The organism is Streptomyces sp. NPDC047117 (assembly GCF_040643545.1).
Classification (GTDB): Bacteria; Actinomycetota; Actinomycetes; order Streptomycetales; family Streptomycetaceae; genus Streptomyces.
The window spans coordinates 168,787-224,939 of the sequence record NZ_JBEYUN010000014.1 but is presented as its reverse complement, the minus strand read 5'-3'; the positions used below and the strand labels follow the sequence as shown (position 1 = coordinate 224,939).

Genomic DNA, 56,153 nt, shown 5'->3' with positions numbered 1-56,153 from the left:
TCTTCGTGATCACCGCGCCGGCCTGTGCGGTGAGCTTCACGCCGAACTGGATCTGTACCTCGTCCGGGCGCTGGGCCAGCGAGCCGAAGCAGCGCAGGGCCGCGTCGGCGGCGCCCCGTACCCCCTCCAGGGCCCGGTCGAAGGTCGTGGTGCCGTCCGCGACGGCGCTGTCGGCCCGGCCCGCGCCCACCATCCCGGCGCCGTCCTCGGCGGTCTCGACGATCACCTCGCCGCCGCCGTCCAGCGGGAACCGCACCAGCCCGGCCGGATCCGTCATGCCGTCACCTTCTCTCCTCGCGGGGTGCGTTGCCCGGTCAGGGGGTCCTGCCGGGCGCGTACGGCTCGGTGCCGTGGGTCACGTCCGCGGCGCAGCGGAAGCCGATCGCCGGGTCGGCGTGTTCCGTACGGGCCTGGGACTGGTACGACACCAGGCCGTAGACCTCCAGCACCTCGCCGGTCGCGCCGCCGCGCACTCCTCGGTACCCCGGTACCGTCCCCTCGGCGACCCACTCGTTGACGTTGCCGCTCATCTCCTGCACGCCCCAGGGGGACTCCCCGCCGGGCAGTGAGCCGACCGGCAGCGTCGGCACCCTCCCGACGCGGCCGGCCGGGCCGCTCGGCCTGCCCTGGCAGCGCTCCCGCTCGAAGGCGCTGCCCCATGGGTACATCCGGTCGTCGTCCGGGCCGCGGGCCGCCTTCTCCCACTCCAGCGGAGTGGGCAGCCGCTTGCCGCACCACAGGGCGTAGCAGAGCGCGTCGCGCCAGCTCACCGACGTCACGGGGTGGTCGGGGGCCTCGGCGAGCAGGGCGGGAAAGCCCGGTGGTTCGGGGTAGTTGACCGCCCGGACGAAGGCGGCGTACTGGGCGTTGGTCACCGGCGTGCGGTCGATGTCGAAGGCCCGGCAGAACACCCGGCGCGGGCCGCTGCCGCCGGTCAGCCGCCGCACCTGCTCGTCGTCGGGGGTCATCCGGGCGGCGATCAGGGCGTGCCGCGCCTGGGAGTCGCTGAGGCCGTGCACGAAGGTGCCGGACGCGATGCGCACCATGCCCTCGGCGGGCGGGAGCGGCACCCGGCGCCGCAGCCCGCCGCCGCACACCGGGCAGCGGGCCGTGGCCGGGCCCGTGCCGCAGACGTAGCCGCAGTCCGGGCAGTACGGCAGGTCCAGGTCGCGGTCGGCGAGGGCGCCCGCCATGTCCTCGTGCAGCAGCATGTCGGCGATGGACCGGGCGGTGGGCCGGTCCTCGGCGCGCGGCGCGAGCATCGAGACGACGATGTGCGCCAGCTCCTCGGGCACGTCGGCGCCGGAGGCCGCGATCTCGGCGCGGAGCACGTCGGGCGATCCGACCGGCCAGTGGTTCACCAGCCGGCCGGTCAGGCACAGGTGGAAGAGCATGCCGAGCGCGTACACGTCGTCCGGCGGCGCGACGAGGTCCAGCTGCGCGGCCCGCTCCGGGGAGATGTACTCGATGCGGGTCGTGAGGTCGGAGAACCGGCCGGCGCCGCTCATCCCCCAGTCGATCAGCCGTACGTCGTTGCCCCGGGTGAGGAGGACGTTGGTCGGCTTGAGGTCGCGGTGGCAGACCCCGGCGTCGTGCGCGTGCGCGAGCGCCGCGGCGACGCCGCCGCAGACCTTCGCCGCCTGGCCGGGCGCGAGCCGCCCGGTGGCGAGCAGGTCCTCCAGGGAGGGCCCGTCGACGTACTCCATGAAGAGGGCGGGCCCCAGGGCGACCCGGACGTCCGCCGCGCCGTCCCACGCATCGCCCTCCGTTCCGTCGCCGGTCGTCTCCAGCGCGGGCAGGGCCAGCACCGGGCGGGCGGTGTACGGGGCGTTGCCCAGGCGGGCCACGGCCACCTGGCATTCGTGCAGGAACAACTGGTCGGCCTCCGTGCCCAGCCGCTCCCTGATCTCGCCGCGGATCCGCTTCACCGCGAGCCGTTCGCCGAGCCGGCCCTCGACCACGCCGACCTCGGAGAATCCGCCCCTGCGCACCTCGCGCACCTCGTGCCCGGTGCTCAGCCGGGCGCCTGCCGCCAGTCCCATCTACCGTGCGCCTCCCCGCGCCGTACCCGGTCTCACCGCTGTCCTCCGAAGAGCCCGGGAACTCCGGGGCTGACTCCGCCCCGCGCGCCGAAGAGGATCACCTTGAGGAAGCCCAGGACGACGAGCGTCCCGATCCCGGCCAGCACGAGCACGTACCACGGCGAGGCCCACAGCTCGCCCCAGAAGCCGCTCTCCGCCTGCTTCTCCCGCGGCTCGCCGACCGCCATCCGGACCTGCTGCTCGGCGGCGGCGCCCGTGCTGTCGGTGACCCGTACGGCGAAGAGGAAGCTGCCGCTCTTCTCCGGCGTCCCGCTCAGCGCGCCCGCCCCGGACAGCCGCATGCCGGGCGGCAGCGCGCCGGCGGCCCGCCAGGTGTACGGGCCGTCGCCGGCCGTGGCCCTGAAGTGGTGCGTGGTGTACTTCGCGCCCTTCCGCGCCTCGGGCAGCGCCAGGGTCTTGGCGATCACCCGCAGGCTCGGCCGCTGGGAGCCCGCCTCGGCGGCCCGCACGACCGCCAGCCGCAGCGTGCGCTCCGCCTGCCGGCCCGCCGCGTCCCGCACCCGCACCGTCGTGGTCGCCGCGCGCCCGTCCCCGCCGGACTCCCCGGAGGCGTGCTCGGCGCGGCCGGTGATCACGCCGTCCCCGGTCAGCTTCAGCCCCTCGGGGAGCCGGCCCCCGGCCCGGTCCCAGTGGTACGGCGGACGGCCCCCGACCGCGGCGAGCGTGAGGGCGTACTCCTTGCCGGCCACCGCGTCCGGGGCTGCGGCGGTGGTGACCTCGACCGGCCGCGGGCGGTTCTCGTCCGGGCGGTCGGCCGGGGCGTTGGCGCTGACCAGGGCCAGCAGCACGGCCATGAACATCAGGGTGGCGATGATGATGAGCAGCAGGTCGATGAAGCGCAGCTCCACCGGGGCACCGTCCCCGTCGCCGCGCCGTCCCTCGAAGCTCCGCGATCCCCCGAGGCCGCGCATCACAGTCCGCCGTTCACACGGCCGCCGTTGAAGCCGCCGGGTCCGCCCCGGAAGTCCTGGGGGCCGCGCGGGCCACCCAGGCCGCCGGGCCCGGCGGGCCCGTCACCGAAGTCGCCGTCGTCGCCCGGCAGGACCGTCCGGCCGTCCGGCCCGCGCGGGACCCGGACCGGGGTGAGGACCATGTCGCGGTCCAGCCCGGCGCCGATGGCGGACAGCTGCGTCCCGATGGTGGCCAGCTGGCGGACGATCTCCTCGGAGCGGTCCGGGCGCTCCTCACCGCCCAGCCGGGTCCCCGCCGCCTCGGTGCGCAGCCGCTCCAGCTCGGAGCTCAGCTCCTGCACCGCCGTCGCCGCCGTCTGCATGGAGTCGCCCAGCAGCTGTGCCGCGCGGGCCTGGCCGGCGAGGTCGGCGCGGGCGCTGCCGCGGGAGCCGTTCCCGAGCTGCTCCAGCGCCCGCTCGTCCACCGCCAGCAGCAGCCGCTCCTCGTGGGTGTGCACCACCGAGACCAGCAGGTGGCACACCACGCTGGAGCCGAGCGCGAAGAGGGTGATGCTGAACGCGCCGGCGAGCGGCGGGATGACGTCGCGGACCAGCGTGTGGCTCAGCTCGGCGTACGAGGTCGTCCTGGCCACCGCGCCGCCGAGCCCGCCGATGGACCGGGCCATCTCCGCCGCCGTGCCGATGAAGCCGAGCGCGGGCAGCGCCCAGACCAGGGCGCGGATCAGGGCGTACGGCGTCTCGGAGCGCGCGGCGTGCACCGCGGAGCGGCCCGCCACCATGGACTCGGCCCGCTCCGGGTCGCGGGACGCGTCGAGCGCTGCCTTGCCCAGGATGCGCTGCACTTCGCTGTTGCCGTACCCGCCGCCGTTGCCGTACCCGCCGGCCGCCCGGCCGGGCCGGTACGCGGCCAGCGCCGCGGCCTCCCGGGTGTTCTCCAGCAGCCGGACGACCAGCATCGCCAGCACCCAGAAGGTGACCGCGAGGACCGCGCTCGCCAGGGCCTGCGACACCCCGCCGCGGTCGACCATCTCCTTCAGCGGCGGCACCGCGCCCGTCGCGCCCGAGGACACCAGGAGCACCGCCAGCGCGGCTCCCACCACCCCGCACCAGAAGAACGTCCCCCGTAGTTTCTTCACGCCTACTCCCTTGATGTCAGGCGGCGTTGGGCCACATACGACTTTTCGCGTAGCTCCTCACTACGGCGTGACGGGCCGCTCCCGCACCGAAGTTCCCATGCGTCACTCCTTTGAGTGGTGTATAGCGAAAAAGACTGTGGCGTAAAGGAGTTGACGGCAGGGAGCCGGTGCGCGGCGGTCAGGAAAGCGAACCGGTCTGGCCGTCGTCGACGAACTCCAGCTGCCAGTAGGGCCGTCCCGCCGCTCCGGGGCCGTCGGGCGCCGTCCCGGCGGCGGTGTCCTCGGAGCGCAGCGCGGCCGGGACGAGGACCCGGTCACCGTTGCGCAGCCGCGTCCGCCCGCCCCGCGGCACCGGCTGCGGCAGCTCGCTCCCCGCGTGCCGTACGAGGGCGTGCGGCCCGTCGGGCCGCAGCTGCACGAACCACTGCCCCCACTCGTGCACCAGCAGGCAGTGCCACCGGCTGACCACGTGCGGCGGCCGGGACGCCAGCAGGATGTCCGCCTCGGTGCCCGTTCCGTTGCTGCGCCCCACCCAGAACTCGCGCCGGTCCGGCCCGCCGGCGCGCAGGGGCACCAGCCGGGCGGGCGCGCCGTAGGGGTCGTGCACCCACAGCCGTACCGGGTACGGGTCGGCGAGGTCCGGCCAGTGGGCGCGCAGCCCGTCCACGGGGACGGCGTACGCGGTCCGCAGCGCCGTGTCGCGGTCCACCGCGGTCACCATGCCGACCACCGCCCGCAGGTCGGTGTCCCAGACGGGCGAGCCGCTGAAGCCGCGCGCGGGCGGGTGGCCCTGCGCGCCCGGGACGGTGAACTGGAGGAGGCCGCCCGCCGTGCGGCCCGTCAGCCGTCCGGTGGCCCACACCCCGTCCGGGTGGCCGGCGGGGAACCCGTACACGCCGAAGCCGTGCCCGGCCGGCAGCTCGGCGTCGTCCAGCGGCGCGGGGCAGGCCCCGGCGGGCACCCGGGAGGGCCGCAGTACGGCGAGGTCGTCCCGGCTTCCCACGGGGGCCTCCGTACGGCTCAGCACGATGCGTGCCGGTATGCCCTGCCCGCCCTCCACGAAGGGGAAGTCGACCAGCACACCGGCCGCACCGCCGTCCGTCCCGGCAGCGGGCCCGACGACATGTGCGCAGGTCAGCACCGTTCCATTGGTGCACAGCACGCCCCCGCCGAGCACCGGCCCGTCCTCCGCCCGCCTGATCCGCACCTGCCACAGCGGTCTGGCCGCCCGCCTGTCCACCCCTGCTCCCCCTCGCCGTACCGAGCCGCCGGAACACCGCGATCGTAGGCACGAAGGGGGGCGCGGGATGTCCGGGCAGTGGAACTCGCCCGCCTCCGGCCGATCCGCCCCGGCACAATGGGCTTCATGCCGATAACCTCCGCCCCTGCTCCCAGCCGCGCCGAACTGATCGACCACCTCGTGCGCACCCGGATCGCCGGTGACGTCGCCACGCCGCGTGAGAACAACCTGGACCACTACCGCAAGCTCGCCAACGGCGACCGTCACTATTGGTTCGGCCTGGAACTGGGCGACCGGTGGAGAGACGAGCAGGACGTGCTCGCCGTGATGGCCGAGCGCTGCGGCGTCAACGACGACCCCGACCACCGCCACGGCCAGGACACCATCGACCCCGAGCTGACGGTGGCCGCGCTGGACCGGATGGCGGCGGTGCTGCGCAAGGCGGCGGCCGGGCAGCGGCGGGTGCTGCTCGCGACCGGCCACCCGGGCGGGCTGCTGGACGTGCACATCGCCACGGCCGCCGCGCTGCGGGCGCGGGGCTGCGACATCGTGGTCGTCCCGGACGGGCTGACCGCCGACGACGGCGTGGTCTTCCAGTTCAGCCAGGTGGCGATGCTGGAGCGCGGCGCGACGCTGTGGCACACCCACTCGCCGGGCCCGATGACGGCGATCCTGGACGGGCTGGAGCGGGCGGGGCAGCCGCTGCCGGACCTGGTGGTCGCCGACCACGGCTGGGCGGGCTGCGCGGGGCAGCGCGGCATCGACGCGGTCGGCTACGCGGACTCCAACGACCCGGCGCTCTTCCTGGCCGAGGCGGAGGGCACCCTCCAGGTCACGGTCCCGCTGGACGACCACGTCCGCAGCCCGCGCTACTACGACCCGCTGACGGCGTACCTGCTGAACGCGGCGGGCCTGACCGACTGACCCGGCGGGCGGCGTCTCAGGGGGCCGCCCGCCCGCGTCCCGGCGTCGGGTCCAGGAAGACCCGGCGCACCGCCGGGAAGCGGGCGCGGAGGTCGCGTTCGGCCTCCTCGCAGGCCCACTCGATCTCCGTGGCGGTCGCCAGGTCGCGGAAGTCGACCTTCGCCGCGATCAGCACCTCGCCCGGCCCCTGGACCAGCGTGACCAGCTCCAGGACGTCCGCGACCTGCGGCACGGCCCGCAGCCGTTCCCGTACGGCGTCCCGGACGTCCGGCGGGAGCGAGCGGCCGATGAGCAGCTGGGCGTTGCTGCGGCCCAGCACCCACGCCACGTACACCAGCAGCAGCCCGATCAGGATCGCGGCGACGCCGTCCCAGACGCCCGACCCGGTGAGCTGGCCGCCGAGCAGGCCGCCGGCCGCCAGCAGCAGCCCGGCCAGCGCGGCGGAATCCTCCATGACGACGGCCTTGACGGTGGTGTCCGGCGTGCGCCGCAGGTAGTGGCCGAGCGGCCGGTGCAGGCGCGCCGCCTCGCCGCGCGCCTGCCGCAGCCCGGTGCGCAGCGAGTAGCCCTCCAGGAGGAAGGCGACGGCGAGGATCAGGTAGGAGACCAGCGGATCTCCCAGCTCCTCGCTGTGGGTGAGGGTGTGGATCCCGTCGTAGACGGAGAAGACGGCGCCGCCCACGAAGGTGGCGACGGAGGCGAGCAGCGCCCAGACGTAGCGCTCCTGGCCGTGGCCGAGCGGGTGGTCCTCGTCGGCCGGGCGGGCGCTGCGCTTCAGTGCGGTGAGCAGCAGCAGTTCGGTGACCGTGTCGGCGACGGAGTGCGCGGCCTCGGAGAGCATCGCGCTGGACCCGCTGACCATGCCGCCCACGGTCTTGGCCGCGGCGATGCCGAGATTGGCGCCCGCGGCGACGAGGACGGTGACGGTGCTCTCGCCCGTACCGTCCCCGGCCGTGTTCCCGGCGTCCTCCGCGCTGCCCATGGAGCGGCAGTATGCCCGATTCGCCGGGCTGCCGGAGGAAGGCGGCTCAGGCGCGCGGCGCGCGGATCACGCCCTCCTGGATCACCGACACCGCGAGCTGTCCCTCGGCGGTGAAGATGCGGCCCTTGCCCAGCCCGCGGCCGCCCTGTGCGGTCGGCGACTCCTGGTCGTACAGCAGCCACTCGTCCGCCTTCAGGGGGCGGTGGAACCACATCGCGTGGTCCAGGCTCGCGCCCACCACGTCACCCACGGCCCAGCCGCCCCGCCCGTGGGCGAGCAGCACCGAGTCCAGCAGCGTCATGTCGGAGACGTAGGTGACCAGGCAGATGTCCAGCAGCGGCCGGGGGATGCCGGTGTCCCCGTCGAGCTTGCCCTGGGTACGGAACCAGACCTGCGACCGGGGCTCGCGCACCTGGCCCGCGGTGGCGAACGGCGGCTCGTCGACGTACCGCAGGTCCACCGCCGCGCGGGCCTCCAGCAGCCGCTGGGCGACGCCCTCGCCGACGAAGCGGTCCGCGTAGCGCGGCAGCATCTCGGCGGCGGTGGGCAGGGTCAGCGGATCCGGCACCGAGGGCATCGGCTCCTGGTGCTCCATGCCCTCCTCGTGCGCGTGGAAGGACGCGGTGAGGTGGAAGATCTGCTGCCCGTGCTGGACGGCGACGACCCGGCGGGTGGTGAAGGACCGGCCGTCGCGGATGCGGTCGACGGTGTAGACGATCGGCGCGCCCGGGTCCCCGGGGCGCAGGAAGTACGCGTGCAGGGAGTGCGGGGGCCGGTCGGCGGGGACCGTACGGCCCGCGGCGACCAGCGCCTGGGCCGCCACCTGCCCGCCGAAGACCCGGGGGACCACGGCGGGACGGGACTGCCCGCGGTAGATGTCCTCCTCGATCCGCTCCAGGGTGAGCAGATCGAGGAGGGATTCCAGTGCGTCGTTCACGGACGTCAGCCTGGGCGGGACCTCAGAGGCCCATCGACTTGGCGATGATCGACTTCATGACCTCGTTGGTGCCGCCGTAGATGCGGTTGACGCGGTTGTCGGCGTACAGGCGGGCGATCGGGTACTCGTTCATGTAGCCGTAGCCGCCGTGCAGCTGGAGGCACTTGTCGATGACGCGGTGCGCGACCTCGGTGCAGAACAGCTTGGCGGAGGCGGCCTCGGCAGCGGTCAGCTCGCCCGCGTCCAGGGCCTCCAGGGCGCGGTCGGCGACGGCCTCGGCGGCGTCGACCTCGGCCTGGCAGGCGGCCAGCTCGAACTTGGTGTTCTGGAAGGACGCGACGGTCTTGCCGAAGACGGTGCGATCCTGCACGTACTGCTGCGCGAACCGGACGGCGGCCTTGGCCTGCGCGTACGCGCCGTAGGCGATGCCCCAGCGCTCGGACGGCAGGTTCTTGCCGAGGTAGTAGAAGCCCTTGTTCTCCTCGCCGAGCAGGTCCTCGGTGGGCACCTTCACGTCGACGAACGCCAACTCGGCGGTGTCGGAGGTCTTCAGGCCCAGCTTGTCCAGCTTGCGGCCGACGGAGTAGCCCTCGGACTTGGTGTCGACGGCGAAGAGGGAGATGCCGAAGCGGCGGTCGTCCTCCTTCGGCGCGGAGGTACGGGCGCAGACGATCACGCGGTCGGCGTGCACGCCGCCGGTGATGAAGGTCTTGGCGCCGTTGAGGACGTAGTGCGTGCCGTCCTCGGAGAGCTTGGCGGTGGTCTTCATGCCCGCGAGGTCGGAGCCGGTGCCCGGCTCGGTCATCGCCAGCGCCCACATCTCCTCGGCGGAGACGAACTTCGGCAGGTAGCGCTTCTTCTGCTCGTCGGTGGCGAGCATCTTGATGTAGGGCAGGGCGAGCAGCACGTGCACGCCGGAGCCGCCGAAGTTCACGCCCGCGCGGGCGGTCTCCTCGTACTGGACGGCCTCGAACTTGTGCGACTCCAGGCCGGCGCCGCCGAACTCCTCGGGGACGTTGATGCCGAAGAGGCCCAGCTCGGCGAGCTTGTAGTAGAACTCGCGGGGCACCTGTCCGGCCTGGAACCAGTCGTCGAAGACCGGCACGACCTCGGCCTCGATGAAGGCGCGGATGGTGTCCCGGAACGCCTCGTGGTCCTCGTTGAATACCGTCCGCTGCACTGCCGCCTCCTGGACATCCTGAATCACTACGCTGGCTAAGCGCTTGCTCAGCGAAAGCTACCCGGCGGTCACGTTCTCTGTCCAGAGGCCCCCCGCGTCGCCTGAAACACAGTGACCCCGCCGGCATCAGCGCCGACGGGGCCCGTGAAAAGTGGCGGTTCTCAGGCGTCGCGGCCCGCCGCCGCGCCGAAGGCGCCCAGCGCCAGCCGCTTGAGCAGCTCCTCCGTGGCCGTACGGGGCGGCAGGCTGGCGCGCGGGCTCAGATGTGGGGTGGAGTTCAACAGGCCGAAGACGGCGTGCACGGCGGCCCGCGCCTCGGCCTCGGTGCAGGCCGGGTACACCTCGCGGACGACCTCCACCCACAGCTCGACGTACTGCCGCTGGAGCTGCCGGACCCGCTTGCGGTCCGCCTCGCGCAGCCGGTCCAGCTCCCGGTCGTGCACGGTGATCAGCGGGCGGTCGTCCAGCGCGAAGTCGATATGCCCCTCGATGAGGGCGTGCAGCACCTGCTCGGCGCTCTCGCCGCCGTCGGCGACCCGCAGCCGGCCGCCGTCCAGCAGCCGCTCACTGATCCCGACCAGCAGCTCGGCGAGCATCGCGTCCTTGCCGGCGAAGTGGCGGTACAGGCCGGGACCGGAGATCCCGACCGCGGCGCCTATCTCGTCCACGCCGACGCCGTGGAATCCGCGCTCGGCGAAGAGCCGCGCGGCCTCTTTGAGGATCTGCTCGCGGCGGCTGACGGCGGCGGGGGCCTTCGTGCTGCTCATGGCTCCAATTGTAGACAGGCGGGTTAGTGCTCGTTAACCTGAACGCAATCGTGTTAACGACCACTAACAAGGGGCGGGTACGACGATGGAGCAGGCTCCGGTACTGGGGACGGCGGCAGACCCCGCTGCCGACTCCTGGCGGGCCAACGAGGCCGCGCACCGCGCGCTCGTGGACGAGCTGCGCGCGAAGCTCGCGGCGGCCCGGCAGGGCGGCGGCGAGAAGGCCAGGGCACGGCACACGGCACGCGGCAAGCTGCTGCCCCGGGACCGGGTGGACAGCCTGCTGGACCCGGGCTCGCCCTTCCTGGAGCTGGCCCCGCTGGCGGCGGACGGGATGTACGACGGGGCCGCCCCGGCGGCCGGCGTCATCGCGGGCATCGGCCGGGTCTCGGGCCGCGAGGTGGTGATCGTCGCCAATGACGCCACGGTCAAGGGCGGCACGTACTACCCGATGACCGTGAAGAAGCACCTCCGTGCCCAGGAGGTCGCGCTGGAGAACCACCTCCCCTGCGTCTACCTGGTCGACTCCGGCGGCGCCTTCCTGCCCATGCAGGACGAGGTCTTCCCCGACCGCGAGCACTTCGGGCGGATCTTCTACAACCAGGCCCGGATGTCCGGCGCCGGGATCCCGCAGATCGCGGCCGTCCTCGGCTCCTGCACGGCCGGCGGCGCGTACGTCCCCGCGATGAGCGACGAGGCCGTGATCGTGCGGAACCAGGGCACGATCTTCCTCGGCGGCCCGCCGCTGGTGAAGGCCGCGACCGGCGAGGTCGTCACGGCCGAGGAGCTGGGCGGCGGCGAGGTGCACTCCCGCACCTCCGGCGTCACCGACCACCTCGCCGAGGACGACGCGCACGCCCTGCGCATCGTCCGCACCATCGTCTCCACCCTCGGCGAGCGGGCGCCCCTCCCCTGGACCGTGCGGACGGCCGAGGAGCCCAAGGCGGACCCGGCCGGGCTGTACGGCATGGTCCCCGCCGACTCCCGCACGCCGTACGACGTCCGCGAGGTCATCGCCCGGCTCGTGGACGGCTCGCGCTTCGCGGAGTTCAAGGCCGAGTACGGCCAGACGCTGGTCACCGGCTTCGCGCACCTGCACGGCCACCCGGTCGGCATCGTCGCCAACAACGGCATCCTCTTCTCCGAGTCGGCGCAGAAGGGCGCGCACTTCATCGAGCTGTGCGACCAGCGCGGCATCCCGCTGGTGTTCCTGCAGAACATCTCCGGCTTCATGGTCGGCAAGGACTACGAGGCGGGCGGCATCGCCAAGCACGGCGCCAAGATGGTCACCGCCGTGGCCTGCACCCGCGTGCCGAAGCTGACCGTCGTCATCGGCGGGTCGTACGGCGCGGGCAACTACTCCATGTGCGGCCGGGCCTACAGCCCCCGCTTCCTGTGGATGTGGCCGAACGCCAAGATCTCCGTCATGGGCGGCGAGCAGGCCGCCTCGGTCCTGGCGACCGTCAAGCGCGACCAGCTCGAAGCGCGCGGCGAGGAGTGGCCCGCCGAGGCGGAAGAGGCCTTCAAGGACCCGATCCGCGCCCAGTACGACCAGCAGGGCAATGCCTACTACGCGTCGGCGCGGCTCTGGGACGACGGCGTGATCGACCCGATGGAGACCCGGCAGGTGCTGGGTCTGGCCCTCACCGCCTGCGCCAACGCCCCGCTGACCGACCCCGCCTTCGGCGTCTTCCGGATGTGAGGACCTCCACCATGTTCAGCACAGTCCTGGTCGCCAACCGCGGCGAGATCGCGGTCCGCGTCATCCGCACCCTCCGGTCCCTGGGCATCCGCTCGGTCGCCGTCTTCAGCGACGCGGACGCCGAAGCGCGGCACGTACGCGAGGCGGACACCGCCGTCCGCATCGGCCCCCCGCCCGCGACGGAGAGCTACCTCTCCCTCGAGCGCCTCCTCGAAGCGGCGGCCCGTACGGGCGCGGAGGCGATCCACCCCGGCTACGGCTTCCTCGCGGAGAACGCCGCGTTCGCCCGCGCGGTCACCGACGCAGGCCTGGTCTTCATCGGCCCGCCCGCCGACGCGATCTCGCTGATGGGCGACAAGATCCGCGCGAAGGAGACCGTACGGGCCGCGGGCGTGCCCGTCGTACCGGGCTCCTCGGGCAGCGGCCTGAGCGACGCCGAACTGGCCGCCGCCGCGCGGGAGATCGGCATGCCGGTGCTGCTCAAGCCCTCGGCGGGCGGCGGCGGCAAGGGCATGCGGCTGGTCCGTGACGAGACGCTGCTCGCGGACGAGATCGCGGCGGCCCGGCGCGAGGCCCGCGGCTCCTTCGGCGACGACACCCTGCTGGTGGAGCGGTGGGTCGACCGCCCGCGCCACATCGAGATCCAGGTCCTGGCCGACGGGCACGGCAACGTCGTCCACCTCGGGGAGCGCGAGTGCTCCCTCCAGCGCCGCCACCAGAAGATCATCGAAGAGGCGCCGAGCGTCCTGCTGGACGAGGCCACGCGCGCCGCGATGGGCGCGGCGGCCGTGGAGGCGGCCCGCTCGTGCGGCTATGTCGGCGCCGGCACCGTCGAGTTCATCGTCCCCGGCGACGATCCCGCCTCGTACTACTTCATGGAGATGAACACCCGCCTCCAGGTCGAGCACCCGGTCACCGAGCTGGTCACCGGACTGGACCTGGTCGAGTGGCAGCTGCGGGTCGCGGCGGGCGAGGAGCTGCCGTACGGCCAGGACGGCATCACCCTCACCGGGCACGCCGTCGAGGCCCGGATCTGCGCCGAGGACCCGTCCCGCGGCTTCCTGCCCTCCGGCGGCACCGTGCTCGCGCTGCACGAGCCGTCCGGCGACGGGGTACGGACGGACTCCGGCCTCTCGGAGGGAACCGAGGTCGGCTCGCTGTACGACCCGATGCTCTCCAAGGTGATCGCGTACGGCCCGGACCGGGCGACCGCGCTGCGCAGGCTGCGGGCCGCGCTCGCGGAGACGGTCATCCTCGGGGTGCCCACCAACACCGGCTTCCTGCGCCGGCTGCTGGCCCACCCGGCGGTCGTGGCCGGGGAGCTGGACACCGGCCTCGTGGAGCGCGAGGCGGACGGCCTGGTGGACGGGGGCGTGCCGGACGAGGTGTACGCGGCGGGCGCCGCGGTGCGGCAGGCGGCGCTGGAGCCGCCCGCGTCCGGGGACGGCTGGACCGACCCGTTCTCCGTGCCGAGCGGCTGGCGCATGGGCGGCGAGCCCACCCCGCCCGCCTTCTGGCTGCGGGCGCCGGGCCAGGAGCCGGTGCGCGCCGCCGGGCGGGGCCGGGTCGCCGAGGACCGGGTGGCCGTCACCGTCGACGGCGTACGCCACACCTTCGTACGGGCCGGGGACTGGCTCGGCCGGGACGGCGACGCCTGGCACGTGCGGGACCACGACCCGGTGGCGGCCACGCTCGCCGGCGCGGCCGGCGCGCACGGCGCCGACTCGCTCACCGCGCCGATGCCCGGCACGGTCACCGTGGTCAAGGCCGCGGTCGGCGACCGCGTCGAGGCCGGGCAGGGCCTGCTGGTGGTGGAGGCGATGAAGATGGAGCACGTCATCTCCGCGCCGCACGCCGGCACCGTCGCCGAACTCGACGTGACGCCGGGCAGCACGGTCGCCATGGACCAGGTGCTGGCCGTGATCACCCCCGACGAGGACGCCCACCCGGCCCCCGCCGAGGGCGCCGCGAAGGAGCTGTCATGACCGCCGCCGGACTGCCGATGCCCGTCCCCGCGCCCGGCCTGCCGGCCCGCGTCCGCATCCACGAGGTCGGGGCGCGCGACGGCCTGCAGAACGAGCAGGGCGTCGTCCCCACCGAGATCAAGGCCGAGTTCGTCCGCCGGCTGGCCGCCGCCGGGCTGGACACCGTCGAGGCGACCAGCTTCGTGCACCCCAAGTGGGTGCCCCAACTGGCCGACGCCGAGCGGCTGTTCCCGATGGTGCGCGACGTCCCCGGGGTCCGGCTGCCGGTGCTCGTACCGAACGAGCGCGGCCTGGACCGGGCACTGGCCCTGGGCGCGGACCGGATCGCGGTCTTCGGCAGCGCCACCGAGTCCTTCGCCAAGGCCAACCTCAACCGCACGGTGGACGAGGCGCTGGCGATGTTCGCGCCGGTCGTCGCCCGCGCCAAGGAGGCGGGCGCGCACGTCCGCGGCTACCTCTCCATGTGCTTCGGCGACCCCTGGGAGGGCGCGGTACCGGTCCCCCAGGTCGTGCGGGTCTGCCGCGCGCTGCTGGACCAGGGCTGCGACGAACTGAGCCTGGGCGACACCATCGGCGTCGCCACGCCCGGCCATGTCACGGCCCTGCTCACCGCCCTGAACGAAGCGGGCGTCGGCACGGACGTGCTCGGCGTCCACTTCCACGACACCTACGGACAGGCGCTGGCCAACACCCTGGCCGCGCTGCAGCACGGCGTCACCACCGTCGACGCCTCGGCGGGCGGCCTGGGCGGCTGCCCGTACGCCAAGAGCGCCACCGGCAACCTCGCCACCGAGGACCTGGTGTGGATGCTCCGCGGCCTCGGCATCGAGACCGGGGTCGACCTGGAGCGGCTGACCGCCACCAGCGTCTGGATGGCGGAGCGGCTGGGCCGGCCGAGCCCGTCCCGCACCGTGCGCGCCCTCTCCTCCTCCCTCGACTCCCACAAGGAGTGACCCCCATGTCACTGGACCACCGCCTCCCCTCCGAGCTGGAGGAACTGCGCACCACGGTCGAGGCGTTCGCCCACGACGTCGTCGCGCCGAAGATCGGCGAGTTCTACGAGAACCACCAGTTCCCCTACGAGATCGTGCGCGAGATGGGCCGGATGGGCCTCTTCGGGCTGCCCTTCCCCGAGGAGTACGGCGGCATGGGCGGCGACTACCTCGCGCTCGGCATCGCCCTGGAGGAGCTGGCCCGGGTCGACTCCTCGGTGGCGATCACCCTGGAGGCCGGCGTCTCGCTCGGCGCCATGCCGCTGTACCACTTCGGCACGGAGGAGCAGAAGCGGACCTGGCTGCCGAAGCTCTGCTCGGGCGAGATGCTGGGCGCGTTCGGGCTGACCGAGCCCGAGGCCGGGTCGGACGCGGGCGGCACGAAGACCACCGCACGGCTGGACGCGGCCACCGACGAGTGGGTGATCAACGGCAGCAAGTGCTTCATCACCAACTCGGGCACGGACATCACGGGCCTGGTCACGGTCACGGCCGTCACCGGCCACAAGGACGACGGCCGCCCGCTGATCTCCGCGATCATCGTGCCCGCCGGCACCCCCGGCTTCACGGTCGCGGCCCCGTACTCCAAGGTCGGCTGGAACGCCTCCGACACCCGCGAGCTGTCCTTCTCCGACGTGCGCGTGCCGGCCGCCAACCTGCTGGGCGAGGAGGGCCGCGGCTACGCCCAGTTCCTGCGCATCCTGGACGAGGGCCGGATCGCCATCGCGGCGCTGGCCACCGGGCTCGCGCAGGGCTGTGTGGACGAGTCGCTGCGGTACGCCAAGGAGCGGAAGTCCTTCGGGAAGCCGATCGGGGAGAACCAGGCCATACAGTTCAAGCTCGCCGACATGGAGATGCGCGCCCACACCTCCCGGCTGGCCTGGCGCGACGCGGCCTCCCGGCTGGTGCACGGCGAGCGCTTCAAGAAGGAGGCCGCGCTGGCGAAGCTGTACTCCTCGGAGATCGCGGTCACCAACGCCCGCGAGGCCACCCAGATCCACGGCGGCTACGGCTTCATGAACGAGTACCCCGTCGCCCGCATGTGGCGCGACTCCAAGATCCTGGAGATCGGCGAGGGCACCAGCGAGGTCCAGCGCATGCTGATCGCGCGGGAGCTGGGGCTTTAACACCCCTCCGGGCGGGCTCCGGTGCGGAGCCCGCCCGCTCGGTCACCGGCTCACTTCGCCGGCCAGGGAATTTGCGGTGAGCGGTAGTAGTCGATGCCCATCGCGTCCCAGCGCGGGGCCTGCGCGGCGACGCGCTGCTTATAGCTGTCCCAGTCGTGCGTGCTCGCCGGGGACCAGCCCAGCTCCGCGATGCCCGGCAGCCGCGGGAAGGCCATGAACTCGACCTGGTCGCTCTCGGAGAGCGTCTCGGCCCACATCGGGGCCTCGACGCCGAGGATGGCGTCCGCGGGCGCGCCCGCCAGGTAGCTGCCCGGGTCCCAGTCGTAGGAGCGCTGGACCGACACGTACCCGGCCCAGTGCAGCCCGTACGGGGTGTCCTTGTTGTACTGCATGTCCAGGTAGGACCGGTCGGCGGGCGAGACGACCAGCCGCGTGCCCTTCTTCGCCGCGGCCACCACCTGCGCCTTCTCGTCGGCGCCCGTCGCGTCGTAGCCCCAGTACTGCGCCACCGCGCCCTTCACCGGCGTCGCGCCGGTCAGCTGGTGCCAGCCGATCACCGTCTTGCCGTACTTGGCGACCACCGGCTGCACCTTGTTCATGAAGGTGACGTAGTCCTCGTGGCTGGTGGAGTGCGCCTCGTCGCCGCCGATGTGGAGGTACGGGCCGGGCGTCATCGCCGCCAGCTCGCGGATGACGTCGTCCACGAAGTCGTACGTCACCTGCTTCGGCACGCAGAAGGAGCTGAAGCCGACCTCGGTGCCGGTGTAGAGCGGCGGGGCGACGCCGTCGCAGTTCAGCTCGGCGTACGAGGCGAGGGCCGCGGTGGTGTGGCCCGGCATGTCGATCTCGGGGACGACGGTCAGGTAGCGGCTCTGCGCGTACCGGACGATCTCCTTGTAGTCGGCCTTGGTGTAGTAGCCGCCGGGGCCGCCGCCGACCTGGGTGGAGCCGCCGTACGTGGTGAGCCGGGGCCAGGAGTCGATCGCGATGCGCCAGCCCTGGTCGTCGGAGAGGTGCAGGTGCAGCTTGTTGATCTTGTAGAGCGCGAGCTGGTCGATGTAGCGCTTGACCTTGTCCACGGAGAAGAAGTGGCGGGAGACGTCGAGCATCGCGCTGCGGTACTCGTAGCGCGGGGTGTCGGTGATCGTCCCGGCGGCGATCGTCCAGGGCCCGGACTGCGCCGTGCGCCGCTCCGCCGCCGGGGGCAGCAGCTGACGCAGCGTCTGGACGCCGTGGAAGAGGCCGGCCGGGCGGGCCGCGGTGAGGGTGACGGCGCGGCCGGTGACGGTGAGCCGGTAGCCCTCGGCGCCGAGCTTCCGCACCTCGGGCGCCCGGGACGCGAGCCGGAGGACGATGCCGTCGCCGCCCCGGGCGGTGACGGGGAGCGCATAGCCGGTCGACAGCCGCAGCACGCCCGCCAGGTACTCGGCGACCCGCTTCGTCTCGCCGGTGGCCCCGGGGATCCGGATGGCGGTCCGGTCCGTGAGGCGGTGCGTACCGGGGGCCGGGCGGACCGAGACCGGGGCGGGGACGACGCGGTCCAGGGGCACGGGTCCTGCGGCGGGCCGCGCGGCGGCGGGCGCCGCACCCGCCGTACCGAGGCCGGCCGCGGCCACCAGGAGGAGGGAACAGAACAATCGGTGCGGTCTCACGAGTGACACGGGTGATCCCTTCGGCGAGCTTCGTGCAGGGCATGGAGCAACCGAACGCTCACCTTGCGTACCGTGCGCCCCACCGAGGGTCAAGGTGCAGACCATTTCCCCTTCGGTCGGTCCGGACGACTCTGCGACACGCCTGCCCGATATCGGGCAGATTTCTTGCGAAAGCGCGCCCGGCACCGCAGTATCGATGGGTGCTCGATCGTCGTCCGTCCCACGAGGACCTGGTGGAACACCTGGTACGCAGTACGCCGCTGCAGCGCGGCGAGGCGGTCCGGGTGATCCAGGACGTCCTCGCGTACTTCGACGAGACGACCGAGGTGTTCGTACGCCGCAGACACCGCGAACTGCAGGGCCAGGGCCTGCGCAACGACGCGATCTTCGAGCGGATCGCCCACGAGCTGCCGCACCGCGCCGTGGCCCCGCCCGAGCTGTCGATACGTCAGCTGCGCCGCCTCGTCTACGGCTGAAGCAGCGGAGCACCACGAACCATCGATCAGGGAGGGTCCACCCATGTGCGGAATCGTCGGATATATCGGAAAGCGTGATGTCGCTCCGCTGCTCCTGGAGGGGCTGCAGCGCCTGGAGTACCGGGGTTACGACTCCGCCGGCATCGCCATCCACGCCTCCGGCAAGGCCGGCGGGCTGAAGACCGCCAAGGCCAAGGGCCGCGTACGGGAGCTGGAGTCGCGGCTGCCGAAGCGGTTCGCCGGCACCACCGGCATCGCCCACACCCGCTGGGCCACCCACGGCGCGCCCAACGACGAGAACGCCCACCCGCACGTCGACGCCGAGGGCAAGGTCGCGCTCGTCCACAACGGCATCATCGACAACGCCGCCGACCTGCGCGCCCGGCTCACCGCCGAGGGCGTGGAGTTCGCCTCCGAGACCGACACCGAGGTCCTCGCGCACCTCATCGGCCGCTCCGGGGCCGGCACGCTGGAGGAGAAGGTCCGCGAGGCGCTGCGGCACATCGAGGGCACGTACGGCATCGCCGTGCTGCACGCCGACTTCGCCGACCGCATCGTCGTCGCGCGCAACGGCTCGCCCGTCGTGCTGGGTATCGGCGAGAAGGAGATGTTCGTCTCCTCCGACGTCGCGGCCCTCGTCTCGCACACCCGCCAGGTCGTCACCCTCGACGACGGCGAGATGGCCACGCTCAAGGCCGACGACTACCGCACGTACACCACCGAGGGCTCGCGGACGACCTCCTCGCCGGAGACCGTCGAGTACGCCGCCGAGTCCTACGACATGGGCGCGCACGACACGTACATGCACAAGGAGATCTCCGAGCAGGCGGACGCGGTGGACCGCGCGCTGCGCGGCCGGATCGACGACCGCTTCTCCACCGTGCACCTGGGCGGCCTCAACCTGGACGCGCGCGAGGCGCGCGGCGTCCGCCGGGTCAAGATCCTGGGCTGCGGCACCTCGTACCACGCGGGCCAGATCGGCGCGCAGATGATCGAGGAGCTGGCGCGCATCCCCTCGGACGCCGAGCCGGCCTCCGAATTCCGCTACCGCAACCCGGTCGTGGACCCCGACACGCTCTACGTCGCGGTCTCGCAGTCCGGTGAGACCTACGACGTGCTCGCCGCCGTCCAGGAGCTGAAGCGCAAGGGCGCGCGCGTGCTGGGCCTGGTGAACGTGGTCGGCTCGGCGATCGCCCGGGAGACCGACGGCGGCATCTACGTGCACGCCGGACCGGAGGTCTGCGTGGTCTCCACCAAGTGCTTCACCAACATGGTGGTCTCCTTCGCGCTGCTCGCGCTGCACCTGGGCCGCATCCGCGACCTGTCCGTGGCGGACGGCAAGCGGATCATCGACGGCCTGCGCCGGCTGCCCGAGCAGATCACCGAGATCCTGGAGAACGAAGCCGAGATCAAGAAGCTCGCCGAACTGTATGCGGATGCGAAGTCGATGATGTTCATCGGCCGCGTCCGCGGCTACCCGGTGGCGCGCGAGGCCTCCCTGAAGCTCAAGGAGGTCTCCTACATCCACGCCGAGGCGTACCCGGCCTCCGAGCTGAAGCACGGCCCGCTGGCGCTCATCGAGCCGGCGATGCCGACCGTGGCGATCGTCCCCGACGACGACCTGCTGGAGAAGAACCGCGCGGCGATGGAGGAGATCAAGGCCCGCAGCGGCCGCATCCTCGCCGTGGCGCACGCGGAGCAGGAGAAGGCGGACCACACGATCGTGGTCCCGAAGAACGAGCCCGAGCTCGACCCCATCCTCATGGGCATCCCGCTCCAACTCCTCGCGTACCACACGGCCTTGACCCTCGGCCGCGACATCGACAAGCCCCGCAACCTGGCGAAGTCGGTGACGGTGGAATAACTCCGACGTGAGTGAGGTGGACCACCGGTCGCGCCACCATACGAGCCGGGGGTCCACCTCACGGTGCCGGCGTCGCCCTAACGCCGGCAGTGATGCCGCCTCCCCGGGAACCGTCACACCCGGGCGGCAGCACGCTGTGTGAAGGGCTTGTACCCCTCACAAGCGCACAACCCACCTCTACGAGTCAGTAGATTTGTCGACTACTGCCGGGGTGTGACGTCTCGTCACGTCGTACCGACGTCACGGAGTGGACGGGAGTACGAGGCCGAATACGTACGGTGTGGACGGACGGGCCGCCGTCACGGCACGACGATCACCGGTCGCTGCGCGCGGCGCGCGAGCCGTCCGGCGACCGATCCGAAGATCCGCCCGACGATGCCGTGCGTGGAGCCGACCACGATGGCGTCGGCCGCGTACTCACGGCCGACCTCCTCCAGTTCGTGGCAGATGTCGCCGCCCCGCTCGACCAGGATCCAGGAGAGCTCGGCGAGATGATCGGCACAGGCCAGCTCCAGCCCCAGGACCTCCGTGCGGTGGTCGGGGACATCCACGAAGACGGGCGGCTCGCAGCCTGCCCAGACGGTCGTGGGGAGCCGGTTGGCGACGTGGACGATGATCAGCCCGGAGCCCGAGCGCCGGGCCATACCGATGGCGTAGGCCAGGGCACGCTCGCTGGAGACCGAGCCGTCGAAGCCGACCACCACACCGTGCTGGAAGGCGGGGTCGCAGGAGTGGTGTGACTGTTCCGCCGCTTCGAGGTCCGCCATCGGATCGGCGACCTGCTTGCGGTCCGCGGGTTCGGGGAATTCGTGACCGGCCATGAGTGTCTCGGCGAAGGGGAGCCCTCGTGCCCAGAGGCGGAGGGGAACGGCGATTGACTTGTTCGGGCAGTTGACTGAACTGGGCGGAGAGCGGGGCGACGGCGATGGTTCAATGCCGAACAATACGGCCGGGAATCATCTTCCCAACCCCTTACCCCAAGAGTACGGCGCCACTCCTCCCCTGCCCAGAGTCTCCGTAAACGGCGCTTGTCCCTTTTGACCGGACAGCGCCCCCGAACGTTCCCCGGAGCATGCCGGAGCGTCGCGCCGTTGGCAATGGCCTCCAGCGCGTTCATACGGAGGCCGCGGGTCCGATACGGAGGCTCCAGCTCCGGTACGGCCGCCTCTGCTCCGTCCGAACGCCTCGCGGTGACTCCCCGTGGCCACCGGCGTTGTTCCAGTGGTCCCGCGCGGTCGGTGCGGATCACTCGGAAGGAGACCCCGTTGCCCGGTACGCCTCACCCGCCCGTGGACCCGGTGAGCGATGTGGTCCGCTGGGCCTCGTTCAGCTGCGCACTGGTTCCGCTTGTCCTCCTCGTGTGCGGTTCGTCGCTCGGCGGGGCGGCCGGCACCGCCATCGGGCTCACGGCGGTCACGTGCGCCTGCCGGGCGCTGCTGCGGCAGTCCGAGCGGACCGCCGCCCGGCTGGCCGTCGAACGGGCCTCCGTGCACCGCGGACGGCACGGCAGGACGGGCCTGGGGGCGCACCGGGGCGGGCGCCACGGTGGGGGGCGCACGCCGGGGGATTGAGGCGCTCACGCGCGAGTGCGGGGGTGCTCGCGCGGGCACCCGCGACCCTTTTCAGCCAACTTCGACCCCCGGCACATCCCTTGGCAAAAGCGACCCCCAACCGCCCTTTGAACTGGACGGGAGGGACCGCTCGGCGTGGTTGTACCCCGCGACGGACGGGCAGGGGCGAGAGGCCTACTTCCCAGCGGAGCCCACGAGTGGAACGCTTCGTGATCGAATGCTTCGCGCCAAGTTGCCATATCGACTTACCAGCAGGTGGTGAACTTGGCACTCCATCCTCACGGGACACAGTAGATTCGATCTTGGCAATCACGGCGGGGGAACAGTGCAGGACCGAGAGGGCGAGACGACCGAGGGGGGCTTAGTGCCATGAGCCAGGACTCCGCTGCCGTACCAGATGCCGCACGCAAGCTCGCCGCCCGACGACGCCGCGAAGTAGTCGCGGTGCTCCTCTTCAGTGGCGGCCCCATTTTCGAGAGCTCCATTCCGCTCTCCGTATTCGGCATCGACCGACAGGACGCGGGCGTGCCGAGGTACCGCTTGCTTGTGTGCGCGGGCGAAGATGCGCCTTTGCGCACGACCGGCGGACTGGAGCTTTCCGCTCCATACGGACTGGAAGCGATCTCCAGGGCAGGTACCGTCGTGGTACCCGCCTGGCGTTCGATCACCCAGGCGCCACCACCAGCCGCGCTGGACGCACTCCGGCGCGCGCACGAAGAAGGGGCCCGCATCGTCGGGCTGTGCACGGGCGCGTTCGTGCTGGCGGCCGCAGGGCTGCTGGACGGCCGTCCGGCGACCACCCACTGGATGTACGCACCGACGCTCGCGAAGCGTTATCCGTCCGTCCATGTCGATCCACGCGAACTGTTCGTCGACGACGGCGATGTGCTGACGTCGGCGGGCACGGCTGCCGGGATCGACCTGTGCCTCCACATAGTGCGGACCGACCACGGCGCCGACGCGGCCAACGCGCTCGCCCGCCGGCTGGTCGTGCCGCCCCGGCGCACGGCGTCGGAGCTGGGGCACCAGCGTTACCTCGACAGGTCATTACCTGAGGAGATCGGCGCCGACCCGCTGGCCGAGGTCGTCGCCTGGGCGCTGGAGCACCTCCACGAGCAGTTCGACGTGGAGACGCTCGCCGCGCGCGCTTACATGAGCCGCCGGACGTTCGACCGCCGGTTCCGCTCACTCACTGGGAGCGCTCCCCTGCAGTGGCTGATCACTCAGCGCGTGCTGCAGGCGCAGCGGCTGCTGGAGACGTCGGACTACTCGGTGGACGAGGTGGCGGGCCGCTGCGGCTTCCGCTCCCCCGTCGCGCTGCGTGGTCATTTCCGGCGGCAGCTGGGCTCCTCCCCCGCGGCCTACCGGGCGGCCTACCGCGCCCGGCGGCCACAGAACGGCGCCGCGGAGCCACCAGGGTCCGCGGTCCGCCCGGCCGACCGATCGGAGCGTCTGGACCGCACGGGGACCCCGGCGGCCGAGCGCTTCGGGGCGCATGCCCAGGTGCCGGGTCAGGGGGGTCCACTGGGCGCTCATGAACCGGGCAAGCCGGAGTCGGACGCGTACGCGTCCCGGCTCGGGGAGCCCGCCGTCGGCCGCTCCACCGGACGCCCGGTGCTGCCCAGCCAGCGGGAGCGCCCCGTAGGGTGAGACGCATGAACGATCGCATGGTGTGGATCGACTGCGAGATGACGGGGCTCTCGCTGGCGAACGACGCGCTCATCGAGGTGGCCGCACTGGTCACCGACTCGGAGCTGAACATCCTGGGCGAGGGGGTGGACATTGTGATCCGTCCCCCCGCCGAGGCCCTGGAGACCATGCCCGAGGTGGTGCGTGACATGCACACCACCTCGGGACTGCTCGCGGAGCTGGACGGCGGGACGACCCTCGCCGACGCCGAGCGGCAGGTCATGGACTACATCAGGAGTCACGTACCGGAGCCGGGCAAGGCCCCGCTGTGCGGCAACTCCGTCGGTACCGACCGCGGCTTCCTGCTGCGCGACATGCCGGAGCTGGAGGACTACCTCCACTACCGGATCGTCGATGTCTCGTCGGTGAAGGAGCTGGCGCGGCGCTGGTACCCGAGGGCGTACTTCAACAGCCCGGAGAAGAACGGCAACCACCGGGCGCTCGCCGACATCCGTGAGTCGATCGCGGAGCTGCGGTACTACCGGGAGGCGGTCTTCGTGCCGCAGCCGGGGCCGGACTCCGACACCGCCAAGGCGATCGCCGCCAAGCACGTCCTGCCCGCGGAGACCCCCGCGGCGGAGCGCGCCGGCGGACAGTGACGCAGCTCGCTCCCGGCCAGGGGGGAAACCGGGAGCGAGCACCCCTTCGGACCCTGTACACTTTTCTTCAGCCGGTGGGGAACAAGACACCACACAGCACCGGTCATGGTGGGTATAGCTCAGCTGGTAGAGCACCTGGTTGTGGTCCAGGATGTCGCGGGTTCAAGTCCCGTTACTCACCCCAACGAGTGAGGGCCCCGGACGCTTTGGCGTCCGGGGCCCTCACTCGTTTTTCCTGTCCCGGGAGTTCGGGTCCGGCCCGTCAGTAGCCGACCGTGAAGCGCTCGCCGATGTGGCGGGGCGTCTCCAGCTCGTCCAGGAGGGCGACGGCGTAGTCCTCGGCGGAGATCCGGCTGGTGCCGTCCGCGTCGGTGACGAGGTCGTCGACGGCGGTGCGGTAGCCGCCGGTACGGGTGCCGGGCTCGATCAGGGCCGCCGGGCTGAGGTTGGTCCAGCGCACGTCGGTGACGGTGCGGTAGAAGTCCAGCGCGTCGCCGTGCGCGTGCATGATCTGCAGCAGGAACTCCGGCAGCCCCTCGGCGTCCCAGACCTGCGTGCCGTCGGGCGTGCGCAGCGAGCCGGCGCCGCCGACCGCGATCAGCCGCGGCGCCGCGTCGCCCAGCTTCCGCAGGCCGGCCACCAGGGACTCGGCGGAGGGGGCGATGGTGGCGACATGGCCCGGGCCGTCGCCGCCGCCGACCGCGCTGATCAGTACGTCCTGGCCCGCGGCGGCCGCGGCCACGGAGCCGGGGTCCAGGACGTCGCCGGTGGTCACGGTGAGGTTCGGGTGGGTCCGGGTGACCTTCGCGGGGTCCCGGACGACCGCGGTGACCTGGTGGCCGCGGTGCAGGGCCTCGTCGAGGACGCGGCTGCCGATGGTGCCGTTGGCGCCGAAGAGGGCGATCTTGGACATGGGGGGCTCCTCCGATGGACCGTACGGTCGTGCCGGTCCTGCTGGGGTTCGGGTGCTCGGGTCTTCGTCGTCGCCGGTGGCGACTTTCCGTCATCGTGTGCGGCGACGTCTTCTACACTAGGGCTGGAATCAGGGCATACCGGGGTGGGACCGGGACGAACGATGGTGAGAATGCGACATGCGGGTGAGTGAGCATCCGGAGAGCATCCCGACGGTGGCGTTCTCGGCGCCCGCCGGTCGGCCGGCGGGCGTGGAGGTCATGACGCTCGCCGAGCTGCGCGCCCGCGCCGACGTCTGCGCGCTGGCCGTACCGCACCGCCCCGGCTTCCACCACCTCCTCGCGCTGGACGCGGGCCGGCTCTCCCACACCGCCGACTTCCGCGAGTACCGACTGGAGCCGGGCGACTGGCTGTGGGTGCGGCCGGGCCAGGTCCAGCACTTCGGCGACCTGGCGGCGGCCGAGGGCGTCCTGGTGCTCTTCGAGTCGGGCTTCCTGGACCCGGCGACGGCCGCGGCGGCCCGGCTGGAGGACTGGTACGGCCCGGCCGTACGCCGTCCGGACGAGGCCGCCGGGGCGGCGGCGCGGGCCGCCCTGGACCATCTGCACCGCGAGTTCGGCGCGCTGTGCGGGCTGCCGCTGGAGGCGCACCTGGACGTGCTGCGGCACCTGCTCTCGGTCCTGGTGCTGCGCGCGGCGCACCTGGTGCGGGGCCCGGCGGACGACGCCGCCGACTGCGCGGCGACCGCGACGTTCCTGCGCTTCCGGGACGCCGTCGAGCGGGACTTCGCGGCCAGCCGCCGGGTCGCCGACTACGCCCGGGCGCTGGGCTATTCGCCGCGCACCCTCTCCCGCGCGACGGAGGCCGCCGCCGGCGTCGGGGCGAAGGAGTTCATCGACCGCCGGGTGGTGCTGGAGGCCAAGCGGCTCCTCGCGCACGGCGACCGGCCGGCGGCCTGGATCGCCCGCCGCCTCGGCTTCGAGGACGCGACGAACTTCAGCAAGTTCTTCCTGCACCGGACGGGGAGCACGCCGATCGCCTTCCGGGAGGCCGTACGCGGCGGGACGGCCTGAGCGCCCGTTACGAGGACTCCCGCACCACCAGCTCCGTCGGCAGGACGAGCTGCGGGCGCTCCCGGGAACGTTCGCCGAGCTCCTCGACCAGCACCCGGGCCATCGCCCGGCCCATCTCCTCGATCGGCTGCCGCACGCTGGTCAGCGGCGGGTCCAGATGGCGGGCGACGGCCGAGTCGTCGAACCCGACCAGCGCCACGTCGGCCGGCACCCGCCGGCCGCGCTCCCGCAGGACCGCCAGCGCGCCGGCCGCCATCACGTCCGAGGCCGCGAACACCGCGTCCACGTCCGGCCGGCGGTCCAGCAGCGCGGCCATCGCCCGCCGCCCGCCGTCCTCGGTGAAGTCCGCCGGGACGATCAGCGCCTCGTCGGCGCCGTGCCCGGCGTCGGCCAGCGCCTCGCGGTAGCCGGCCAGCCGGCACTGCGCGGCGTACATGTCCGGTGGCCCGGCGACCGTGGCGACCACCCGCCGGCCGCGCTCCAGGAGATGCCGGACGGCGGCGCGGGCCCCGCCGGCGTTGTCGGAGTCGACGTACGGCACGGTCTCCCGCGCCGAACGACGGCCGCTCAGGACCGCGGGCAGCTCCAGCCGGGACAGCAGGTCGGGCAGCGGATCGTCCTGGTGCACGGAGACCAGCAGCACGCCGTCCACGCGGTGCGCGGCGAGGTACTGGCCCAGCCGCTCGCGCTCCTTCGGCGTACGGACGAGGATCAGCAGCAGCTGGAGATCGGTGTCGGCGAGCCCGGCGCCGACCCCGCGGACGATGCCGGAGAAGTACGGCTCGGCGAACAGCCGGGTCTCCGGTTCGGGGATGACCAGCGCGACCGCGTCGGTCCGGTCGGCGGCCAGCGCGCGGGCCGCGCCGTGCGGCACGTATCCCAGCTCGGCGATGGCCCGCTCGACCGCGGCGCGGGTGCGCGGACTCACCCGGGGCGAGCCGTTGACCACGCGGGACACGGTGCCCCGGCCCACGCCGGCCCGCGCCGCCACCTCTTCGAGTGTGGGGCGTCCGCCGCGCCGACCACCGCGCCCTGCCGCTGCCATGGCTGCCTCCGGACTCCCGGCCGCGAATGTTTCCCGCCATTACACAGCGGAACGCGACGCAATGGCGGAAAGCGGCGTCAGGTCGGCGCGGTACGGCGCAAGCGGAGGAGCGGGACGCAGCGGCCGTGGGGGGGGTGGGGATCCGCTGCGCCCCGCTGGTGTGGGGGGTGTGGGGGGTGGTCCTGGGTCAGCCCTGGTACGCGCCGAGGGCCTTGGTGAAGTCCAGCGGCTGCTGGTCGATGGAGCTGCAGGTCGGCTGGGCCGTGCCGGACGAGCCGCCCTCGCAGGCCTTGTCGCGGGTACCGGACCACATCGACAGCCACGCGAGGTGCTTGGTGGCGGCGAAGTCCGCCAGCTCCTTGGCGTCGTCGAGGGTGAACGTCTCGGTCGCCACGTCGTTGACGCCGATCATCGGAGTCACCGCGACCGCCTTCCAGGCGTCCGCGTCGCTCAGCCCGAGCGCGTCCTTGACCTGCTTCTGGGTGGCGGTGGCGGCCTGGATCGCGTACTTGCCCATGTCGCCGTCGTAGGAGGCGCCGTAGTCCATGGCCATGATGTTGACGGCGGAGACCTTGACGCCGTTCTTCCTCGCGTCCGCGAGGAGGTTCACGCCGTCCTGGGTCAGACCCTCGGGCATGACGGGGAGGGTGAAGGAGACGTCCAGGTCCGGATGGTCCTTCTGGAGCTGCGCGATGGCCCGGGCGCGGCGGGTGTTGGCCGCGGTGTCCGGGAGCGCGCCGCCCTCGATGTCGAAGTCGGCCTTCTTCAGGTCGTACGCGTCGACGACCTTGCCGTACGCGGCGGCCAGTTCGTCCGCCGACTTGCAGGCGAGGCCCAGCTCGGAGCCCGCGGCGCCGCCGAACGAGACGCGTACGTCGCCGCCTTGCGCACGCAGCTTCGGTATCTGCTGGGCGACCGGGTCGCTGTCCAGGGCACCACTGCCGCCCCACTTGGGGTCGCAGCCGCCGCCGGAGGTGACGAAGGCGAGGTTGAAGGTCTGCACGCCGGTCTTCTCCGCCGTGCCCACGAGGTCGTACGCGGGGCTGAGCGAGGTGTCGGCGTACGGCGCGAACGCGTCCTTCGCCGCCGCCTGTTCGGCCGGCCCGGCCTTGCTCGCCCGGGCCGCGCCGGCGACGACGAACCCGCCGCCGACCGCGAGCGCCGCGGCGGCGCCGGCGCCGATCAGCTTGGCGGTGCGGCTCGTACGGCGGCGGTGTGCCGGAGAAGTCATCTGGGTGCCTGCCTGTCGTTTCGTGGGGGGGGTGACCGTCGTGGGGGGTGACGTGTCCTGGGGGGGTGACGTCCCGCACGCTAGCGACCGGGAAACGGACAATCGGCAGGTAAGCCACGCCGGTCGGCGGACTTATGGCCCGCTTAAGGAACCGAAAGGGACCGGTTAAGCGCGGGCCCTGCGGGAGGCCGCGAGGGTGCGCCGGCGGAGCCGGCCCAGCCGGCGGCGGGCCCGGTGGCGGCGGCCCGTCCGGGCGCCGCGCCGGCCGTCCAGGGCGAGCCAGACGCGCACCTCGGTACCGCCCAGGACGGAGCGGCCGATACGGACGTCGCCGCCCGTGGACTCCGCGAGCCGGCGGACGATGTCCAGGCCGAGCCCGGTCGAGCCGTCGCCGCCGCCCCCGTGGCCGCGGCGCAGCGCCGCCGCCGGGTCGGCGATGCCCGGCCCGGCGTCCGACACCAGCACGATCACCGCGTCCTCGGCGTTGTGCACGTCCACCGCGAAGGCGGTGCCCTCGGCCGTGTGCCGGAAGACGTTGCCGAGCAGCGCGTCCAGCGCGGCGGCCAGCTCGGGGCGCGCCACCGGGACGCGCACCGGCCGGTCCGCGCCCGCGACCCGTACGGTGCGCCCCTCGTCCTCCGCGAGCGCCGACCAGAAGCCCATCCGCTCCCGGATCACCTCGGCCGCGTCGCAGCCGGCCGCCGCTGCGGCGGGCTGGGTCAGCGCCTGCTGCTCGCGCGCGGTCCGGATGATCTGGTCGACCTCGCGCTCCAGCTGGGCGACGGCGGCCCTGGTGTGCTCGGCGGCCGGGCCCTCGCCGAGCGAGGCCGCGTTGAGCCGCAGCACGGTCAGCGGGGTGCGGAGGCGGTGGCTGAGGTCGGCGGCCAGCTCGCGTTCGTTGGCGAGCAGCTGGACGACCTGGTCGGCCATGGAGTTGAAGGCCACGGCCGCGGAGCGCAGCTCCTTCGGGCCGTCCTCCAGGACCCGTACGCCGAGCTTTCCGTCGCCGAGGTCGAGCGCGGCGCCCGCCAGCCGCTCGGCGGGCCGCACCATCCGCGTGCCCAGCCGGTCGGCCACCGCGACCGACCCGACGATCAGGGCGAGCCCGACGCCGGCGAGCAGCACCCAGGAGGTCGCCACCCCGTTGGTCACCGCCTCCTCGGGCACGAAGACCTCGACGACGGCGGTGCCGGAGGCCACGGCGGTGGGCTGGAGCAGCGAGGAGCCGCCCCGGACGGCGGCCACGGACGCCCGGCCGTACCGGGCCGCACGCGCCACGTCCGCGCCCTTCGCCCGGCCCGCGCCGATCACCGCGGGCGCGCCGCCCCGGCCCGTCGCCGGTACGTGCACGCCGAGCTGGCCGCCGGGCCCGGTCTCGGCGCTGGCCACGGCGCGGGTCAGCTCGGCGCGGTCGGTGGTGATGGCCAGTACGGGGCCGATGGCCGCTGCCTGCCGCTCGGCGTTGGCGAACGCGCGGTCCCGGGCCAGTTCCTTGACGACCAGGCCGAGGGGGACGGCGAAGGCGATCACCACCATGGCCGTGACGGCGAGGGCGACCTTGACCAGCGCCCACCTCATGCCGCCGCTCCCCCGCCCGCTCCGGGTCTGCCCGCGGCGCTCACTGCGGCGGCTCCAGCTTGACGCCCACGCCGCGCAGGGTGTGCAGGTAGCGGGGGCTGGCGGCGGTCTCGCCGAGCTTGCGGCGCAGCCAGGACAGGTGGACGTCGATGGTCTGGTCGTCGCCGTAGGACTGCTGCCACACCTCGGCGAGGAGTTCCTTGCGGGCCACGACCACGCCGGGCCGCCCGGCCAGGAAGGCCAGCAGGTCGAACTCGCGGCGGGTGAGGTCCAGCGGCGTACCGTCCAGCTCGGCCTGGCGGCGCAGCGGGTCGACGGTCAGGCCGCCGACCCGGAGGACCCGGGAGGGCGGCCCGCCGCCGGGCCCCTGGGCGCGGGAGCGGCGCAGTACGGCGGCCATCCGCGCGGACAGGTGCTCCACGGAGAACGGCTTGGTGAGGTAGTCGTCCGCGCCGTCGTTGAGCAACCGGACGATCTCGGCCTCGTCGTCGCGCGCCGTGGCGACGATCACGGGTACGTCGGTGATCCCGCGCAGCATCTTCAGCGCCTCGCGGCCGTCCAGGTCGGGCAGGCCGAGGTCGAGGACGACCACGTCGAAGCCGACCTGCGCCACTTCGCGCAGCGCCTCCAGGGCGGTGCCGACGCTGCGCACGGTGTGGGCGGCGTCGGACAGATGCCGGATGAGGGCCGAGCGGACGAACTGGTCGTCCTCGACCACGAGCACACGTGCCATGGGACGGCACCGTACGCCATTCGAGTGCGCTTCTTGACCGGCCATTGACGGTCGCTGTCCGTTCCGTACGAAGTGCGGCCCGGTCCGGTACGCAGTGCGGCTCCGTTCCCGTGCGAGCGCCGGCTCGGCCTCGTACCCGGCACCGGGGTGGTGCAGTATGGCCCGGGTGCGACGAGGACTGGTTCACGCGGCGGCCTGGACGCTGGCGACCGGGGCCGCGGTCACGCTGTCGTGGTTCGGCGTGCACACCGTGGTCTCCGGTACGGCGTACGACCCGCCGCGCGCGCTCCCGCTCTCCGACGATGCGCCCGGAGCGCAGGCCGACGGCGAGAGCAGCGCCACGCCCCGCGTCTCCTCCACCCACCGCCCCAAGCCCTCCGGCACCCCCTCGCCCTCCCCCACCCGCAAGACCACGCGGCCGGAGGAGCCGGCGGCGCCCCCGAGCAGCCCGGCGCCGACCCGTTCCACCGCCGACCCGAGCACACCCGCGCAGGACGAGGGCACCGGCACGGTCAGGGGCTACCGCACCGACGGCGGCCGCGTCGTGCTGGACGTGCGGTCCTCGTACGCGGAGCTGGTCTCGGCGACCCCGGGGGCCGGCTGGCAGATGCAGGTGTGGAAGCAGGACGGCTGGCTCCGGGTCGACTTCACCCGCGGCAACGACCGCACCTCGGTCATCTGCGCCTGGAACGGCCACCCGCCGGTCGTCACGACGGACAACCACGCCCGGTAGCGCCCGCCTACGCGGGTCCCGCCGCCCTCAGTCGAACGTGCCCGGCGGCGGTGCGGGCGAGGCGACCGCTGTGGCGTCCGTGACCGGCACCGCGCCCCCGGCGAAGTCCCGCAGCGCGCGGCCGTGTTCCACCCGCCCGGACTCCGGGTCGGTGGCGGCCCGCCGGGTCAGCTCGGCGACCGGCAGCGCCCCGTCCGCCGCCAGCAGTACGGCGTTCCCGAAGCGCTTGCCGCGCAGCACGGGCGGCGCCGCGGTCAGGCACAGCTCACCGAAGACCGCGCCGACGGTGGCGATCTGGGACCGGACGAAGGCCAGCGGCGGGCCGTCCGCGAGGTTGGCCGCGTACCAGCCCCCGGGGGCCAGCGCCCGCGCCGCCTCGGTGACGAACTCCGTGCTGGTCAGGTGGGCGGGCGTACGGGCGCCGCTGAACACGTCGGCGATGATCAGGTCGGCCCAGCCGTCCGGGACCTTGGCGAGCCCGGCGCGGGCGTCGCCGCCGCGCACCTTGATACGGGCACCGGAGTCCAGCGGCAGCTGGTCCCTGACGAACTGCACGAGAGGCGCGTCGATCTCCACGACCTGCTGCGTGGAGCGGGGCCGGGTCGCCGCGACGTAACGCGCCAGGGTGAGCGCGCCGCCTCCGAGGTGCAGGACGCGCAGCGGCCTGCCGGCCGGGGCCGCGAGATCGGCGACATGACCCAGCCGCCGCTGGTAGGCGAAGTCCAGGTACGCCGGGTCGTCCAGGTCGACGAACGACTGCGGGGCGCCGTCGATCAGCAGCGTCCAGCCGCGCGGCCGGTCCCGGTCGGGCCGCAGCTCGGCCCGGCCGCCGGTCACCTCCGCCATCGCCGGCTCCGCTGCCGCCCGCGTCCGCCTGTTCCTCGCCACCCGGCCAGTATCCCCGGCGGCGCCGGGGCGGACCCGGGGAGGTGCGCTCAGCGGCAGCGGTCGACGGCCTCGATGGTGCGCGCCGCCTCGCCGAGCGCGGCGCGCAGCCTCACGGGGTCGGTGGCCGCGCCGAACGCGCCCTCCGGGGGGACCAGCCAGCCGGTGCCCGCGACCGGCGGCTCGTCCGCGTCCCGCGGGCCGCCCCGCCGCCCGCCGCCGTACGTCTGCGTGCAGGCACTGCCCGGCAGGTCCCAGCCGGCGGCCGTGCCCGGCGGCACCAAAAATCCGAGGGTGTCGCACGCGCCGTCGTGCAGGACCGGGCCGACACCGTCCCGCAGCCGGAGGATGTCCACCGCCTCCAGGCCCTGCCGGGCCGGCACCGTGACCAGATCGAGGTCGAGGTCGCCGGTCGGCGATGCGGCCCCGGTGCCCCCCGACGGCTGCGAAGCGGTCCCTACGACACTCTTGTCCACGCCGGCTTCCAGCACGGGAAACCCCCTCCTCATGACGCGCCGCTCCCTACACCTGGAGCAACGCGAAAAGGCGTCAACAGCAACGGTGCCGGACCGCTGTAAAGGGTGGCACTTCATGGCGGATGGCGCGTGGGATATCCCTTTTGTAAACAAACTCTCCGTACCACCCCCATCACAGACGGTACGGTCGTCCCCGCCGTGCCGCCCAGGGCACGGCGTCGCCGCACGGATGGCATGGAGAGGCCCGCCATGACGTCGCCCACAGATCCGTCGAAGTCGGTCCGCGACGTTCTGCCCCGGCCGAACACCGCTTTCAGGCAGTTGCGGGGCCGGTTGTCGCCCGGCGAGTTCGCGGCCGCCGTGCGCCGGGCCGCCCGGGAGATCGGCGAGCAGGTCTCGTGCGACGCGCGCTACGTGGGGCGCGTCGAGGCCGGGGAGATCAGGTGTCCCAATTACGCCTACGAACGGGTGTTCCGGCACATGTTCCCCGGCCTCACACCGGCCGACATGGGGTTCGCACCTCGCGAATGGGTACGCGGGCGAGGGGCGCGCACGCAGACGGGCGCCGCACCTCCGGCAGCACCACCCGAGCACCGCGACCACATCACCGAGAGCTGCGAGGAGAGCGACGTGCTGCGTCGCGCGTTCATGACCGGCGGCCCGGCCGCCGCCCTGGGGATCGCCGGCCTGGCGCCCCTGGGGTCCGTACCCGCCACCCGCGCCACGGCCGCCGGCCTGCCGGGCGCCGCCCCCGCCGGGGGTACCCGCCATGTGGGCGGGGCCGAGGCCGCCGCCGTGGAGGACGCGGTCCGCCGCATCCGGCTGCTGGACGACCGGCACGGCGCCGAGGGCATCTACCGGCGGGCGGCCCAGCCGCTGCGCGCCGCGTACGCGCTCCTGGACGCCGGAGCACAACGCCAGTCGGTCGCCGACCGGCTGCACTCGGGCGCCGGCGAACTGGCCATCTCCGTGGGCTGGCTGGCCCACGACTCCGGCCGTTTCGGGGACGCCCGCTCGCACTACGCGGAGGCGCTGGCCACCGCCCGGGTGGCGGGCGACCCCGCCCTGGAGTCGCACGCGTTCTGCAACACCGCGTTCCTCGCCCGCGACGCGGGGCGCCCGCGCGAGGCGGTCCGTGCGGCGCAGGCGGCCCAGCACGCCGCCAAGCACCTCTCCTCGCGCCGGCTGCTGTCCCTGCTGGCGCTGCGCGAGGCGGGCGGCTGGGCGGGGCTCGGTGACCGCGCGGCCTGCGAGGCGGCGCTTCTGCGGGCGCACCATCTCTTCGCCCGCGGCCCGTCCGACGCCGACCCGGAGTGGATGTCCTTCTACGGGGAGGCGGAGCTGGCCGGCCTGGAGGCGCAGTGCTGGTCGGCGCTGGGCGAACAGGGGCGCGCCGCGGAGCACGCGCGCCGTGCGGTCGCCCTCCAGGACCCGCACTTCACGCGGAACACCGCGCTGTACACCGCGGAGCTGGCGGGCAATCTGGCGCACAGCGGCGCGCCCGACGAGGCGGCCGCCGCCGGGCTGCGCGCCCTGGACCTGCTGGGAGAGGTCGGCTCGGCCCGCATCCGCTCGATGCTGGCGGGCACGGCGCGGACGCTGCGCCCCCGGCGGCGCATTCCGGTCGTCGCCGACTTCCTGGACCGGCAGGCGCTGGCGGCGGCCCGGACGGCCTGAGCGCGCGGCCGGTCCTGCGGCGCGTGCTCAGCCCGGGTGGCTCGTGCTCAGCCCAGGTGGCCCGTGTCGTTCCAGCGCTCGACGGCCGGGGCTCCGTAGGCCCAGCCGAGCACCGACAGGGAGGTCGGGTCGAGGCGTACCCGGGCGGCGAAGGAGATGTCCTCGCCGAGCCAGCGGGCGCACAGCGAGCGCAGGATGTGGCCGTGCGCGAAGAGCAGGACGTCGCGGTCGGCCGAGCGGGCCCACTCGATGACGCCGTCCACCCGGCGGGACACCTCGGCGAGCGTCTCGCCCTCGGGCACGCCGTCCCGCCAGATGAGCCAGTCGGGCCGGTCCGCCTTGATCTCGGCGGGCGTCAGGCCCTCGTACGCGCCGTAGTCGATCTCCTTGAGGGCGTCCCACTCCGTCGCGCGGTCCCCGAAGCCGGCCAGCTCGCAGGTCTCCTTGGCGCGGATCAGCGGGCTGGTGCGCACCTCGACGTCCGGCAGCCCGTTCCAGGGCGCGCGGTGCAGCCGTTCGCCGAGCAGTTCGGCGCCGCGCCGCCCCTCGTCCAGGAGCGGGATGTCCGTGTGGCCGGTGTGCTTGCCGGACAGGGACCACTCCGTCTGCCCGTGCCGGGCCAGCAGGATGCGCGGTGCCATGGGATTACCTCTCACCGGGGCGAATCCGCTCGCCGCCGGCCTTGCTCGTTCGACCGCCGGCCGGGCCGGCGGCGGTACGTCTCGTTCCGTCCGTCCCATCATCGCGCATGCGTTCCCCGGGCTACTGCCCCCGAGGGAACGAAGCAGGACATAAGGCGTAAGGTTGATCGCTGCTGACAGCGACTGACATGAAGGCTGGAAACGGTGAGTACGTTCCGGGTGCACGCCGCACCGCACACCCCCGTAGCGCGCGGCATCCGGCCGCACTGGTGGGCCGAGCTGCCGCTCCTCGCGCTCGTCTACGCCGCGTACTCCGCGGGCCGGCTGCTGGCCAGGGGCGACGTGACCACCGCGACCGGCCACGGGGTGCGGCTGCTGGACGCGGAGCAGCTCCTGCACATCGACTTCGAGCGGCCGCTGAACCGCCTCTTCTCGGGCCTGCCCGCGCTCGGCATACCCGCGGCCTTCGTGTACGCGGCCCTGCACTATCTGGTCACGCCCGCGGTCCTCGTGTGGCTGTGGCGCCGGCACCCGGCCCGGTACCGCCTCATGCGGACCTGGCTGCTGCTCTCCACGACCATCGGCCTGGTCGGCTTCACCCTGCTGCCCACCTGCCCGCCCCGGCTGCTGGCCGCGGTGCACGGCTTCACCGACACGATGGCGGAGTACGCCTCGTACGGCTGGTGGGGCGGCGAGGCGAGCGCGCCACGGGGGCTGGGCGCGCTGACGAACCAGTACGCCGCGATGCCCAGCCTGCACGTCGGCTGGGCCCTGTGGTGCGGCGTCGCGCTCTGGCTGTACGGCGGCTCGCGGCTCACGAAGGCGGCGGGCATGGCCTACCCGCTGCTCATCACCGTCGTCGTGCTCGGCACCGCCAACCACTACTTCCTCGACACGCTCGCCGGCAGCGCCGTCATGGTCCTCGGGCTGCTGCTCACCCGCCCGGCGCTCCGGCTCACCGCCGCCGCGCGTGGCGTGATCGCTCCCCGCGCGAGCGGAGGTACGCCTGGTCCTCCCGCGAATGTCGGTGACGGATGCGAGACTTCCGCAGGTGAACGTTTTCCGCGACAGTCGGCCCGAGCCGGCAGCGGCACGCGCAGCGCGGCCGCGGCCGGCGACGGGGCTGCGCGCACGCCTGGCTGAGCTGCGCGGCCCCGTACCGCCCCGCCCGCTGGACGCCAGGGCGCTCGCCGCGCTGGCCGCCAACCCCGGCTGCCGGCGCCGCGCGCTGCTGGACGGCGCCGGCGTGGACAAGGCCGGGCTCGCCCGGGCGCTGGGCTCGCCCGCGCCCTTCGGGCAGTCCCAGTTCGCCATCGCGCGCGGCCATTCCTTCGAGGCGCGCGTCAAGGCCGACGGCGGCGCCGAACTGGTCCGGCTGGCGCGGGAACAGCTCGGCGGCGCGGCGGACCCGGAGCCCGGCCCGGCGGCCACGCCCGACCTCTCGGCGGCCGGCCCGCAGGGACGCGCCGCGCGGACCGCGCTGGAGCTGCGGGAGGCGGCGGCGCGCGGCGGCTGGACCTTTCTGGACCATCCGATGCTCGCGCTGGACGTGGCCGGTTCGCCGGCGTATCTGGAGCCGGACGCCGTGGTCGTGCACCCCGACGGCCTCTGGAGCGTCATCGAGATCAAGTCCTTCCCGATGATCGACGGGGCGGCCGACACGGCCAAGGTGGGCGCGGCCGCCCGCCAGGCCGCCGTGTACGCCCTCGCGCTGGAGCAGGTGGCCGAGCAGGTCGCGCGGCACACCGCCGAGGAGGCGGCCCGGCCCGCTCCGCGGGTCGGCGAACGGGCGCTGCTGGTCTGCCCCAAGGACTTCTCCAACCTCCCGGCCGCCGCCCCGGTCGACCTCCGCAAGCAGCTGGCCACGACCCGCCGCCAGCTCGGCCGGCTCACCCGGGTCGACGAGCTGGCCGCGGCGCTCCCCGAGGGCACCACCTTCGACCTGCGGCTCGCGGACGACGGGAAGACCGCCACCCGGCCCGCCGAGGAGCTGGCCGAGGCCGTGGAGTCGGTCGGCGCGGCGTACGCACCGGAGTGCCTGGCCGCGTGCGAGCTGGCGTTCCACTGCCGGGGCCGGGCCCGGGAAGCGGACCTGGTGGAGTCGCTGGGCCGCGGCGTCCGGGGCGAGCTGGGCGGCCTGCGCACGGTCGGCGAGGTGCTGGCGGCGGCGTCGGGCGCGGCGGACGACGGGCAGGAGCCGGACCCCGCCGCCGAGGCGCTGCGGCGTGCCGCGGCCCTGCGCGCCGAAGCGCTGGCCGCGGCGGGTCCGGCGCCCTCGGTCCCCGCTCCGGCCCCGCCCCCGGCGGCCGAGCGCGACGCACGTGAGGAGACGGAATGTCGCTGATCGACGTGCTGGCCAGGATGGAGGCCGTGGCGGCGGGGCGGGCCACGCCGCTGGCGACCGTGCGGCACCGCCGGCTCACCGACCGGCCCCTGGTGTTCGTCCCGCTGACGACCGCCGGTGAGACCGGTGCGCCGCTCGGCGCGCTGGTCGGGACGGACCGCGAGCGGCCGCTGCTGCTGACGGTTCCTCAGCCGCGCGACCGCGACCTTCGGTTCGCCTTCTTCGCCGAGCTGGCCGACGCGGTCCTGCCGTACGTGGACTCCTTCGCCGACGACGTCGAGGCCGCCGAGCGCAAGGAGACCGACCCGGAGACCGGCAAGCGGGTCACGGTCGAGACCGAGCTGTGCGCCGACGCGCCGCAGATGCTCGTGCCGAGCGCGGCGGGCGTGGAGTTCGTACGGCTGCTGGGCCGGTCCATGCGGTTCCGGCGGACCGCCGAGCAGGACCCGGACACCCCGCATCCCGCGCCGCCGCACGTCCCGCTGCTCGGCCGCTGGCTCACGCACTTCGGCGAGCGCGCCCGGGTGCCGGGGTCGAGCCTGCTGCTCCCGATGACCGGCCTGCTGGTCCGGCACTGGGCGACCGGCCAGAGCCCGGCCGAGGACCAGCACCTGGGGGCGCTGCTCGCCTGGATCGATCCGCCCGAGGGCGAGTCGGGGCAGGACGCCGCGCTCCGCGCCGAGACCGCCAGGGACGCGGCCGGACAGCTGCGGTGCCCGCCGGCCGGGCCCGCCACGGACCCCGCGTTCGACAACGGCCTGCTGGCGCCGGCCATCGCGCGGTACGACGCCGGAGTGCCGGGCGCGCGCGAGGAGTTCGACGCGCTGGTGGCGGGCGTGCTGCGGCCGACGTGGGACGCGGTCTGGCACGCCGCCGACCTGCTGCGCGCGCTGCCCGAGGGGGCGCGGGTGGCCGACCGCTGGAAGCGGGACCGCTGGTCCTACACCGCGCACCGGGACCGGGTGCGGGCCGGCGAGCCGCCGCAGCCCCGGCTGGACGACGCGGTCACCGCCGCGCAGAAGCTCGCCTCGCGGGAGACCGCGCAGGGCCAGCTGGACGCCCAGGAGGCGCTGGACGACCCGCTGGTGATGGCGGGGCGCCGGCTCACCGGCGAGGCCATGGAGGGCGAGGTGACCGAGGTCGAGATGGCGATGTCCGAGGGCAAGCGGCCGACGCCCCGGCCGCTGGTCACGCTGCGCACGGGCGACCGGCCCCGGCTGGAGGAGCGGGCGAAGCTGTACCGCCCGCTGGACGGCGGGAAGACGCAGACCGCGGAGTTCGTGGCGTACGTACCGGAGCAGCCTGGCACGTTGGTGGTGCGGCTGACCGGCGGCATGGGGCGGGGGAAGACCCCCGAGCCCGGCTCGGTGCCGGAGAAGGGCGACCGGGTGTGCTGGACGCTCTTCGAGCACGCGCCGCGCGGCGGCCCGGAGCTGCCCGACCCGGAGGACACGCCGTGGACCCACGGCGGGCCGCCGGCCGGCGGCGACGGCGCTCCCGGGACGGCGGCCGGTGGCACGCCCACGGCCGCCCCGGCCCAGGCCGCCGCGAACGAGCCCGCCGCCGTACCGCTCCCCGACCCCGACCCCGTGACCGCGGAGGACTTCCTGTGAGCCGCGGAATCCCCGCGCCGGACCGTACGGACTTCGACCCCGGCGCGGCGGCGACCGCCGCGACCGGGGCGATCCTCCGCGACACGCTGCACGGCGACCGGCGCGGCGTCGTCGTGGACTCGCCGCCGGGCGCGGGCAAGTCGACGCTCGTGGTGCGTGCCGCGCGCGAACTGGCCGCCGCCGGGCGCCCGCTGATGGTCGTCGCGCAGACCAACGCGCAGGTCGACGACCTCGTGCTGCGGCTGGCCGAGAAGGACCCGGAGCTGCCCGTCGGGCGGCTGCACAGCAGCGAACCGGGCGCGTACGACCCGGCCCTGGAGGACGTCCCCTCGGTCCGTACGGCCGCCAAGGCCGCCGACCTCAAGGGCCTTCCGATCGTCGTCGCGACCGCGGCGAAGTGGGCCTACACGAAGGTGGACGAGCCCTGGCCGCACGCCATCGTGGACGAGGCGTACCAGATGCGGTCCGACGCGCTGCTGACCGTGGCGGGGCTGTTCGAGCGGGCGCTGTTCGTCGGCGACCCGGGGCAGCTGGACCCGTTCAGCGTGGTGGGCGCCGACCAGTGGGCGGGGCTGTCGTACGACCCGTCGGCGAGCGCGGTGTCGACCCTGCTGGCGCACAACCCGGACCTGCCGCAGCACCGCCTCCCGGTGTCCTGGCGGCTGCCCGCTTCGGCCGCGCCCCTGGTGTCGCACGCCTTCTACCCGTACACCCCGTTCCGCAGCGGGACCGACCACGGCGACCGGCGGCTGACGCTCGGCGTGGCGTCGGACGGCTCGGCGGTGGACCGGGTGGTGGACGAGGCGGCGGAGACCGGTTGGGGCCTGCTCGAACTGCCCGACCGGCGTACGCCCCGTACGGACCCGGAGGCCGTGCACGCCGTGGCCCTGGTGGTGCGGCGGCTGCTGGACCGCGGCGGCGCGACCGTCAGCGAGCGCGGGCCCGACCCTGCGCCGCTGACGGCCGACCGGATAGCGGTCGGTACCGCCCACCGGGACCAGGCGGCGGCGGTGCGCGCCGCGCTCGCCGGGCTGGGTGTCACGGGCGTGGCCGTGGACACGGCGAACCGCCTGCAGGGGCGGGAGTTCGACGTCACGGTCGTCCTGCACCCGCTGTCCGGGCGGCCGGACGCCACCGCCTTCCATCTGGAGACCGGCCGGCTGTGCGTGCTGGCCTCGCGCCACCGCCACGCGTGCATCGTGGTGTGCCGGGAGGGCGTGGCGCAGCTGCTGGACGAGCATCCGTCCACGGAGCCGGTTCAGCTCGGGGTGACGGTGAAGTTCCCGGACGGCTGGGAGGCGAACCACGCGGTGCTGGCCCATCTGGCGGAGCACCGGGTGCCGTGGCGGCCGTAGCCGCGCCGGCCCGGGCGTACGGCCGCTGCCAGGGCGTACTTGCGGAGCGCGGGACAATGGAACGCGGCAGACGATTCTGGAGGTAGGTACATGTCCGAGCCGCAGTCGGCTCCCGACCCGCGCGGTGCGGCCTCCGCGCCCCGGCGGCTGAAACCCGCGCCGCTGCTGTTCGAACCGCCCGAGGCCGCGGCGGATCCGGAGCACTTCTTCGACCTGGAGTCGATCGAGGACCCCCGCGAACTGCTGTCCCGCTCCACGGAGCTGGCGCTGGCGTTCCGCGCGGCGGCCGACCGGGCGACGGAGTTCCAGGCGATGGCGGCGGCGCAGCTGGCCGACCCGCGGCGGTTCGACCGGCTGACCCTGGCGGTGCTCGCCGAGCGGGCCGAGTGGACCGAGGACTACGCCCGCAAGATGGTGGAGTTCGGCCGGACCCTGATACGGCAGGGCGGCAGTCTTCCGGACGAGACCGGATAGGCCGGGTCGGGACAGGCGGCCGGACCGACGGCGCGCGGCACGGCACCGCGGCTCATGATCACCAGCATGTTGATCATGAGCCGTTGGCATATGCGGGTCAGAAGATACTCCGCCTCACTCTCCCGTGTCCCGATTTCCGGCGAACCGCAGAAACGGAACCTCATCTACCGGTAGACCTGTCGGCATGAGTGACTGGCCCCAGCCCCCGGCCCCCGACCTGCACCACGCGTCGTACGTCACGCTCGCCGGCGCGGACTGGCTCGCCTCGGCGAGCCCGCACCCGCGCCGGGTCCACCATCTGTGGGCCACCCACCCCTCGGCGCCCAGCGTGCTGCCCTGCGGCACCGTCTTCGACGTGATCAGCGCCCCCGCCCTCTTCGGCCGCCGGATGGCGGACTGTTTATGGGCGGCGGGCCCCGGCTCCGGGCCGGTGGCGATGCACCGCGACCGGCTGCTGCTGTTCGCCGCGCGCGGCACCGCCCAGCGGCTGCCGTCCCTGCTCGCCTGGGAGGAGTGGGCGCGGTCGGTGCCGCCGCTGCTGTGCCACGGCGCGGGCGACGCGGTGAGCATCCCGCCGCTGCACCCCCGTCCCGCCGCGCCGGGCGCACCGCCGCCGCCCTCCCGCTGGCTGGTCGCCCCCGACGTGCGGAAGCCCTGGCTGCCCGGCCCGGACGTGCTGCTGTGGGCGTGCGTACGCGCTGCGCGCTCGGCCCCCACCGCGCGCCCGGCCGCCCCGGACGCCGTGCGCCCGGTCCCGCCCCGCGCGCCCGCCCGGGCCTGAACGGCCACCGCCGGCGAATCGATTTTTGCCCTCCCCGATCAGGGTGCTAATGTTTTCCACGTCAGCAGGCGCCGTTAGCTCAGTTGGTTAGAGCAGCTGACTCTTAATCAGCGGGTCCGGGGTTCGAGTCCCTGACGGCGCACAGACAAGACGAAGGCCCTCACTCCGGTGAGGGCCTTCGTCGTATGCGGTGACCGGCTCGCCCACCGGTCCCGGCTCTCACTCCCGCGTGACCCGGACCGACCAGTCGCCCGCCGCCGTGCGGCCCGTCACCGCCACCCGTACGCCGTCCCCCGCGTTCATGCTCTCGCCGACGCCCAGCGGCGCGTCCGCGAGCGGCGGGTGGACCGAGGCGCCCCAGCAGGCCGAGGTGCCCGGGTGGCCGTCGAGCACCCGTACGGGCCCATCGCCCGACGACGTCGCGCCGTCGATGCGGTAGACGAGCACGCCCTCGCGGCACAGGCCCCGGTCGTTGCCGGCCGCGACCCGTGCCTCCACGGCGATCGCGCCGCTCTCCCCGGTACGTGCCACCAGCAGCCGCGGCCGCTGGGCACCGCCCTTGGTCATCGGCGCGGCCAGCGGACGCAGGGTGCGTACCGTGCTGCCGGTCGCCGGGATGCAGTCGACCTGGCGGTCGCCGAGCCAGCCGAGCTTCCACTTGTGCCAGGCGAAGGGCTCGGGAGCCATGCCGAACTGGCTGCCCATGAGGTCCCAGTCCCCTACGTAGGTGTCCCAGTCGCCCATGCCGTCGGCCGGCCGGTGGTAGAGGTCCGGCAGGTCGAAGACGTGGCCGGTCTCGTGGGCGAGGACGTTGCGGTCCGGCGGGTTGCTCTCGAAGACGGTGACGAAACGGTGCAGCGGGGCGCCGTCCGCCGTCAGCGGCCGGTCGAGGTTGACGACCTTGGTCGCGTCGGGGTCGACGCCGGGCGCCTCGGGGTCGGCGACGAGGTAGACGACGTCGTACCGGCCGAAGTCCACCTGCGCGTCGGCCGCCGCCACCGCGTCGTCGAGGTACGCGGTGCGCCCCGCTGCGTCCCAGTCGCGCTGTATCCCGTACGCGGCGGACGTCCGCGGCATCTTCACCCAGCCCCGCTGGACGTGCGGGCGGAGCCGGAACTTTCCGTACGAGGCCGTCCTGAAGAACTGGTTGGTGGCGGGGAAGTAGTCGGTGGCGAGCCGGCGGGGCGCCGTGCGCGGTCGCGCGTCGGGGAAGGACAGGAAGATCATGACGGCGTCGAGCGTCCGCAGCGGGCGCGCGTAGGTGCCGTTCCAGGAGTTCAGGCCCTCGGAGTGGTGGACGCCGGTGCGCGGCAGGGCGCAGGACAGCGTGGCCTCGGAGGCGGTGGCCGGAGCGGCGACGATGGAGGTGGCGATGAGCGCGATCAACGACGTGGCGATGGCCGCGAACCGCCGCAGCGGTCCGTGGTCCACCCCGTCGGGTGTCTGGGAGTGCTGCACATCGACCTCCCGGAACGCAGTCGGAACATCCCATCCACCCTGTGGGGGTTCGTGGGGTTTCGTCCTGTTCCATGGAGCCAGTTGAGTGACAGCAGCATCCCGCTGCGTCATCACCCAACGTCACAATCGATCGGTCAGAGCAAGACAGCGAACAGACGCGCACAGAATCCATCAAACATCTGCCATCGATGCCGATCCTCACGGTTGTGTTGCTGGCTAGCCCGTCCGGGAAACCTCTATGATCGCCACACTTACACCGCGGATTCCCCTTCCCCGAGATCGACCGACCGGACCAGCGCCAGCGGGAGCGAGCAGTGAGCGGACACTCCGACGGCACGAGCCGCGCCTCCGGAGCCACACTGCCTACAGTCACCCAGAGTGACGGTTCGGCCAACGGAAGCGCGGGAGGAGCCCGGGCGGGCGGCGAGCACTCCGCCGCCCCGGACGGCGCGCCCGCCGGCGCCCCCGCGCCCCTCCCCGCCTCCCCCGGCGGCTACCGCGCCGCCTTCGAGGCCGCCCGGCTGCCGATGGCCGTCCTCGGCCGGGACGGACTGGTCACCGCCGCCAACCCCGCCTTCGGCGAGCTGCTGGGCAAGGACCCGCGCGCGCTGGCCGACGCCTCCGCCGCCGACCTCACCGACCTCGGCGGCGACCCGCACATCTGGGCCGCGTACCGGGACGTCCTGGCGGGCCGGAGCGACCGGCTGCGCTGCACCCGCCGGCTGAAGCACCCCGCGGGCCACTCGGTGTGGGCCGAGGTGAGCGTCGAGCCGCTGCCCGGCGGCGACGACGTCCTGCTGTCCGTCACGGACGTCAGCGACCGGCACGACCTCCAGGCCCGGCTGCGCCACCTCCAGATGCACGACCCGGTGACCCGGCTGCCCAACCGCGCCCTCTTCTTCGAGCGGCTGGCCGCGGCGCTGGAGACGGCGACGTACGACCGGGGCGGCACCGGCCGGATCGGCCTCTGCTACCTCGACCTGGACGGCTTCAAGGCGGTCAACGACACGCTCGGGCACCGCGTCGGCGACCGGCTGCTGGGCGCCGTGGCGGAGCGGCTGGCCCGCTGCGGCGAGCGCCCGGCGGGCCGCGGCGGGCGCGGCCCGCTGGTGGCCCGGCTGGGCGGCGACGAATTCGCGCTGCTGGTCGAGGACTCCACCGGTACCGAACAGCTGGCCGACCTGGCGCAGTCCGTGCTGGACGCGTTGCAGCGCCCGTTCGACCTGGCGGGTCAGCGGCTCTCGGTCTCGGCGAGCATCGGCGTGGTGGAGCGGGCCGCGGCCGGCACGACCGCGACCGGCCTGATGCAGGCCGCGGACACCACGCTGTACTGGGCCAAGGCGGACGGCAAGGCCCGCTGGACGCTCTTCGACCCGGAGCGCAACGCGCACCGGATGACCCGGCAGGCGCTCTCCAGCACGCTGCGCCCGGCCGTGGACCGCGGCGAGTTCACGCTGGAGTACCAGCCGCTGGTCGGGCTCGGCGACGGCCGGGCCGAGGGTGTGGAGGCGCTGGTGCGCTGGCGGCACCCGCAGTTCGGAACGCTTCCGCCGAATCGGTTCATCGGATTGGCGGAGGAGAACGGCGCCATCGTCGAGCTGGGCCGCTGGGTCCTGGAGCGCGCCTGCCACCAGGCGCGCGCATGGCAGCTGGAGCGCCCCGACGAGCCGCCGCTCTTCGTGAGCGTCAACGTGGCGGTCCGGCAGGTCTGGGACTCCGACCTGGTCGCGGACGTGGCCGGGATCCTGGACGGGACCGGCCTGGCACCCGAGCTGCTCCAGCTGGAGCTGACCGAGTCGGCGGTGATGGGCTCGGCCGGCCGGCCGCTCCAGGCTTTGCAGGCCCTCAGCGACATGGGCATCCGCATCGCCATCGACGACTTCGGCACCGGCTACTCCAACCTGGCCTACCTCAGCCGGCTGCCGGTCTCCGTACTGAAGCTGGACGGCTCCTTCGTGCGCGGCTTCCGCTCCCCCGAGCATCCGAACCCGGCCGACGAGACCATCGTCGAGGCGCTGGTGGCGCTGGCACACCGGCTGGGCCTGACGGTCACGGCGGAGTGCGTGGAGAACGCCGAGCAGGCCGAACGGCTGCGCCGCATCGGCTGCGACACCGGCCAGGGCTGGCTGTACTCCCGCCCGCTGCCCGCCGACCGGGTCCCGGTGCTGCTCGCCGGCCCGCCGATGGCCGGGGAGGAGCCGCCTGCGAACGGTGAAGAGGGGAAGCGGGGCTGACGGGACCCGTCACCGTCCCGGCAGCCCCGTCCCCCGTCAGTTGCCGCCCGGCAGCCCGTACGCGTCCGCGATCAGCTCGTAGGAGCGGAGGCGGGCCGCGCCGCCGTGGGCGTTGGCGGTGATCATCAGCTCGTTCGCGCCGGTGCGCTTGGCGAGGTCGTCCAGGCCCTGGCGGACGGCGTCGGGCGTGCCGTACACGACGTTGCCGAGCCAGCTGTCGACGAAGTCCTCCTCGACCATGCTGTACGGGTGGTTCTCCGCCTCCTCCGGCGTGGGCACCAGCCCTGGACGGCCGGTGCGCAGCCGGATCATGGAGAGCGCGCCGGCCAGCACCTGGCGGCGGGCCTCGGCCTCGGTGTCGCTCGCCAGCGCGCCGACACCGATCAGCGCGTACGGCTCGTCCAGCACGGCCGAGGGGCGGAAGTGCTCGCGGTACAGGTCCAGCGCGGGAATGGTGTTCTGCGCGGAGAAGTGGTGCGCGAAGGCGAACGGCAGGCCGAGCTGGGCGGCCAGCCGGGCGCTGAAGCCGGAGGAGCCGAGCAGCCAGACCGGCGGGCGGTGCGCGGACTGCACACCGCCGGGCGAGGTCGCCTGCACCGGGCCCGGCACGGCGTGGATGCGGGAGTACGGATGCCCGTCGGGGAAGTCGTCGTCCAGGAAGCGGATCAGCTCGGCGAGTTGCTGCGGGAAATCGTCCGCGCCTTCGTTGAGCCGGTCCGTGCGGCGCAGCGCGGCGGCGGTGGCGCCGTCGGTGCCGGGCGCGCGGCCGAGGCCGAGGTCGACGCGGCCCGGAGCCATCGCTTCGAGGGTGCCGAACTGCTCGGCGATCACCAGCGGGGCGTGGTTGGGCAGCATCACGCCGCCGGAGCCGAGCCGGATGGACTCGGTCTGCGCGGCGAGGTGGGCCAGGATGACGGCCGGCGAGGAGGAGGCGACGCCGGGCATGGAGTGGTGCTCGGCCACCCAGTAGCGGTGGTAGCCGCGGCGCTCCGCGGTCCGCGCGATCTCCCCGGCGGTGCGCAGCGTGTCGGTGGCGGTGTTCCCGGCGCCGACGGTCAGCAGGTCCAGGACGGACAGCGGTACGGGCGCGGTGCCCTGGGCCGTGCCCCGGATCTCCTCGTCGGTGCCGGGCGTGCCGGAGGCCCGGGCGGGTTCAGGGGCCGGGCCCCGGCTTTCGTCGTGGTGGCCGCTCACGGTGCGGGTCCTCCTAGGTCGCGGGTCTTCCCCGCGGCCAACCGGAGTAGAACTCCGTTTATTCCCGGCGGCCGGTTCGCGCGGCTCCGGTCACTCCTCCCGCCGGGGTCCCGCGAAGAGGGTGCCCAGCTCCGGCCGGACGATCTCCCGGTCCAGCAGCCGCAGCCCCTCCCACACGGTGACCTGGTTGGCGGTCAGCACCGGCTTGCGCAGCGCCTCCTCCACGGCCGGGAGGTACGCCGCGGTGTGCAGCGCGGTGTCGGGCAGCAGGACCACCTCGGCGTCCGGGTGGTCCCCCGTACGCGCGAGGTGCAGCACCTCCTCCAGGCCCCAGGTGCCCACTTCGGCGGCGGTGATGATGCCGCTGCCGCGGGTCTGGACGACCTCCGTGCCCGCCGACTTCAGGAAGGCGTGGAAGTGCTCGGCCACGTCCTCCGGATAGGTCGCCGCGATGGCCACGCGCTCGGCCCCCAGCGCCTGTACGGCCCGCGCGAAGGCGAAGGACGTACTGGACGCCGGCAGCCCGGCGACGGCCGACAGCTCCCGCACCTGGTCCTGCGCGCCCTCCCAGCCGAAGACGAAGCTGGCGCTGGTGCAGGCCCACACGACGGCCTCCGCGCCCTGCTCCTTCAGGTCGGCGACCCCGGCTGCCAGCCGTGCCGCCGAGCCCATTTCGAGCAGGGCGTCCACCCGGTGCGCGTCCTCACCGATGTCGGTGTGGACCAGCGGCAGCCGGACACCGCCGCCCAGGAGGGACTCGATCCGGGGATAGTCGTCCTCGGCGGAGTAGCCGGGGTAGAGGAAGCCGACCGTTGCCATGCAGAACTCCCATGCGTCGTGCGGGTGCGGGTGTGCTGACGGAATACGCCGATGTGCTGTTCGGGACCGTACGGGCGGTCAGGCCTCGTACGGGTCGTCCGGAAAGGGCGGGGCGTCGAGCCCCTCGGCCTGCTCGGCCTCCGGTGCCGCCGGCGGGCCGGCGAAGGCCGCCTCCGGCTCCGGGTGGTGCCGCTGCGGGATCTCCGGTGATCCGGACATCGCCGCGGGACCGCGTCTCGCGACGGGGTCGAGCAGCGCCTGATAGGGGCCTACCGCGTGGATGCCGATCGCGCGCAGCGCGCCCCACATCGTGACCTGGTTGGCCGACAGGACGGGCATCCGCAGCTCGGCCTCCAGCTGCGGGATCACGTCGTAGGTCGGGAGGTTGGTGCAGCTGATGAAGAGCGCGTCGGCCGCGCCCACCACCGCCTGCCGTGCCATGTCGACCACGTCCCGGTACGGCACCTTCCAGATGTGCCGGGTCAGGCCGAGGTAGGCGCGGCCGGTGACCGTGATGCCGCCTTCCGCCAGATAGTCCTCCAGGGAGTCGGTGACGGATTTGGTGTACGGCGTGACCAGCGCGATCCGCCGCGCGCCGATCTCGCACAGCGCGTCCAGCAGCGCCCCCGAGGTGGTCACCGAGGGCACTTCGCCGGCTTGCCGCATGGCGGAGCACATGGCGCGCTCGCCCGCCACGCCGCCGACGAAACTGCCCGAGGTGCAGGCGTAGGAGACCACCCGCGGGGCGACCGCGGACAGCGCCTGTACCGCCTCCCGGAGCGTCTCGTGCTCACTGACGAGCCGGGCGAGGTCGAGGGAGACCTCGACCGGTACGAAGGGGGTGCGGGTGAGGTGGAGGGACACGTCGTCGGGGACCCAGCGCCACAGCTCGCGGTCGAGTGCGAAGTCGAAGGGTGCAACGACGCCCACGCCGCACTGCGGCTGTGGGCCGCCCAGAAAAGAGACGTCCATGAATGGCCCCTAGAAGAACGAAAAGGGCTAGGCCATTGGCCAGGGATTTTGAAACAACCGGCACAAGCCGGGACGTCGGGACAGAGCCGTTGTTGACACGGTAGATACGGCTTCCTAGCGTGGTCAATCCTCGCATCTCAGGCATCTGTCGGCGCCCCTTTCAGTTAAAGGGGCACTCGTTTCAGAACGGTTTCTGGCTCATGACCGAAAACACCGTCCTCGTCCTCGGATCCGACCCGCTCCCGAAGCTCGGCAGACTGTCCGGAAGGGCCGAGGTGATCTTCGCGGACGAGAAGACCCTGGCCGACCGACTTCCTACCGCCGATGTGCTCTTGGCCTGGGATTTCACCTCCGACGCGATCCGCGACGCATGGTCCGCCGGCGGCCCGCGGCCCGGCTGGGTGCACACCGCGAGCGCCGGCGTGGACCGGCTGCTCTGTCCCGGCCTCATCGAGGACGAGACCGTTGTGACCAATGCACGGGGCGTTTTCGAGCAGCCCATCGCGGAGTACGTCGCCGGTCTCGTGATTGCCATGGCCAAGGATTTTTATGGCAGCTGGGAACTCCAGCGGCAGCGGCGCTGGCAGCACCGGGAAACTCTTCGGGTGGCCGGTTCCCGGGCCGTGGTGGTCGGCTCCGGGCCGATCGGGCGGGCCATCGGGCAGACGCTGAAAGGCCTCGGCGTAAAGGTCGACCTGGTCGGCCGGCGCGAGCGGACGGGCGATCCGCAGTTCGGGACCGTGCACGCGAGCAATGCGCTGGACGGGCTGCTGCCGGCCGCCGACTGGGTGGTGTGCGCCGCGCCGCTGACCGACGAGACGCACGGACTTTTCGACCGGGCGGCGTTCGGCCGGATGAAGGAGTCGGCCCGGTTCATCAACGTCGGACGCGGCCCGATGGTGGTCGAGCCGGACCTCGTCGAGGCGCTACGGGGCCGGCGGATCGCGGCCGCCGCGCTCGACGTCTTCCAGCAGGAGCCGCTGCCGTCGGACAGTCTGCTGTGGGACGTCCCGCACCTGATCATCTCGCCGCACATGTGCGGCGACACCCTCGGCTGGCGGGACGCGCTCGCCGAGCAGTTCATGGACAACTACGACCGATGGGCGGCCGGTGAGCCGCTGCTGAACGTGGTCGACAAGCGGCTGGGGTACGTGCCGGTGCAGTAGCCGCCGTATACGGCCGCCCGCCATGCCGCCGGGCCCCGGCCGGTCGCCGGGGCCCGGAAATTCCGCACACTCCACTCCCCCGATGGAGGGCTCGATGACCCAACTGGCGGATCTCACAGCACTGCGGCTCACGGCCGGTTACGCGGCCGGCGAGTTCTCCCCGGTCGAGGCGGCCCGTGCCGCGCTGGAACGGGCGGAGCGGGTGCAGCCGCACGTCAACGCCTTCACCCGGCTGGAGGCCGACGAGGCGCTGTCCGCCGCGAAGGAGTCCGCGGAACGCTGGCGGACCGGCACCACGGCCGGGCCGCTGGACGGCGTCCCGGTCACCGTGAAGGACATCTTCCTGATGCGCGGCGGGCCGACCCTGCGCGGCTCGCGGACCGTCCGGGCCAACCAGGCGTGGGACGAGGACGCGCCCTCGGTCGCCCGGCTGCGGGAACAGGGCGCCGTCTTCATCGGGAAGACGACCACCCCGGAGTTCGCCTGGAAGGGCGTCACCGACAGCCCGCTGCAGGGCGTGACCGGCAATCCGTACGACCCGTCCCGGACCGCGGGCGGCTCCAGCGGGGGCAGCGCCGCGGCGGTGGCACTGGGCGCCGGGCCGCTGAGCCTGGGCACGGACGGCGGCGGCTCGGTCCGGATCCCCGCCTCCTTCTGCGGGTGCTTCGCGATGAAGCCGACGTACGGGCGGGTGCCGATGTACCCGTCGAGCCCGTTCGGGACGCTGGCCCACGCGGGCCCGATGACGAAGGACGCGGCCGATGCCGCGCTGATGATGGACGCGATCTCCGGCCCGGACGCGCGGGACTGGTCGCAACTGGCCCCGATGCCCGGCTCCTTCCTGGAACAGCTGTCGGGCCCGGTGGCCGGGCTGCGGGTGGCGTACAGCCCCACCCTGGGCTGGGACGTGACCGTACGGCCCGAGGTGGCGGCGGCGGTCCGGCGGGCCGTGGAGAAGCTGGCCGAGCTGGGCGCGCACGTCGAGGAGGTGGACCCGCGGATCGAGGACCCGGTGGAGGCGTTCCACACCCTCTGGTTCAGCGGCGCGGCGCGGGTCGTGCAGCCGCTCGGGGAGGAGGCGCGCGAGCTGCTGGACCCGGCGCTGCGCGTGGTCTGCGAGCAGGGTGCGCGCTACAGCGCGCTGGACTACCTCGCGGCGGTGGACGTACGGATGGCCCTCGGCCGGCAGCTGGGCCGGTTCCACGAGACATACGACCTGCTGGTCACGCCGACCGAGCCGATCACGGCGTTCGAGGCGGGCGTGGAGGTGCCCAAGGGGTCCGGGCACGAGCACTGGACGGGCTGGACGCCGTTCACGTACCCGTTCAACATGACGCAGCAGCCCGCCGCGTCGCTGCCCTGCGGCGTGGACGGGGACGGGCTGCCGATCGGCCTCCAGCTGGTCGGGGCGCGGCACGCGGACGCGCTGGTGCTGCGCGCCGCGCACGCCCTCTACGGGGCCGGAGTGGCGGACATCCCGGCCCCGGAACTGGCGGGCTGACCCCGGCCGCGACCGGCGGTCAGGGGCGGCTCACGCCCGGCGGAAGCTGAGGGTCTCGCCGATCGCGCCGGCCCGCCAGAGGTCCTGGCAGGCTTCGGCCATCCGGTCCAGGCCGTCCACGACGGACCCCCAGACGATGCCGGGCACCCAGCCCGCGTCACCGTTGATCAGCAGGTTGTTGCGCTCGTAGAAGAGCGCGAGGTCGATGACGGTGGCGCGCTCGGCGTGCGCCGCCTTGCCGCCCTGCCCCTCGGCCGCCGCCTCGTAGCCGTACGAGGAGGTGGCCAGCTGGGTGTCGGTGAAGGTGAAGTAGCAGAGGTCGCCGGGGATCGGGGTGATCGTGGGGTTCTCCAGAGGCGGCTCCTCGGGGGCGAAGGGCGGCACCAGGGCGTAGATCTCGTTGCGCGCGTACTTGGCGTGGTAGACGTCGCCGCCGAGCGGGAGCGCGTCCCAGACGGCGGCACAGGTGACGGGGGCGCGGTCGTCGAGCAGCTTCGCCGTGCAGCGCACGCCGCGCTTGTCCAGGGAGACCTCGATGAATCGGTCGGCCATGATGACCCCTCTTTGTTGATTACCGTGCTTGTCGGGCTTACCGGTTCTTGCCGGTCATTGGTGATGTATCACCCGGCATGACGAGCGTAGGGCGTCGATGGACACTTCCCCGGGGACTCGGGGCAAGTCATTCCCCATCCGCCCCAACCGCCCCGCACACAGCGGTGGTTACCCGGACTTTCCCCCGCAACTCCGTGTACAACCCCTTCGGTACCGGAAGCATCAAGGGCCGGAAACGATCGGCATAGGTTCCCCGCCGTCGGGTAGTCGCGCGCCCATGGCTCCATCAATGGGGAACACCAAACAATCCAGGCGAAGTTCGGGAAGCGGCCTCCGCCGCCGCACGCTGCTCGCGGGGGTAGCGGCGCTCGGCGCGGCGGGCGCGATGGGCGCGACGAGCGCCTGCAGCCGGGTGTCGACGGCCGATACCGGCGACGGCGGACATCTGCTGGAACAGCTGCGTGCCAAGGGCACCGTACGGCTGGGACTGGCGGGCGAGCAGCCCTACGGCTACATCGGAAAGGACGGGAAGATGACCGGCTCGGCGCCGGTCATCGCCGAGCGCATTTTCAAACGGCTGGGCGTGGCGAAGGTCGAACCGTTCGCCACGGAATTCGGCTCGCTCATCACCGGTCTGAATTCCCTCCAGTTCGATGTCGTGGCGGCCGGTATGTACATCAATGCGGACCGCTGCGAACAGGTCATCTTCGCGGACCCCGAATACCAGATGCTCGACGCCTTCATCGTGCCGAAGGGAAATCCGAAGAACCTGCGCACCTACAAGGACATAGCCAGGACCGGCGCCCATATGGCGACGGGCGTCGGCTTCGCCGAGATCGACTACGCCAAGGAGGCCGGGGTCAAGCGCATCACGACCCTGCCCGACCAGCTGGCCGGCCTGCTCGCGGTGGAGCAGGGCCGGGTCGACGTGTTCGTCGGCACCGCGGTCACCGTGCGCAACGTCGTGAAGGAGACCGAGACGACGAAGGCGGAGGCCACCCAGGAGGTCACTCCGTACGTGGACGGAAAGCCGATGGTCGACGTCGGCGCCTTCGCCTTCCGCAGCCCGGAGACCAATCTGCGGGACGCCTTCAACCGCGAGCTGCACAAGATGAAGAAGACCGGCGAACTCCTCGACGTCATGCGGCCCTTCGGCTTCACGAAGGAGCAGATGACGACCATCACCGCCAAGGAGAGGTGCAAGCCGTGAGCGAAATCAGCTGGGGTTTGTGGGAACTCCTCCTCAAAGGCGTCTGGATCACCGTCCAGCTGACGGTCTTCAGCGCCGCACTCGCCGCCGTGGTCGCATTCGTCATCGGCCTTGCGCGTACCCACCGGATGTGGATCGTACGCTTCCTCTCCGGCGCCTACTTCGAGATCTTCCGCGGCACCTCGGCGCTGATCCTGATGTTCTGGATCTTCTTCGTCCTGCCGATCGGCTTCGGCTGGCAGCTGGTCCCCATGTGGGCCGCCGTACTGGCCCTGGGGCTCAGCTACGGCGCGTACGGTTCGGAAGTCGTACGCGGCGCCCTCAACGCGGTGGCCCCCGCCCAGCGCGAGGCGGGCATCGCCCTCAGCTTCAGCCCGGCCCAGCAGCTGCGGAAGATCATCCTTCCGCAGGCCTGGCCGGAGATGGTGCCACCCTTCAACAACCTGCTGATCGAGCTCCTCAAGGGCACCGCGCTGGTCTCGATCATGGGCGTGGCCGACATCGCGTTCGGCGCCTCGCTGGTCCGCAACGCCACCGGCCAGAGCGCCCCCGTCTACACGATCATCCTCGTCATGTACTTCGTCCTCGCGTTCATCCTGACGCGCGGGATGCGGGTCGTGGAGCGGCACGCCAAGGCGGGCATCGGCAAGGCACCGGAGAAGCGGTCGGGCCTGCGCAGCAGGCTCAGCCCCGACCAGGTCGGTGACATCGCGCGCTCCGGCGCGGCCCCCGCGGGAGGTGCGGGCCAGTGAAGTGGGACTGGAATGCCGTCGGCGACTTCATGCCGATGTTCTGGCACGGCCTGCTGGTCACCCTGGAGGCCCTGGCCCTCGGCTCGCTGATCGCCTTCGCCCTCGGCCTGGTCTGGGCCATGGCGCAGCGCTCCGAGCACGCCGTGGTCCGCTGGCCGGTGGTGGGGGTCACCGAGTTCATCCGCAACACCCCCCTCCTCGTCCAGCTCTTCTTCCTCTTCTACGTGCTCCCCGAGTGGGGGATCACGCTCTCGGCCCTGACCACCGGTGTGATCGGCCTCGGCCTGCACTACTCGACGTACACCGCCGAGGTCTACCGCGCCGGCATCGACGGCGTCCCGGTGGGCCAGTGGGAGGCGGCGACCGCGCTCAGCCTGCCGCGCACGCGGACCTGGGGCGCGGTGATCCTGCCGCAGGCGATCCGCCGTGTCGTGCCGGCGCTGGGCAACTACGTCGTCGCGATGCTCAAGGACACGCCGATGATCTTCGTGATCGGCGTACTGGAGATGCTCGGCGAGGCCCGTCAGTTCTCCTCGCAGACGTTCCACACGATCGAGCCCTACACGATCGTCGGCATCGCCTTCATCGTCATCGCCTACCCGGCTTCCCTTCTCCTGCGAGCCCTGGAGCGTCGTCTTGTCCGCTGACAGCAACCTCTCGAAAACAACGGCCAACCCGGCGGTGGACGGCAGCGAGCTGATCCGTTTCGACCGCGTCACCAAGCGCTTCGGGACCAACACGGTCCTGGACTCGCTGGACTTCACGGTCTCCTCGGGCAAGCACGTCACCCTGATCGGCCCGTCCGGGTCCGGCAAGACCACGATCCTGCGGCTGCTGATGACGCTGCTGAAGCCCGACGAGGGCACGATCAAGGTGGGCGGGGAGTACCTCACCCACGAGAAGAAGGGCGAGAAGCTCGTACCGGCCGGCGAGCGGCACACCCGCGAGGTGCGCAAGAACATCGGCATGGTCTTCCAGCAGTTCAACCTCTTCCCCAACATGAAGGTGCTGCGGAACGTCACCGAGGCGCCGGTGCACGTGCTGGGGATGCCCAAGGAGGCGGCCGAGGAGCGCGCTCACGAGCTGCTGGACCTGGTGGGCCTGACCGAGCACGTCGACAAGTACCCCACCCAGCTCTCCGGCGGCCAGCAGCAGCGGGTCGCCATCGCGCGCGCCCTGGCCATGCGGCCGCAGGTGCTGCTCCTGGACGAGGTCACCTCGGCGCTCGACCCCGAGCTGGTGGCCGGCGTCCTGGACGTGCTGCGGGACATCGCGCACACCACGGACATCACGATGCTGTGCGTCACGCACGAGATGAACTTCGCCCGGGACATCTCGGACGACGTCCTGATGTTCGACTCCGGCCGGGTCATCGAGTCCGGCCCGCCGGAGAAGATCTTCACGGAGCCCGAGCACGAGCGCACTCGGGAGTTCCTCAGCGCGGTGCTCTGAAGCACGGCGCTCTGAAGCACGGCGCTCTGAAGCACGGCGCCACACGCACGGAGGACAGCGGCCCGCCGCCCCGGCAGGGGGCGGCGGGCCGCTGTTTTTCCGTTGAGGCTATGACCAGGGCATATGCCATGGTGGTGAATCGCTGAACAGAAGCGTGCCGAACGCCGATTTTCACTCAAGACCCCCTCCTGTCCGCCAGGTTGGCCGCTATCGTGGTACGAGCCCCGCCACCCGGTAAGGCCGCGCGACGCATGCTGTCCGTGACGGGCGGCGACGGTGATGATGCAAACGGTCACAACCTGCTAGGGGGACACCGTGGCGCCGACGTACGAGCCCACCGCGCCTTATCACTCGGTGCGCTACGCACTCCGCGTTCTCGAAACGGTTTCCCGGCATGCCACCGGCACGACCGACACCCAGATCGCGCGCGAGACCGGGCTGCCCGCCGCCCACCTCACCCACATGCTGGCGATGCTGCGCCGCGAGGGCTACGTCAAGCAGCTGTCCGACGGCGCGTACGTGGTCGGCGAGTCGCTGACCCTGCTGGGCGGCGGCGTCGGCCGGGCCCAGGCGCTCAACGACAAGCTCCAGAGCTCGCTGGACGAGCTGCGCGACTCCGTCGGCGCCGCGGTCTACATCAGCCGCTACATCGACGGTGAGGTGCGCATCCTGCACTACGCCGACGGCCCGCAGGCCCCCAAGGTCAACGAGTGGGCCGAGTTCCACCGCACGGCGCACGCGAGCGCGATGGGCAAGTGCCTGCTCGCCCAGCTCGACCACGACGGCCGGCGGGACCACCTCTCCCGGCACAAGACCGCCCGGCTCACCTCCCGGACGATCACCAACGAGAAGGTGCTCTTCCACAAGCTCGACAGCCAGCCGGCCTCCGTCCCCGTCCTGGACCTCCAGGAGTACGCCGTCGGCACGGTCTGCGCGGCCGTCCCGATCACGGCCGGCGCCACGGTGGGCTGCCTCGCGCTGTCGATGCCGCTGGAGCACGCCCACCGGCTGCGCAAGGCCGCCGACACCCTGAACCGCAGGGCGGCCCCGGTCCTGCTGTCGCTGGCGATCTGAGCCGCCGGGTGTGGCCGGGGCCACATGGTCAGGAGCACCCCTCGGGAGCAGGTAGTATTTACGTCGTCAGCAGGCGCCGTTAGCTCAGTTGGTTAGAGCAGCTGACTCTTAATCAGCGGGTCCGGGGTTCGAGTCCCTGACGGCGCACAGACAAGGCGAAGGCCCTCACTCCGGTGAGGGCCTTCGTCGTGTGCGGTCACGCCGTAAGCGGTGACCGGGTTCCGGCCGTTACGACAGGTTGACGTCGGCGCAGGAGTAGAAGGCGTTGCCGGTGTCGGCGATGTTCCAGACGCCGAGGATGATGTGCCGGCCGGTGTGGCCGGTGGGCACGGTGCCCTGCTGGCTCCAGACCTCCGGCGGCTGCTTGCCGCCGAGCGGCACG

The 56,153-nt window shown here is 73.1% G+C and carries 51 protein-coding genes, 3 tRNA genes and 1 pseudogene (2 of these 55 only partly in view); 30 read left to right on the top strand and 25 right to left on the bottom strand.

Translation table 11 applies throughout. From position 1 onward, the window contains the following. The 5 genes from ABZ840_RS26330 to ABZ840_RS26310 form a co-directional block, all read right to left on the bottom strand. Positions 1 to 277: the 5' portion of a CU044_2847 family protein gene (locus tag ABZ840_RS26330; protein WP_361562831.1), read on the bottom strand. 74 nt of this gene lie to the left of the window's left edge; 277 of the gene's 351 nt are visible here — the first part of the coding sequence; the start codon lies at positions 275 to 277; the stop codon falls past the left edge of the window. 37 nt (positions 278 to 314) lie between these two features. Next, positions 315 to 2,042, bottom strand: coding sequence for an SUMF1/EgtB/PvdO family nonheme iron enzyme (locus ABZ840_RS26325; RefSeq protein WP_361562829.1), 1,728 nt, complete (start codon positions 2,040 to 2,042; stop codon positions 315 to 317). Between the two features lie 32 nt (positions 2,043 to 2,074). Beyond that, on the bottom strand, positions 2,075 to 2,950 hold the full coding sequence (locus tag ABZ840_RS26320) for a putative Ig domain-containing protein (RefSeq protein WP_361562827.1): 876 nt from the start codon (positions 2,948 to 2,950) through the stop codon (positions 2,075 to 2,077). A gap of 62 nt (positions 2,951 to 3,012) precedes the next feature. Then, positions 3,013 to 4,149, bottom strand: coding sequence for a hypothetical protein (locus tag ABZ840_RS26315; RefSeq protein ID WP_361562826.1), 1,137 nt, complete (start codon positions 4,147 to 4,149; stop codon positions 3,013 to 3,015). A gap of 178 nt (positions 4,150 to 4,327) precedes the next feature. Next, positions 4,328 to 5,389, bottom strand: coding sequence for a trypsin-like peptidase domain-containing protein (locus ABZ840_RS26310; RefSeq protein ID WP_361562824.1), 1,062 nt, complete (start codon positions 5,387 to 5,389; stop codon positions 4,328 to 4,330). A 126-nt stretch (positions 5,390 to 5,515) separates the two neighbouring features. Here ABZ840_RS26310 and ABZ840_RS26305 point away from each other — a divergent pair, with 126 nt between their 5' ends. After that, a complete protein-coding gene (locus tag ABZ840_RS26305) occupies positions 5,516 to 6,313 on the top strand; it encodes a phosphatase (protein WP_361562823.1) in 798 nt (265 codons plus the stop codon). Positions 6,314 to 6,329: 16 nt separating this feature from the next. Here the strand turns inward: ABZ840_RS26305 and ABZ840_RS26300 are convergent, their stop codons facing one another. The 4 genes from ABZ840_RS26300 to ABZ840_RS26285 form a co-directional block, all read right to left on the bottom strand. After that, positions 6,330 to 7,295, bottom strand: coding sequence for a cation diffusion facilitator family transporter (locus tag ABZ840_RS26300; protein ID WP_361562821.1), 966 nt, complete (start codon positions 7,293 to 7,295; stop codon positions 6,330 to 6,332). 46 nt (positions 7,296 to 7,341) lie between these two features. Further along, on the bottom strand, positions 7,342 to 8,232 hold the full coding sequence (locus ABZ840_RS26295; RefSeq protein WP_361562819.1) for an acyl-CoA thioesterase II: 891 nt from the start codon (positions 8,230 to 8,232) through the stop codon (positions 7,342 to 7,344). 22 nt (positions 8,233 to 8,254) lie between these two features. Beyond that, complete coding sequence (locus ABZ840_RS26290; RefSeq protein ID WP_361562817.1) at positions 8,255 to 9,412, bottom strand: acyl-CoA dehydrogenase family protein; 1,158 nt, start codon at positions 9,410 to 9,412, stop codon at positions 8,255 to 8,257. A 161-nt stretch (positions 9,413 to 9,573) separates the two neighbouring features. Then, the gene (locus ABZ840_RS26285) at positions 9,574 to 10,179 is read right to left on the bottom strand and encodes a TetR/AcrR family transcriptional regulator (protein ID WP_361562816.1); all 606 of its coding nucleotides are present in this window, start codon (positions 10,177 to 10,179) and stop codon (positions 9,574 to 9,576) included. An 85-nt stretch (positions 10,180 to 10,264) separates the two neighbouring features. Here ABZ840_RS26285 and ABZ840_RS26280 point away from each other — a divergent pair, with 85 nt between their 5' ends. From ABZ840_RS26280 to ABZ840_RS26265, 4 genes are read left to right on the top strand one after another with little or no spacing between them, the layout of a single operon-like run. After that, the gene (locus ABZ840_RS26280) at positions 10,265 to 11,881 is read left to right on the top strand and encodes a carboxyl transferase domain-containing protein (RefSeq protein ID WP_361562814.1); all 1,617 of its coding nucleotides are present in this window, start codon (positions 10,265 to 10,267) and stop codon (positions 11,879 to 11,881) included. A gap of 11 nt (positions 11,882 to 11,892) precedes the next feature. Beyond that, positions 11,893 to 13,866, top strand: a complete 1,974-nt coding sequence (locus ABZ840_RS26275; RefSeq protein WP_361562813.1) for an acetyl-CoA carboxylase biotin carboxylase subunit — start codon at positions 11,893 to 11,895, stop codon at positions 13,864 to 13,866. Next, positions 13,863 to 14,819: a hydroxymethylglutaryl-CoA lyase gene (locus ABZ840_RS26270; protein WP_361562811.1), complete on the top strand. Its 957-nt coding sequence runs from the start codon at positions 13,863 to 13,865 to the stop codon at positions 14,817 to 14,819. Before ABZ840_RS26275 ends, ABZ840_RS26270 begins: the two co-directional genes overlap by 4 nt. 11 nt (positions 14,820 to 14,830) lie before the next feature. Then, positions 14,831 to 15,985 (top strand): acyl-CoA dehydrogenase family protein, encoded by a 1,155-nt coding sequence (locus ABZ840_RS26265; protein ID WP_361562868.1) that lies wholly within the window; start codon positions 14,831 to 14,833, stop codon positions 15,983 to 15,985. Between the two features lie 50 nt (positions 15,986 to 16,035). Here the strand turns inward: ABZ840_RS26265 and ABZ840_RS26260 are convergent, their stop codons facing one another. Then, complete coding sequence (locus ABZ840_RS26260; RefSeq protein WP_361562866.1) at positions 16,036 to 17,637, bottom strand: beta-N-acetylhexosaminidase; 1,602 nt, start codon at positions 17,635 to 17,637, stop codon at positions 16,036 to 16,038. A 200-nt stretch (positions 17,638 to 17,837) separates the two neighbouring features. Here ABZ840_RS26260 and ABZ840_RS26255 point away from each other — a divergent pair, with 200 nt between their 5' ends. Both ABZ840_RS26255 and glmS read left to right on the top strand, forming a co-directional pair. After that, positions 17,838 to 18,113, top strand: coding sequence for a hypothetical protein (locus ABZ840_RS26255; protein ID WP_052867002.1), 276 nt, complete (start codon positions 17,838 to 17,840; stop codon positions 18,111 to 18,113). A 43-nt stretch (positions 18,114 to 18,156) separates the two neighbouring features. Further along, the gene (gene glmS / locus ABZ840_RS26250) at positions 18,157 to 19,977 is read left to right on the top strand and encodes a glutamine--fructose-6-phosphate transaminase (isomerizing) (RefSeq protein ID WP_361562808.1); all 1,821 of its coding nucleotides are present in this window, start codon (positions 18,157 to 18,159) and stop codon (positions 19,975 to 19,977) included. A 299-nt stretch (positions 19,978 to 20,276) separates the two neighbouring features. Here the strand turns inward: glmS and ABZ840_RS26245 are convergent, their stop codons facing one another. Continuing rightward, a complete protein-coding gene (locus ABZ840_RS26245; protein ID WP_361562806.1) occupies positions 20,277 to 20,798 on the bottom strand; it encodes a universal stress protein in 522 nt (173 codons plus the stop codon). Between the two features lie 444 nt (positions 20,799 to 21,242). On the opposite strand from ABZ840_RS26245, the gene ABZ840_RS26240 reads away from it, so the two are divergent. The 4 genes from ABZ840_RS26240 (at position 21,243) to ABZ840_RS26225 (ending at position 24,020) form a co-directional block, all read left to right on the top strand. After that, positions 21,243 to 21,548, top strand: coding sequence for a hypothetical protein (locus ABZ840_RS26240; protein WP_361562804.1), 306 nt, complete (start codon positions 21,243 to 21,245; stop codon positions 21,546 to 21,548). Between the two features lie 369 nt (positions 21,549 to 21,917). After that, on the top strand, positions 21,918 to 23,198 hold the full coding sequence (locus tag ABZ840_RS26235) for a helix-turn-helix domain-containing protein (protein ID WP_361562802.1): 1,281 nt from the start codon (positions 21,918 to 21,920) through the stop codon (positions 23,196 to 23,198). A gap of 5 nt (positions 23,199 to 23,203) precedes the next feature. Next, on the top strand, positions 23,204 to 23,836 hold the full coding sequence (gene orn / locus ABZ840_RS26230) for an oligoribonuclease (protein WP_361562800.1): 633 nt from the start codon (positions 23,204 to 23,206) through the stop codon (positions 23,834 to 23,836). Positions 23,837 to 23,944: 108 nt separating this feature from the next. Continuing rightward, positions 23,945 to 24,020: transfer RNA gene (locus tag ABZ840_RS26225), tRNA-His, on the top strand. A 78-nt stretch (positions 24,021 to 24,098) separates the two neighbouring features. Here ABZ840_RS26225 and ABZ840_RS26220 read toward each other — a convergent pair. Continuing rightward, positions 24,099 to 24,749: an NAD(P)H-binding protein gene (locus tag ABZ840_RS26220; RefSeq protein ID WP_361562798.1), complete on the bottom strand. Its 651-nt coding sequence runs from the start codon at positions 24,747 to 24,749 to the stop codon at positions 24,099 to 24,101. Between the two features lie 259 nt (positions 24,750 to 25,008). Here ABZ840_RS26220 and ABZ840_RS26215 point away from each other — a divergent pair, with 259 nt between their 5' ends. Then, entirely contained in the window at positions 25,009 to 25,821 is an 813-nt protein-coding gene (locus tag ABZ840_RS26215) for an AraC family transcriptional regulator (protein WP_361562864.1), read from the top strand. 7 nt (positions 25,822 to 25,828) lie between these two features. On the opposite strand, the gene ABZ840_RS26210 is transcribed toward ABZ840_RS26215, so the two are convergent. From ABZ840_RS26210 to ABZ840_RS26195, 4 genes and pseudogenes are all read right to left on the bottom strand, one after another. After that, on the bottom strand, positions 25,829 to 26,866 hold the full coding sequence (locus ABZ840_RS26210) for a LacI family DNA-binding transcriptional regulator (protein WP_361562796.1): 1,038 nt from the start codon (positions 26,864 to 26,866) through the stop codon (positions 25,829 to 25,831). Positions 26,867 to 27,053: 187 nt separating this feature from the next. Then, positions 27,054 to 27,938 (bottom strand): annotated as a pseudogene (locus tag ABZ840_RS26205) (chitinase); the annotation flags it as partial. 324 nt (positions 27,939 to 28,262) lie between these two features. Beyond that, positions 28,263 to 29,675, bottom strand: a complete 1,413-nt coding sequence (locus tag ABZ840_RS26200; protein WP_361562794.1) for a HAMP domain-containing sensor histidine kinase — start codon at positions 29,673 to 29,675, stop codon at positions 28,263 to 28,265. A 40-nt stretch (positions 29,676 to 29,715) separates the two neighbouring features. Continuing rightward, on the bottom strand, positions 29,716 to 30,408 hold the full coding sequence (locus ABZ840_RS26195) for a response regulator transcription factor (RefSeq protein WP_361562792.1): 693 nt from the start codon (positions 30,406 to 30,408) through the stop codon (positions 29,716 to 29,718). Between the two features lie 157 nt (positions 30,409 to 30,565). Here ABZ840_RS26195 and ABZ840_RS26190 point away from each other — a divergent pair, with 157 nt between their 5' ends. Further along, positions 30,566 to 31,141 (top strand): hypothetical protein, encoded by a 576-nt coding sequence (locus tag ABZ840_RS26190; RefSeq protein ID WP_361562790.1) that lies wholly within the window; start codon positions 30,566 to 30,568, stop codon positions 31,139 to 31,141. Positions 31,142 to 31,168: 27 nt separating this feature from the next. Here ABZ840_RS26190 and ABZ840_RS26185 read toward each other — a convergent pair whose 3' ends face one another. Continuing rightward, positions 31,169 to 31,987 (bottom strand): fused MFS/spermidine synthase, encoded by an 819-nt coding sequence (locus ABZ840_RS26185; RefSeq protein ID WP_361562789.1) that lies wholly within the window; start codon positions 31,985 to 31,987, stop codon positions 31,169 to 31,171. Positions 31,988 to 32,076: 89 nt separating this feature from the next. Beyond that, a complete protein-coding gene (locus ABZ840_RS26180; RefSeq protein WP_361562787.1) occupies positions 32,077 to 32,517 on the bottom strand; it encodes a hypothetical protein in 441 nt (146 codons plus the stop codon). 234 nt (positions 32,518 to 32,751) lie between these two features. On the opposite strand from ABZ840_RS26180, the gene ABZ840_RS26175 reads away from it, so the two are divergent. Further along, positions 32,752 to 34,179, top strand: a complete 1,428-nt coding sequence (locus tag ABZ840_RS26175) for a tetratricopeptide repeat protein (RefSeq protein ID WP_361562786.1) — start codon at positions 32,752 to 32,754, stop codon at positions 34,177 to 34,179. A gap of 47 nt (positions 34,180 to 34,226) precedes the next feature. Here ABZ840_RS26175 and ABZ840_RS26170 read toward each other — a convergent pair whose 3' ends face one another. Continuing rightward, positions 34,227 to 34,820: a histidine phosphatase family protein gene (locus tag ABZ840_RS26170; protein ID WP_361562785.1), complete on the bottom strand. Its 594-nt coding sequence runs from the start codon at positions 34,818 to 34,820 to the stop codon at positions 34,227 to 34,229. Positions 34,821 to 35,039: 219 nt separating this feature from the next. Between ABZ840_RS26170 and ABZ840_RS26165 the strand changes: the two genes are divergently transcribed. The 7 genes from ABZ840_RS26165 to ABZ840_RS26135 all read left to right on the top strand — a co-directional run bounded on the left by ABZ840_RS26165 (position 35,040) and on the right by ABZ840_RS26135 (position 41,529). Continuing rightward, positions 35,040 to 35,963 (top strand): phosphatase PAP2 family protein, encoded by a 924-nt coding sequence (locus tag ABZ840_RS26165; RefSeq protein WP_361562862.1) that lies wholly within the window; start codon positions 35,040 to 35,042, stop codon positions 35,961 to 35,963. Further along, positions 35,872 to 37,164, top strand: coding sequence for a hypothetical protein (locus tag ABZ840_RS26160; protein ID WP_361562783.1), 1,293 nt, complete (start codon positions 35,872 to 35,874; stop codon positions 37,162 to 37,164). The genes ABZ840_RS26165 and ABZ840_RS26160 overlap by 92 nt, the downstream gene beginning before the upstream one ends. Beyond that, positions 37,155 to 38,777, top strand: coding sequence for a hypothetical protein (locus tag ABZ840_RS26155; protein ID WP_361562781.1), 1,623 nt, complete (start codon positions 37,155 to 37,157; stop codon positions 38,775 to 38,777). Before ABZ840_RS26160 ends, ABZ840_RS26155 begins: the two co-directional genes overlap by 10 nt. Further along, a complete protein-coding gene (locus ABZ840_RS26150) occupies positions 38,774 to 40,132 on the top strand; it encodes an AAA domain-containing protein (protein ID WP_361562779.1) in 1,359 nt (452 codons plus the stop codon). The genes ABZ840_RS26155 and ABZ840_RS26150 overlap by 4 nt, the downstream gene beginning before the upstream one ends. A 90-nt stretch (positions 40,133 to 40,222) precedes the next feature. Beyond that, a complete protein-coding gene (locus tag ABZ840_RS26145; RefSeq protein WP_361562778.1) occupies positions 40,223 to 40,606 on the top strand; it encodes a hypothetical protein in 384 nt (127 codons plus the stop codon). A gap of 184 nt (positions 40,607 to 40,790) precedes the next feature. After that, on the top strand, positions 40,791 to 41,387 hold the full coding sequence (locus tag ABZ840_RS26140; protein WP_361562776.1) for a hypothetical protein: 597 nt from the start codon (positions 40,791 to 40,793) through the stop codon (positions 41,385 to 41,387). Positions 41,388 to 41,455: 68 nt separating this feature from the next. Beyond that, positions 41,456 to 41,529 (top strand) — tRNA-Lys (locus ABZ840_RS26135). Between the two features lie 77 nt (positions 41,530 to 41,606). Here ABZ840_RS26135 and ABZ840_RS26130 read toward each other — a convergent pair. Then, positions 41,607 to 42,845, bottom strand: a complete 1,239-nt coding sequence (locus tag ABZ840_RS26130) for a M6 family metalloprotease domain-containing protein (RefSeq protein WP_361562774.1) — start codon at positions 42,843 to 42,845, stop codon at positions 41,607 to 41,609. A gap of 314 nt (positions 42,846 to 43,159) precedes the next feature. Between ABZ840_RS26130 and ABZ840_RS26125 the strand changes: the two genes are divergently transcribed. Then, a complete protein-coding gene (locus tag ABZ840_RS26125) occupies positions 43,160 to 45,079 on the top strand; it encodes an EAL domain-containing protein (protein WP_361562773.1) in 1,920 nt (639 codons plus the stop codon). A gap of 36 nt (positions 45,080 to 45,115) precedes the next feature. Here the strand turns inward: ABZ840_RS26125 and ABZ840_RS26120 are convergent, their stop codons facing one another. The 3 genes from ABZ840_RS26120 to ABZ840_RS26110 all read right to left on the bottom strand — a co-directional run bounded on the left by ABZ840_RS26120 (position 45,116) and on the right by ABZ840_RS26110 (position 48,064). Continuing rightward, a complete protein-coding gene (locus tag ABZ840_RS26120) occupies positions 45,116 to 46,192 on the bottom strand; it encodes an LLM class flavin-dependent oxidoreductase (RefSeq protein ID WP_361562860.1) in 1,077 nt (358 codons plus the stop codon). Between the two features lie 171 nt (positions 46,193 to 46,363). Next, positions 46,364 to 47,092: a decarboxylase gene (locus ABZ840_RS26115; RefSeq protein ID WP_361562771.1), complete on the bottom strand. Its 729-nt coding sequence runs from the start codon at positions 47,090 to 47,092 to the stop codon at positions 46,364 to 46,366. 78 nt (positions 47,093 to 47,170) lie between these two features. Next, positions 47,171 to 48,064 carry a decarboxylase gene (locus ABZ840_RS26110; RefSeq protein WP_361562769.1) on the bottom strand — a complete coding sequence of 298 codons (894 nt, stop codon included), beginning with the start codon at positions 48,062 to 48,064 and terminating at the stop codon, positions 47,171 to 47,173. Positions 48,065 to 48,264: 200 nt separating this feature from the next. Between ABZ840_RS26110 and ABZ840_RS26105 the strand changes: the two genes are divergently transcribed. Continuing rightward, the gene (locus ABZ840_RS26105; protein WP_361562767.1) at positions 48,265 to 49,230 is read left to right on the top strand and encodes a D-2-hydroxyacid dehydrogenase; all 966 of its coding nucleotides are present in this window, start codon (positions 48,265 to 48,267) and stop codon (positions 49,228 to 49,230) included. Positions 49,231 to 49,324: 94 nt separating this feature from the next. Further along, positions 49,325 to 50,731, top strand: a complete 1,407-nt coding sequence (locus tag ABZ840_RS26100; RefSeq protein ID WP_361562765.1) for an amidase — start codon at positions 49,325 to 49,327, stop codon at positions 50,729 to 50,731. Positions 50,732 to 50,761: 30 nt separating this feature from the next. On the opposite strand, the gene ABZ840_RS26095 is transcribed toward ABZ840_RS26100, so the two are convergent. Next, a complete protein-coding gene (locus ABZ840_RS26095) occupies positions 50,762 to 51,283 on the bottom strand; it encodes a DUF3830 family protein (protein ID WP_361562763.1) in 522 nt (173 codons plus the stop codon). Between the two features lie 289 nt (positions 51,284 to 51,572). Here ABZ840_RS26095 and ehuB point away from each other — a divergent pair, with 289 nt between their 5' ends. From ehuB to ABZ840_RS26065, 6 genes are all read left to right on the top strand, one after another. Then, complete coding sequence (gene ehuB, locus ABZ840_RS26090; protein WP_361562762.1) at positions 51,573 to 52,493, top strand: ectoine/hydroxyectoine ABC transporter substrate-binding protein EhuB; 921 nt, start codon at positions 51,573 to 51,575, stop codon at positions 52,491 to 52,493. Then, positions 52,490 to 53,245: an ectoine/hydroxyectoine ABC transporter permease subunit EhuC gene (gene ehuC, locus ABZ840_RS26085; protein ID WP_361562760.1), complete on the top strand. Its 756-nt coding sequence runs from the start codon at positions 52,490 to 52,492 to the stop codon at positions 53,243 to 53,245. Before ehuB ends, ehuC begins: the two co-directional genes overlap by 4 nt. Further along, positions 53,242 to 53,892, top strand: coding sequence for an ectoine/hydroxyectoine ABC transporter permease subunit EhuD (gene ehuD / locus ABZ840_RS26080; protein WP_361562758.1), 651 nt, complete (start codon positions 53,242 to 53,244; stop codon positions 53,890 to 53,892). Before ehuC ends, ehuD begins: the two co-directional genes overlap by 4 nt. 34 nt (positions 53,893 to 53,926) lie before the next feature. Next, positions 53,927 to 54,697, top strand: coding sequence for an ectoine/hydroxyectoine ABC transporter ATP-binding protein EhuA (gene ehuA, locus ABZ840_RS26075; RefSeq protein WP_361562859.1), 771 nt, complete (start codon positions 53,927 to 53,929; stop codon positions 54,695 to 54,697). A gap of 315 nt (positions 54,698 to 55,012) precedes the next feature. Further along, complete coding sequence (locus ABZ840_RS26070; protein ID WP_346094135.1) at positions 55,013 to 55,771, top strand: IclR family transcriptional regulator C-terminal domain-containing protein; 759 nt, start codon at positions 55,013 to 55,015, stop codon at positions 55,769 to 55,771. Positions 55,772 to 55,844: 73 nt separating this feature from the next. Next, positions 55,845 to 55,918: transfer RNA gene (locus ABZ840_RS26065), tRNA-Lys, on the top strand. A gap of 81 nt (positions 55,919 to 55,999) precedes the next feature. Here ABZ840_RS26065 and ABZ840_RS26060 read toward each other — a convergent pair. Continuing rightward, positions 56,000 to 56,153, bottom strand: partial view of a lytic polysaccharide monooxygenase gene (locus ABZ840_RS26060; protein WP_361562755.1) — the 3' end only. Its footprint extends 440 nt past the window's final position; 154 of the gene's 594 nt are visible here — the last part of the coding sequence; its start codon lies beyond the right edge, outside the window; it ends in the stop codon at positions 56,000 to 56,002.

What these genes read in the sequence shown, in the direction of transcription:
- ABZ840_RS26325 (WP_361562829.1), bottom strand. Translation starts at nt 2,042, where the DNA reads ATGGGACTGGCGGCAGGCGCCCGGCTGAGCACCGGGCACGAGGTGCGC.
- ABZ840_RS26305 (WP_361562823.1), top strand. Translation starts at nt 5,516, where the DNA reads ATGCCGATAACCTCCGCCCCTGCTCCCAGCCGCGCCGAACTGATCGAC.
- ABZ840_RS26300 (WP_361562821.1), bottom strand. Translation starts at nt 7,295, where the DNA reads ATGGGCAGCGCGGAGGACGCCGGGAACACGGCCGGGGACGGTACGGGC.
- ABZ840_RS26285 (WP_361562816.1), bottom strand. Translation starts at nt 10,179, where the DNA reads ATGAGCAGCACGAAGGCCCCCGCCGCCGTCAGCCGCCGCGAGCAGATC.
- ABZ840_RS26280 (WP_361562814.1), top strand. Translation starts at nt 10,265, where the DNA reads ATGGAGCAGGCTCCGGTACTGGGGACGGCGGCAGACCCCGCTGCCGAC.
- ABZ840_RS26275 (WP_361562813.1), top strand. Translation starts at nt 11,893, where the DNA reads ATGTTCAGCACAGTCCTGGTCGCCAACCGCGGCGAGATCGCGGTCCGC.
- ABZ840_RS26270 (WP_361562811.1), top strand. Translation starts at nt 13,863, where the DNA reads ATGACCGCCGCCGGACTGCCGATGCCCGTCCCCGCGCCCGGCCTGCCG.
- glmS (WP_361562808.1), top strand. Translation starts at nt 18,157, where the DNA reads ATGTGCGGAATCGTCGGATATATCGGAAAGCGTGATGTCGCTCCGCTG.
- ABZ840_RS26245 (WP_361562806.1), bottom strand. Translation starts at nt 20,798, where the DNA reads ATGGCCGGTCACGAATTCCCCGAACCCGCGGACCGCAAGCAGGTCGCC.
- ABZ840_RS26235 (WP_361562802.1), top strand. Translation starts at nt 21,918, where the DNA reads ATGAGCCAGGACTCCGCTGCCGTACCAGATGCCGCACGCAAGCTCGCC.
- orn (WP_361562800.1), top strand. Translation starts at nt 23,204, where the DNA reads ATGAACGATCGCATGGTGTGGATCGACTGCGAGATGACGGGGCTCTCG.
- ABZ840_RS26220 (WP_361562798.1), bottom strand. Translation starts at nt 24,749, where the DNA reads ATGTCCAAGATCGCCCTCTTCGGCGCCAACGGCACCATCGGCAGCCGC.
- ABZ840_RS26215 (WP_361562864.1), top strand. Translation starts at nt 25,009, where the DNA reads ATGACGCTCGCCGAGCTGCGCGCCCGCGCCGACGTCTGCGCGCTGGCC.
- ABZ840_RS26210 (WP_361562796.1), bottom strand. Translation starts at nt 26,866, where the DNA reads ATGGCAGCGGCAGGGCGCGGTGGTCGGCGCGGCGGACGCCCCACACTC.
- ABZ840_RS26200 (WP_361562794.1), bottom strand. Translation starts at nt 29,675, where the DNA reads ATGAGGTGGGCGCTGGTCAAGGTCGCCCTCGCCGTCACGGCCATGGTG.
- ABZ840_RS26195 (WP_361562792.1), bottom strand. Translation starts at nt 30,408, where the DNA reads ATGGCACGTGTGCTCGTGGTCGAGGACGACCAGTTCGTCCGCTCGGCC.
- ABZ840_RS26190 (WP_361562790.1), top strand. Translation starts at nt 30,566, where the DNA reads ATGGCCCGGGTGCGACGAGGACTGGTTCACGCGGCGGCCTGGACGCTG.
- ABZ840_RS26185 (WP_361562789.1), bottom strand. Translation starts at nt 31,987, where the DNA reads ATGGCGGAGGTGACCGGCGGCCGGGCCGAGCTGCGGCCCGACCGGGAC.
- ABZ840_RS26175 (WP_361562786.1), top strand. Translation starts at nt 32,752, where the DNA reads ATGACGTCGCCCACAGATCCGTCGAAGTCGGTCCGCGACGTTCTGCCC.
- ABZ840_RS26170 (WP_361562785.1), bottom strand. Translation starts at nt 34,820, where the DNA reads ATGGCACCGCGCATCCTGCTGGCCCGGCACGGGCAGACGGAGTGGTCC.
- ABZ840_RS26155 (WP_361562781.1), top strand. Translation starts at nt 37,155, where the DNA reads ATGTCGCTGATCGACGTGCTGGCCAGGATGGAGGCCGTGGCGGCGGGG.
- ABZ840_RS26145 (WP_361562778.1), top strand. Translation starts at nt 40,223, where the DNA reads ATGTCCGAGCCGCAGTCGGCTCCCGACCCGCGCGGTGCGGCCTCCGCG.
- ABZ840_RS26140 (WP_361562776.1), top strand. Translation starts at nt 40,791, where the DNA reads ATGAGTGACTGGCCCCAGCCCCCGGCCCCCGACCTGCACCACGCGTCG.
- ABZ840_RS26115 (WP_361562771.1), bottom strand. Translation starts at nt 47,092, where the DNA reads ATGGCAACGGTCGGCTTCCTCTACCCCGGCTACTCCGCCGAGGACGAC.
- ABZ840_RS26110 (WP_361562769.1), bottom strand. Translation starts at nt 48,064, where the DNA reads ATGGACGTCTCTTTTCTGGGCGGCCCACAGCCGCAGTGCGGCGTGGGC.
- ABZ840_RS26105 (WP_361562767.1), top strand. Translation starts at nt 48,265, where the DNA reads ATGACCGAAAACACCGTCCTCGTCCTCGGATCCGACCCGCTCCCGAAG.
- ABZ840_RS26100 (WP_361562765.1), top strand. Translation starts at nt 49,325, where the DNA reads ATGACCCAACTGGCGGATCTCACAGCACTGCGGCTCACGGCCGGTTAC.
- ABZ840_RS26095 (WP_361562763.1), bottom strand. Translation starts at nt 51,283, where the DNA reads ATGGCCGACCGATTCATCGAGGTCTCCCTGGACAAGCGCGGCGTGCGC.
- ehuB (WP_361562762.1), top strand. Translation starts at nt 51,573, where the DNA reads ATGGGGAACACCAAACAATCCAGGCGAAGTTCGGGAAGCGGCCTCCGC.